The organism is Lachnoclostridium sp. An118 (genome assembly GCF_002160985.1).
GTDB classification, from domain to species: domain Bacteria; phylum Bacillota; class Clostridia; order Lachnospirales; family Lachnospiraceae; genus Claveliimonas; species Claveliimonas stercoravium.
This window is the reverse complement of the sequence record NZ_NFLQ01000004.1, coordinates 115,344-173,014: the sequence shown is the minus strand read 5'-3', so window position 1 is coordinate 173,014 and position 57,671 is coordinate 115,344. Positions and strand designations below refer to the sequence as shown.

Here is a 57,671-nt window from a genome sequence, read left to right as displayed (position 1 = left end):
TTTACATTATTATACCCAAAGTTTATCGCTTATACAATAGTTTTTAGTGTTAGACAGGAAAAACTATATTTATAATATATATTTTTCCATCGTTTCGTCAAAAACGCATAACTAAATTAATTCTTGCCACATCCCTCATAACGATACAGGATGTACCGTTACGGTGTAAGATCTAACTTTACAACTCCTGCTCCTTAACTTCTGGTTCTACCCGCACATTTACGTTTGTACTTCTTGGTGCCACGTCAGCACCACCTTTCTGGCGTTATAAAATAATTCACAATAACTTCTATTGACATATACCCTGAAATTATTTATAATCATAACAGCGTTTCAAAACAGTGTTATGGATTAGTTGAAAGGAAATGGCACCACTATGGCAAAACAGATTGAAGGCGTATATGAAGCGATACTTTCCTGCGCCAAGAAGGAATTTTTAGAAAAGGGCTATAAAGATGCCTCCCTGCGAGTCATCGCCCAGGAGGCCGGCACCAGCACCGGCTCCATCTATACCCGCTTTGGAGACAAGGAGGGGCTTTTTGAGGCGATCGTCGGTCCCGCTGCCGGCCAGCTCACGGAAATGTTTTTAAAGATACAGAAGGATTTCCACAATCTGAACGAAGATACACAGCGAGCCGAAATGGGGAAGTATACGTCTGAGCATCAGATTGATATGCTGGATTTTATTTACGATCATTTTGATGAATTCCGGCTTCTCCTGGACTGTGCGGAGGGCACCCGCTTCTCTGCCTTTCTGGATAAGCTGGTAGACATTGAAGTAGATTACACTTACAAATATATGGAAGTCATTGGATGCGAGAGCGTAAAATCTGGACTGATCACCGAGGAATTTATCCACATTGTCACGACCGCCTATTTCAACGGCATGTTCGAGGTCGTGCGGCACAGGATGAAGAAGGCTGACGCAGACAAATACATCCGGCTTCTCAACCGCTATCACATGCAGGGATTTACCACTATATTCAACCCGGAGCAGGAGGTTCCGGGAAGTACTTCCGGTTTCTGACTACAGCAGGAACAGCGATCACCGGTAATCAGACCGTTTCCTGTCCGGTACCGCAGGCGGCGGTCTTTTTATAAAATATACGGTTAGCTTTTTCTAACTTAAAAGGAGGAATTTTTATGCAGGAAAAAAGTCCTATGCTCCGGCTTTGGGAGCTTGGGGAACAATATCACGGCGGACTGATACGGGCAGTCCTTTCCGCGTCCGTCGGCGTCTTATGCGGCGTACTGCCGTATTTTGCAGCAGCGCAGATCATCATCGGGCTCATCCATTCTGAGCAGGACACTTCATTTTATCTGTTCTGGTGCTGCCTGGCACTGGGAGGCTACATCCTGCGGGCGGTCCTCTACGCGCTCGCACTCTCCATGTCGCACAAAGCGACCTTTGCTATCCTAAAAAATATCCGGGAGCGTATCCTTGCCAAGCTTCCGAAGCTCCCTCTGGGAACCGTCATGGACACCCCCAGCGGCCAGCTGAAGCAGATCATCGTAGACCAGGTGGAGAGCATGGAACGGCCGCTGGCCCACCTTCTGCCGGAGATGACGTCCAACATACTGGCGCCGGTGTGCATTCTGATCTATCTGTTTGTCCTTGACTGGCGGATGGCGCTCCTCTCCCTTGTCTCCATTCCTGTGGGAATGGCGTTCATGATGGCTGTGATGACCAATTACGGGAAACAATATGAAGGGTCCGTCAAGGTTACGCAGGCAATGAACTCCACCATCGTGGAATATATCGGCGGCATTGAGGTGATCAAGGCATTTAACCAGGGAAAAAATTCCTATGAAAAATTTTCCCAAAGAGTGCTCGCAAACGCATCCTACTTCTATCAGTGGATGAAGAGCTGCCAGCTCCCGGTATCCATTTCGCGGACGCTGGCGCCTACGACACTGATCACCATTCTTCCTGTGGGCTGGGCCATGTATCTGGGTGGTTCCCTGGATATCGAAACTTTTATTACTGTTATCATCCTCTCCCTGGGCATTGCCGGCCCTCTGCTTGCCGCCATGGATTTCGTGGACAGTCTGGCAAAGGTGGGGACCATCGTAGGTGAAGTTGACTCCATCTTAAGCAGCGAAGAACAGCAGCACGGCATGACGCCGGTATCTTTCAGCTCTGAGGATATCCGGCTGGATCATGTGTCCTTCGGCTATCATGCGGATCAGGAAATCCTGCATGACGTTTCTCTGTCCATCCCGTCCGGAACCATGACTGCGTTTGTCGGTCCGTCAGGCAGCGGGAAATCAACGATTGCAAAGCTGATCGCAGGATCCTGGGATGTGAAGAAGGGAAAGATTACCCTGGGCGGACATGACCTGAAAGACATTCCTCTTTCCCAGCTCTACGAACAGACTGCGTTTGTCTCCCAGGACAACTATCTGTTCAATGAATCGGTAAGGGAGAACATCCGCATGGGAAAACCCGGGGCCAGCGACAGGGAGGTGGAGGCCGCGGCTAAAGCCGCAGGCTGCGATCCTTTCATACGGAAACTGGAGAACGGCTACGACACCGTGGTCGGCGGAGGAGGCGCTCATCTCTCCGGCGGGGAGCGCCAGAGGATCGCCATCGCGCGGGCCATGCTAAAAGATGCCCCCATCGTGATCCTGGACGAGGCCACCGCATATATCGATCCCGAAAATGAGGCTGTGGTCCAGAAGGCTGTGGCCAGGCTGGTAAAAGGGAAGACTGTCATTGTCATCGCCCACCGCCTCTCCACCATCACGGACGCGGACAAGATATTTGTCGTGTCGGCCGGACGGATAACGGCAGCCGGGACACATGAGGAACTCTTAGAGCGGAGCAGTCTGTACCATGAAATGTGGCAGGCACATATCGGAGCAAAGGATGGTGACGCAGCATGATCGCAGTATTGAAAAAGCTTTATCAGTTTGCAGGAGACGAACAGAAAAACATCAACAAATCCATTTTCTGGGGCTTCTTTTACGCAGTATTCCACATGTTCCAGATCGCGGCGATCTATTTCATCGTGCTCGCCCTCACCGGCGGGGACAGGACATACCGCGCGGCGTGGACCGCTCTCCTGCTTCTCGTATCCAGCATAGCCGGGAGGGCTCTCATCAACCGCTTCACCCAGCTTCAGCAGACACACGCGGGGTACTTCATGGTCGCAAATAAAAGAATTGCCATCGGCGACAAACTGAAACGGATTCCCATGGGATATTTTAATGACAGGAGCCTTGGCGAGATCACCGGTATCTCCACTACCGTGCTTGATGTGGTGGAAAGCAACGGGCCTGTGGTGCTTGTCAATATCCTCAGCGGTTTTATCAATTCCCTTGTATTTCTACTCTGTGTGTTCGGATTCGACTGGCGCATCGGGCTTCTTGCCCTCGCAGGCACACTGCTCTACCTGCTCATCACTTCCGCCATGGAGAAAAAATCCGCTCAGGTGACGCCCCGCCGCCAAGAATCCGAGGCGCAGCTTGTGGACGCGGTGCTGGAGCAGATACAGGGGATGAGCGTGATCAAGTCCTTTAATCTGACCGGAAAAGGTGACCGCCGGGTCAGGGAAGCGCTGGAATATAACCGGAAGAGCAATCTCGACATTGAGCGCCTCTTCACCCCTTATATGGTTGCCCAGGAGTTAAGCCTGCATCTGTTTTCTGTGCTGACCATGGGCGCCGGGATCATTTTCTGCCTGAACGGGAGCATGGCGCTTTCCGATGCCCTGATGACCGTTGTCATCTCCTTTTTGGTCTTCTCGCAGATCCAGTCAACGGGAAGCGCTGTATCCCTGCTGCGTGTCGTCGGAAGCTCCATCGACCATGCGGAGCAGATTGACGAGATCCCGGAAATGGACAGTACCGGAAGACCGGTATATCCCAAAAAGCATGACATTTCTTTCGATCATGTGAGCTTTTCTTATGATAAGAGACCGATACTCAAAAATGTAAATGTAACGATACCGGACCGCACCACCACTTCCATCATAGGCCCAAGCGGTTCCGGAAAGACCACTCTGTGCAGTCTGATCGCCCGGTTCTGGGACGTAGGCAGCGGCTCTGTCCGCATCGGCGGCACAGATATCCGGGAGTATACACTGGAATCCCTCATGGACCAGATCAGCATGGTATTCCAGAACGTATATCTCTTTGCGGATACGGTCGAGAACAATATCAAATTCGGGAAGCCGGACGCTGACCACGAACAGGTTGTCGCCGCGGCGAAAAAAGCCTGCTGCCATGATTTCATCTCTGCTCTGCCGAAAGGCTACGACACAGTGATCGGGGAGGGAGGCGCCACGATGTCAGGCGGTGAAAAGCAGCGCATCTCCATTGCCCGGGCCATGCTGAAAAATGCGCCCATCATTATCTTTGACGAGGCCACGGCAAATGTTGACCCGGAAAACGAAGATAAGCTGCAGAAAGCCATGGAGGAGCTGATGTGTGACAAGACGATCCTGATGATCGCCCATCGGCTGAAGACCGTGCAGAAGGCCGACCAGATCCTTGTGCTGGACGAGGGACGGATCGTGCAGAAGGGGACCCACGAAGAACTCAAGGATACGCCCGGTATCTATCGGGATTTCCTGGAGGTCAGGAAAGAAGCTGCGGGGTGGAAATTGTAAGAACAGAGGAAGCTGTCACAAATAAGTCCGATGAAACTCAGGAAGGCTCCTTTTGGAGCCTTCTGTATATTGTATAGCGTATATCATATAGCCGATATCCATTTCACTGTTTTACGGAACGCGTCTTCGCGGCTACGCCGGCATTCTTCCGGATATTGTCTCTCTATTTTAAACATTTTCAGCTTAGGCGGATTTAAAGGGACAAGAATGTGACCGCCTCTTTGCTGGGCCACATGATGTCTTTCTTTGCGTAAATGAACAGAATGCTTCCCCGGATGTTCTCCACACGGATGGCCGTATCCTCATCAAATTGTTTCAGCGGCCCTTCGTAGATGTAGGATAACTCGAACTGCCGGTGGAGGATCAGGTTCCGGATTGCCGGCCCATATTTCAGATGGGCTGTCATACATGGAAAATCCTTTCCCCTGTATGTGAATTCCGATGCGGATGAAAAAGTTTTCGACGCCATGCCTCTATTCCCATGCATGCCTCCCCATATACAGTGCATCGGAGAGAGTGCGACTACGCCGCAGACATCCGGCATAAGGGAAGCGCAGAGCAAAGCCAGCTCAGCTATCCCAGCCCATCCAGCCAGGAGCGTATCTCCTCCCGGGCGTCCATGGCTCCCGAGGCGCTGACGGCTATTCCCTCCTGCACGTCCGCACCTGGCTGGAGCTCCCCGATCCGGCTCACCGTATCGGAAAATCCGCTGCCCCCGGATGTGACAAAGGGAATGACCGTCTTTCCTGACAGGTCGTACTCCTCCAGAAAGCTGTAGACAGCCATGGGCATATCGCCCCACCAGATGGGATACTAAAATGGAGCACGTTCCCCTCATGCCTTGATTTTACTGGGCTTAACGGTATGTACATCTGTGTTTTGTGTTACAATTTGTTGAGTCCTTTTTACTAACTTCGTCCGCTTTTCTCTCAAGACCAAAGCATACTTCTTTTTGTAAGGATGCATTATGATTTTCTCTCCATAATACACCTTTACAAAAAGAAGTATACTCTCCGATAGTAACCATCGGTCAATATTTTTTTACCTGTTTCCTATAAATTTTTTAATTTTGTTTAAATTCTCCCCACACGTATTTTAACTTGCTTCTAACAAATTTATTACTCTGCTTTTGCCTTTGCCATCGCAGCAATATCCCCCACACCGTTCAAAACCATAGTTGGACGATACGCATAAGTTTTAAGTGTATCCTTCGTTGAACACCCTGAGAGAACCAGTACTGTAGACATACCACTTTCCATACCTGAAATCACATCTGTATCCATGCGGTCCCCAACCATTACTGCTTCTGCTGAGTGACATCCAAGCATATTTAATCCTGTTCGCATCATCAGCGGATTCGGTTTTCCGCAGAAATATGCCTGTGTACCTGTTGCCATTTCGATTGGTGCAACTAACGCCCGACAAGCTGGTGCAATGCCGTTCTCAATCGGCCCGGAAACATCTGAGTTTGCTCCGATCAGCTTTGCACCTTTCAGGACCAAATTCGTTGCTTTTGTTAATGTATCCAATGAATAGGATCGTCCCTCTCCCACAACAACATAATCCGGATTCACATCATTCATTGTGATACCTACATCATAAAGTGCATTTAACAGACCGGCTTCTCCTATCACAAATGCTGAACATCCTGCCGCCTGTTCTTTTAAAAAAGCTGCTGTTGCCAATGCACTGGTATAAAAATGTTCTTCCGGCACATCAAGTCCCATCCTTGCCAGTTTCTGATTTAATTCCCGTGGTGTATACCCGCTATTATTTGTCAAAAATAAGTATTCCTTCTTTTCATCATGTAACCACTGAATGAATTCTGGAACACCTGGCAATATCTGATTGCCATGATAAATCACACCATCCATATCGCAGATGAACCCTTTTTTCTCGTTAAAATCAATTATGGAATTTCCCATATTCATATATGCCCTGCCTTTCTTTTTCTTTAGAGTACGCCTTGTTCTTTTACTTCTGAAAAATCTATTTTCTACGACCATTGTAATATCGTATCATACGCACATAAAATCAAATACATAACGGCGTGAAATCAAAGTAAATTATTCTATCAGCAGAACCTTTTATGACAATATATCTTTTACACATGTGCTCCGATAGTCACTAGGCGATATTTTATGTCTTTCCTTAAATACCCGGTTAAATGTTCTCTGACTTTCAAAGCCACTATCCAGGCAAATATTTGTAATAGAATCACTCGTATTTTCCAAACGATGACATGCGTAGTTGAGCCTTGCATCGTTAAGATACTGGTTGAAATTCCTATGAAATGTTTTGGAAAAGAGTCTGGATAAGACATATTTGCTTACTCCAAGGTCTTTCGCCATCTCTTCCAGTGAAAGCTTCTTTTTGAAATTTGCTGATATATAGGAAACCGTCTGGTAAATAAGGTCATTGCTCCCCACATGGCTCTTCTCTACCAGATTCAGTTTTCCTATGCAGCGTGCCAACACAATTTGAAGATAAGCCTGTGCGACTGTAATATCCGACTGTTCTGTCTCTAAGATCGCATTGATAACCCTATATACCTCCGGCTCAACCTTTTCCGCTTTGATAACTGGATATTCAGGAGCCATGGACTGCATGATATCTGCAAATTTACCAATCGTAAAGGGCGATGCGATCAGATAAGTCGCTTTATTTACACCGGGTGTCAGTACCTGATAGTGATGAATAATATCCGGAAATACAAAGCCTATATCTCCTTTTTCCATATGGTAAAGTTCCTGTCCGACACCAAGCTCTAATGTTCCACTTGTTACACAAACAATCTCCAGTGCATTATGAAGATGTGGTTCAATATGTTTTGACTTTTTATTTACTGCTATGATCTCCTCTTTTGTGTCAACATATTTTAACTGCATGAAATACTCCCCTTTGCAACATTTGTCTATATCTTCTTTCGATTTGGCAAGCAATCCTTTTTCATCTATCCTATAATCAACTTGTAAACAAGGAAAGGAGGAATCGCAAATGAGCAATCTTAAAAAATATCTGAACGACCTTTTAGTATTCTACGCTGACTATTTTGAGCATCCATATCATGTATAAATACTAAAAGGACTATTTTGTGAAAACTGAATATTTTTTCTTAAGACCATTTCACAAAAATGAAGTGGTCCTTTTTTTATAAACTTTCAATAAATCTTTTGAATGCAGCTTTCCCTTCCTCTGTTCTCTTATAAACTCCTGCATCCTCCAGGACTTTCGTAAATACAATCCCAATTTCTTTCTGTACGATAGAATGAATATTACTGTCTGTAATCTCGTATTTTGGCATCCATTCCTCTGCCCAGTCAGCATGGGCAGCCATCCCGTTAAGCATTCCAATTGCTTCTTCATATGTAAAAGCATTGTCTAATTGAAGATTCAATCAGACAATGCTTTTTCCTTCAAATCTTACTCCATGTCTGATGCATCTGTTACTTCATCTGCAGTAATCCCTTTTTCTGCTTTCAGTTTCTTATTTGCACCTTCTACATTCATTCTTGAAAGTACAAACATAATCAATACATCAAAGATTAATGGAAGCCACAGATACATAAACTGCATCATATCAAGTGCTGATTGTGGCTGAGTTGCATTTGTTCCTACATAGCCGCTGAACTCGAGCATCCATCCAACAACAGCTGTTCCAATACCTCCACCGATCTTTACACCAAGAGACGTACAAGAGTACATAGTTCCGTCAATTCTCTTTCCCTGTGTAAGATAAGTGTATTCAGAGCAGGATGCGATAACCGCATTCATATCTCCCTGCCATGGTCCCTGTCCTAATGCTGCAAGAGCCGTAAATGCCATCATCAGCGGAACGCTACCCATATATCCGGCAACAACAACAAGTGCTCTACCGATAACTGCTAAGATATAACCTCTTAAGTTCAGTTTGTACATACCTTTCCACTTACCAACTAAAGTTGGTGTGAAAATCAAAGCAATGATCAGTGGAATATTAACTGCCCATGCAAACTGTCCGAACAAGTTTTTGTTTTTCAGTACCCATGTCATGTAATAAATACCGGCTCCAATCATGGCACTGTATAACTGCTGTAAAATGTAAGTTCCACAGATCATCATGTAATATTTGTTTTTGATAAGAAGCTTAAATGCCTGTACCATTCCGTACTTCTCATCCTCATTTTTTACTTCTCCTTCGTTAAGTTCCTCTTCTGGAAGTTCTTTAACAGAAAGAGCAGAAATTGTATTTACAATAAGACCAATAATTGCATAAATAATTGCTACAGTTCTCCATGCAGCTGCATCTCCACCACACTTATCTACAAATCCAACTGTAATTGCCTGAATCAGAACGCTTGTTGAAAATGCAAAAATGAAACGGTAAGATCCCATCTGCACACGTTCTTTGCTGTTCTTTGTGATGAGTGATGTAAGTGCTGAATATGCAATATTATTAGCTGTATAAAACACACCATTTAACAGTGTATAAGAAATAAAGAACCATGCATATTTAGCGGTTGTTCCCCAGCTGACTGGTACTGCAAAACAGCAGACTAATGTAATGGCACATCCAATATAGCCATACAACATCCAAGGCTTTGCTTTTCCCATTTTGCTGTGTGTTTTGTCGATCATTGATCCAAAGAATATATCTGTAAAACCATCAAATAATTTTGATACGGCAATCAGGGTACCTACGACACCAGCAGCAAGTCCTACTAAGTCTGTCAGATAGACCATCATAAAAGATGTCAGGAACGCATAGACTACATTACCTGCGATATCACCTGAACCATATCCAATTTTGTTATACCATTTTAAATACTTTTTTTCTTCCATAGAATTCTTTTGCTCCTCATATTCATCGCACTTAGAATCTCAAGATGCCTAACAGTATGGTGCCTAATTCTAAATTTTTTGCTTTGTTTTTGTCTGATTGTTCTGTATATCCGGACTTTACAAAACACCCAGACTCTCCTTCCTTGTTAACGGGTTACTTAAAACTTTATTATCCCTTTACATACGGAACCAGAGTAAACTGGAACCGGAATAATACATCATTAAATCGATACTGATCCAATACAACCGGACCACAACTGTTAGAACCTATTCCATTTAATGCATAGTCAACACAAAATACCACGCTGTCTGATTCTGTCAATTCATAATTATGCGTTTTCTTCTCAAGTTCTTCCTGTGTATAATAAGAAGCATTGAATGAAAACGCCTTTTCTGCGGATGCCACAATTCCATATCGGCTGTTGTTAAGCTCTACATATTCACAATCATAATGGCTTCCGTTTTCCTGTGGACGGATATAGTCCTCATGTAAATCCCCTACATTTGCCCGGTACAGACTGTGACTCGCTGCCTGATGTTTATCACGATAGCTCTCCTGTGGTCCCATTCCAAAGTATCTGGCATCCGAAAGTTTCTTATCCAAAAACATTCTCACTCCAAATCTCGGAAGATCCGGGAACTCTCCATCTTTTGTTACTGCTATATCTGCATCAATCTTTCCTGCAGCAGCTATTTTCCATGTAATCGTCACATCAAGAATCTTCTGTACCGTCTCTGCCACAACGGAAGCATGGCTTGTAATCTTCACACCATGTTTTCCCTGTGCAACCTCTGTCGTATAGGCTCTTGTGTAAGCCTTATCATAGTGAGCTTTCTTCCATTCAGACTTGATGTACATATCGTTATCTGTTGGAGCTCTCCAAATATTCAACTCCATCGGATGATTCAGATATTCCCGTCCTGCAAATTTCATCTCTGTAAAGAGAGCCGTACGTCTGTCTATGGTGTAGGAAAATTCACGACCTTTGATATGAATCTGTGTATCATTTTCATTCACCTGTAATTCAGAGTTCGTTGCTGTTTTTTCCATCCATTTCTCTGCGAGCTGACATTTTGCATCTTTCTGACTTACCTCAATTTCATCAAATCCCAGAATGTGGTCTTCCTCTAACAGTGGCATTTCTTTTTTCAGATGGTAAATAAGTTTTAAATAGCATTTTCCGCTTTCTGGAACATTGACTTTCAGATTTGTCTTTCCTTCACTGTGTGGTGCCACAGACACTTCTGAAAGTTTACCTTTTCCGATTACAAGACCATCTTGCGTCAGTTCATAACCGATGTTTACATAATCATTCAGGTCATCAAAATCCATATAATTGTGAAGTACCAGCTCTCCACTTTCTTTATCATAAGAAACCACCCTTGCCGGACGATAGACATTCTTGTATTCCAAAAGTCCTGTGTGGGCAGTTCTGTCCGGATATACTAATCCATCCATGCAGAAATTGCCATCATGGATATCTTCGCCATGATCTCCTCCGTAGGCATAGATTGTCTTTCCATTCTCAGCAGTGCCATGAGCAATCGCATGGTCACACCATTCCCAGACAAAGCCGCCGCACATTTTATCATTATCCTGTATCATCTGGAAGTAATCTTCAAAATCTCCAGGGCCATTTCCCATGCTGTGGCAATATTCTACCAGAAGGAATGGTTTGCTTCCGTCCTTGTCCAGATATTCCTGAATCTCGGAAAGTGCCGGGTACATACGGCTGTACACATCCAAGTTGCTGTAATCATATGTTTCATCATAATTACGGTATCTTGCACTCTCATACTGTGTGATACGGTCCGGATCAAATTTCTTTGTCCAAGCAAGTGCTTTTTCAAAGTTGCAACCATAAGCACTTTCATTTCCCATTGACCACATGACAATACAAAAACGGTTTTTATCACGTTCTACCATGAGTTTCACACGGTCAACGATAGCTGATTCCCATGCCGGATCATCGGCAATCTTTTCATTCCACCGCTTGAATCGATTGTAATCCGTGTCTTCTTTTCTGTAGAGCATAAATGGTCCATGAGCCTCTATATCTGCTTCATCTATCACCATAAATCCATACTTGTCACACATTTCATAGAAGAATGGTGCATTCGGATAATGGCTGGAACGGATAGCGTTAAAATTGTGCTGCTTCATTAGCGTAAGATCGGTTGTAATCTGTTCCACACTAATTGTAAATCCAGTAACCGGATCAGAATCATGTCGATTGACACCACGGAATTTAATCTTCTGTCCGTTTAAGTAAATAACCTGATCTTTGATCTCTATCTTTCTGAGTGCGATATGATCTACAATTACTTCATTTTCTGTTTCAAGGATCAGTTTGTACAGGTATGGATTTTCTGTATTCCAAAGCTCCGGACTTGCAATCTCTAACACCGCTGTTCCTTCTTCGGTAATACTTCCTACTGCGACAACTGCTCCATTTTTATCTTCAATCGAAATTTTTACATTTGCCGGAGAGTAGAATTTCACATCAAGTTCTATCTTTGCAAGCATATCCTCAATCTTTGTTTTTATATGATAATCGCTGATTGCCTGCTCCGGACGTTTCAAAATGTACACATCCCGGAAAATTCCACTCATACGGAATTTGTCCTGATCTTCCAGATACGAACCGTCACACCACTTCATGACCAGAACTGCTATGCTGTTCTCTCCGTCCTGAAGGAGGTCGGTGATATCAAACTCACTGGTCATATGAGAAACCTGACTGTACCCTATATAAGAACCATTGACCCATACATAAAAGCAGCTGTCTACACCTTCAAAATTCAAAAAGGCTTTTGGTGCATTTTCATCTTTATGATAGTCAAAAGTATGTGCATATGCTCCACACGGGATATCCTGTGGTACATACGGTGGATCAAATGGGAACGGATACCGGATGTTTGTATACTGGTGTGTGTCATATCCTGCCATCTGCCATACACTCGGAACCTGAATCTCGTCAAAGTTTTCTGTATCATAATCCTTCTCAAAAAAAGATTCCTGAATATCATAGATGCTGTTATAATACTGAAATTTCCAAGTTCCGTTTAATAACTGCATACGGTCTGATTCTTCCCTGTGTTCCACCAGGTTGTCCATTCTTTTGGATGCCGGAACATAATAGGCTCTGGCTGGCATTGTGTTTTCATGCAGTACACTTAAATCCTCATAATAACGTGGTACAATCATAAATAACTCTCCTTCAATACATATACATTTTTTTATACGTTGTTCTCCCACAGCAAGTCTTGTTCTTTACTTTTTTGTTTACGTTTCTTTGTTTTTCTATACATAGCTTATCCTAATCCGCAAAATATGTCTATGAATTGGATTAGACAAAATATGCACTAAATGATACAATGGTAAAAAGTAGGAAAAGAGGTGCTGCCCTATGTATATAAATACTGGTTATCTGAACCACTCCCATATGGATTTCAAAGACAAAAGTCGCCCACTGATTGTAGGAAGCTGTGGTACTTATCGCCTTTCCAGCCATCCAAAATTACCAACCTACCGTCCAAGGGGACGCCTGGATTATCAGATCATCTATATCACTGCCGGTTGTGGACATTTTCATTTTGACAATGTAGATAACGAAACGATTGTTCCCGCCGGTAATATTGTGCTGTACAGACCGAAGGAACTTCAGAAATATGAATATTATGGGGAAGATAAAACAGAAGTATACTGGATTCACTTTACTGGCAGCAATGTAAAAAATATCTTGCGTCAATATGGATTTCCGGATAAAGAACGGGTTTTCCAAGTCGGCACATCTATGGAATATGAACGGGTTTTTAAGCGTATTATCATCGAACTCCAACGCTGTCAGGATGATTATGAGGAAATGCTTGTTCTTCTGCTTCGTCATCTACTAATCACTTTCCACCGAGAACTGACACGAGAACATATTCTGAAAAACGAATACCTGGATCAGGAAATGAACACTGCAGTTACCTATTTCAGCGAAAATTATAATCAGGACATCAACATAGAGGATTACGCAGCCTCACGAGGCATGAGTGTCAGTTGGTTTATCCGGAATTTCAAAAAATACACCGGTTCCACACCAATGCAATTCATCGTAGGAATCCGGATCAGCAATGCTCAGATGTTACTTGAAACAACAACCTATTCCATCAATGAAATCTCTAAAATCGTCGGATATGATAACCAGCTGTATTTCAGTCGGCTTTTTCACAAGCTGAAAGGATATTCACCGCGAGAATACCGAAAGCTGAGAAACAAATTCTGAAATCCACAAAGAGGATACCACAGAATCATCAAAGCAATGATTTGTGATATCCTCTTCGCACTTTTGCTAAGCTGTATAATGGTGGAGCAATTGGTATATCGGCTTCCTTTCTTGGACTTCGCGTCCGTAAAACAGACTGATAACCAGCTCCTCATTCGCAGCGATCATTTCCCATTCCTTTCTTTTCACAAATTTTCATCTGTCATTGTAGAACGGGTTTTTAAACTAAATTTAAACTTTCAGGGGGCTGTTTTTGAAATATCTGTGAAATGCATTTATGAAAAGCCACGGCCGTTGTAAAGAATTTTCTTATCATTTATAATGAACAGAGACATACCGGACAGTGTCTGCCGATCCGGCAGATGGAAAGGGAGGACAGCGCACCGTGACACGCGAGGAAGCCTGCCGCATCCTGGGGGTCTCCCCGGGCGCGGCACCGGACCAGATAAAAAGGAAATACCGTCAGCTCATGCACCGGCTCCACCCGGACGTGGGGCCCTCAGAGGAGGACCTGCATCTGGCCTGGCAGGTCAACGCCGCCTACGCCCTTCTCAAGAGGACCTGGCCCGCAGGCGCCTCCTCCCTGGCCGGGCCTGAGACTGCCTCAGGCGTATTCCGCCGCAGGGATACCTGTCACCGTTCACGCCGAACCGCTGCCCGGCGCAGCGCCTGGGACGCCCCGGTCAACAGCCACGCCTATCGGGAGCGGGACATCCTCTGCTGCGCCGAGGACAGCGAGGGGGAGGTGATCGGCACCTTCACTGCCGCCAGAGGCCGATACTTCTGGACCACAGAGGAGGACTTCCCCCTCTTTCTGCGCAGCATCTACCTGTGCGGGAAGGAGCTGTTGGACGAGGTCGATGCCTCCCTGGAGAGAGCCTCCTCCCCCTCCTGCCGCAGCCGGTTCCATGCGGACCTCACCTACCTGCTGGCCCAGCAGTACATAGACGCCTCCTCCCTCCTTAAGGAGCTGGCGGCCAGGACCACCTCCGACCGGGAGGGTCAGGAGATTTACTATTTTCCCGCCATGCTGGAGACAAAGGGAAAGGGGCTTCCCGGTCTCCCAGGCTCCCTGCCGGCAGATGCGCCCCTCTTCCCGTCAGGCGTGAGGGACCGCCGCCTCTACCTGAAGGACATCTCGGGACAGGAGGCCGGATACCTGTCCTTTTCGGACGACCGGCTGTACTATGTCCTGGTCCCCCTCTTTGAACAGAGACGGGTCCTTGTCCGTCTCCGCGCGGCCGGGGAAGGCGAAACATCTTCCCTGTCAGCCGGGAAGAGAGCTGCCGCCAGGCAGAAAAGAAGCGCCGGATACCGGCGCCTCCACCTGTGGCTGAAGTTCAAAAAAGAAGAAGACAAAAGCCGGCTGCCTGAAAGCCTGAACCTTCAGATCAGCCAGCTCCTTGAGCACTACATGGCCTCCCTCTCCTGACCGGGACGGGAGGCTTTGTCCATCTCGTACACTGTGTCCGCCAGGTTCATGGTGGATTTCCTGTGGGACACGAGCACCACGGTCCGGTCCTTCTTCTCCGCCTCCAGAGACTTCAGGATAATACCCTCGTTCAGAGAGTCCAGATTGCTGGTAGGCTCATCCAGGAGAAGGAAGGGTGCATCGTGGAGAAAGGCTCTGGCAATGCCTATCCTCTGCCTCTCTCCCCCTGAGAGGGTGTCTCCCAGCTCTCCCACCTCCGTCTCATAGCCCTTTGGCAGGGACAGGATGAAGTCGTGGACAGAGGCCTTTTTCGCTGCCTCCACGATCTCCTCCATGGACGCCCCGGGCTTTCCCACGGCGATATTGGCGGCGATGGAGTCGTGGAAAAGGCTTGTCTCCTGCGTCACATAGGACTCCATCTCCCGCAGGTCCGCTGTGTTGATCTCCCGCACATCCCTGCCGGAAATGAGGATCTTCCCCTCCCGGACGTCAAAGAAGCGCATCAAAAGCTTCAGGAAGGTGGACTTCCCGGAGCCGCTGGCCCCGTGGATGCCGATCACCTTTCCCTTGGGTATCTCCACAGAGTAGTCCCACAGGATTTCCTCCTCCCCGTATCCAAAGCTGACCTTCTCGGCCTGCGCTCCCCCAAAATCTGTGTGCTCCCTTCCGCTTACCTCCTCCACCTGGGGCTCCTCCTCCAGGATGGACAGGACACGCTCGCCTGCCGCCAGCGTCTGGTTCAGATTGTTGGACAGGTTGGAGAGAGCTGTCACAGGACCAAAGGAGCCCATCATGGCAATGGTGGCGATGACCATACCCACCAGGTCCGCCTCCCCGGCCTGCTTCGTGACTATCATGAGAAGGAGCATGGCAAGAGAAAAGAGAAGGATGACCAGGTTGGTGACCGACTTTTGGGACGCCTCCAGGCGGTTCAGATTTTTCTGCAGAGCGCCCAGGCTGTCTGACCGCTCTTCCATCTGCCTTCTTCTCCTCTCTCCCTGGCCGTACTGGATGGTCTCGTCCAGCCCCCGCAGGGAGTCCAGGATAAAGCTGTTCAGGTCCCCAAAGGCGCTGCGAAACTCCATGCCGGCCCCGCCTCCTCTTTTTCCGAACACAAGGGGGAGCACAGCTCCCACCGCGGTGTAGCCTGCCAGCGCCAGCACCGCCCCCGCCGGGGAAAACTGCCCGATGAACAGCACCATCACAAGGGAGGTCGCTACGGCGATGGCAATGGGGGAGATGGTGTGGGCGTAAAACACCTCCAGAAGCTCGATGTCCGACGTGATGACCGATATCAGGTTGCCCTTGTCCCGCCCCTCCAGCCTGGCCGGACAGAGCCTTCTCAGGGCGGCAAACACCTTGTGCCTGATGATGGCCAGCAGCTTAAAGGCGATAAAATGGTTGCAGTACTGCTCCCCATAGTGGAGCACGCCCCTGGCCACCGCCAGGACAATGAGGAGGACAAAAAGTGTCCCCGGCTCCATCCCCAGGAGAAGCCCCGCTGTCCCCGGGTTCAGCTCCACGCCTGCGGCCACCAGCAGGATGTGCAGCAGCCCAAATCCTGCCAGGATGGTGAGAAAGATGGCGCACAGATAGCCCAGCGTTCCCAGAAGGATTGCCAGGAGCATGACCGGCAGAAGCGGGGTCACCAGCCCCACGAGGCGGCCCATGATTCTGATGCCGCTACGCCGCATGGGGGTGTTTCTCATCTCACCGCTGCCTGGCTGCACGCTTTTTGCTTTTCCGTTTTCTCCGCTCATACTGCCGCCTCCTTTCCATACTGTTCTTTTCCATACTGCTCCAGCTCCATCTGGGTCCTGTACAGCTTCTCATACTGTCCCTTCCTCTCCAGGAGCTGCCGGTGGGTGCCGTTCTCCGCCACCCTGCCGTCCTGCATCAAATAGATACGGTCCGACCCGGTCACATTTGCCAGCCGGTGGGAGATGAGGATGACCGTCTTCTCCCCGGCCAGGCGGCGGATGGCCTCCATGATCATCTCCTCGCTCTCCGCATCAATGTTGGAGGTGGCCTCGTCAAAGATGTACACCGGCGTGTCGTGGAGCAGGGCCCTTGCCAGGGCCAGTCTCTGGCACTGGCCGCCGGAGAAGTTGCTGCCTTTTTCAAGGACAGGGGTCTGAAGGCCCTGCTGCCCGGCCAGGAAATCCCACAGTCTGACCTTCCTCAGGGCCTCCTCCATCTCCTCCTGCCCGGCGTCCGGCGCTCCCATCCGCAGATTGTCCTCCACTGTGCCTTTAAAGAGCCAGCTGTTATGGCTCACCATGGTGATCTGGTCCATCAGGCTTTCCTCCCGGATATGGGACAGCTCTTTTCCCTGTATCCTCACGCTGCCTCTATAGCCTCTGTTCCTCCCCATGAGGATGCCGGCCGCCGTGCTCTTGCCGCAGCCCGAGGCCCCCACGATGGAGGTAAAGCTCCCCGCCGGGAACTCCATGGACACCTGGTCCAGTATCTGCCTGTCCTCCCCGTAGGAGAAGCACACGTTCTCAAATGCCAGGTCCGTCTGTCCTCCCGCCAGGATTTCTTCTCCCTGCGCAGGCTCAGGCAGGTCCAGCAGGGCAAAGATCCGGTCGCTGGCTGCCATGCCATTCATGGCAATGTGGAAGAAGGAGCCAAGAAGGCGCAAGGGGATGAAGAACTCGGAGGCCAGAAGGATGAGCATCAGCGCTCCGTGAAGGCTCACCCTTCCCCCCGCCAGCTCCCACAGGGTGACGATCATGCCCGCCGCCGCCCCTCCGTAGGCGATGATGTCCATGACGCTGGTGGAATTGAGCTGCATGGTCAGCACCTTCATGGTGACCCGCCGGAATTTCTGGGACTCCTGGTCCATCTCCCGGGCCTTCTCCTCATCCGCCTGATAAATCTTCAGGGTAGTCAGGCCCTGGAGATTTTCCAGGAAGCTGTCCCCCAGCTCTGTGTAAATGCCCCAGTATTTTGCCAGCAGGCGCCTGGCAAACTTCTGCACCGCCACAATGGATATCGGGATGAGGGGCACGCAGATAAGGAGCACAAGGCTGGCTCTCCAGCTGACAAAGGAGAGGACGGCAAACAGAGTCACCGGCGCCAGGAGGCTGTAGAAAAGCTGGGCCAGATATCTGCCGAAATAGGTCTCCAGCTGCTCCACTCCCTCCGCCGCCATCTGCACCACCTCCGACGTGGCTGTCTTCTCCCGGTAGGAGGCTCCCAGACGGAGGAGCTTCTCATAGATCCTGTCCCGCAGGACCCTCTTCACATCCACGCTGGCCCGGTAGGAGGCAAAGGAGGCCTGCCTGTCACAGACAAACCGCAGGGCAATGGCGCCCAGGGCCAGACCGCCCCATGTAAGGGCCGAGGCGGCGGTCACCTGCCAGAAGACTGCCTGCTCCAGCAGCATGGACACGCTGCCTGTCACCAAAATCTGGCAGAGGAGGGAGAGCCACTGCCAGAGCACCTGAAAGTAAATGTATTTTTTTGACTGGGACAGAAGCCCCAGGAGTCTCTTCTTAATCATAGGCCCGCTCCTGCCCCTTTCCATCCTCCCGCCTGACCGTCTTCACGCGGAAGAAAAAGTAAATGACATGGCACACCCAGACAATGGCCAGACAGATCCTGCCCACGGGCACATTCTTCATCAGGATAAATCCAATGGCCATGACCACGGTCACGGTCCCCACAATGGAGCATTTCGTCTGCATGGTCATGGCTTTCCGCCTGACAAAGCTGTCCAGGTGCTTCCTGTACAGACCGGTCCCCAGGAACCAGTCGTGGAGCCTCCTGGAGCTCTTCGCAAAGCAGAACACAGTGGCCAGATAAAAGGGGACTGTTGGCAGGATAGGCAGCACGATGCCCACTGTCCCCAGTCCCAGACAGATAAATCCCGCGATGATCCACAGGAAACGGATCGGATTTTTGTTGTTCATATAGCTTTCTCCTGTCTCTTTCGCTCACCGCCCCTCAGACGGTGAGCACAAATTTCTTTCCTTCTACATTTGTCACATCCAGGGAGATGCCGTACAGCTCCCGGATGCACTCCGGCGTGATGATCTCCCCGGGCGCTCCCCAGGCGGCCACCCGTCCGTCCTTCAGCCCGATGATGCGGTCCGAGTAGTGGATGGCCTGGTTGATGTCGTGGAGGACCATGATGATGGTGATGCCGTACTCCCGGTTCAGCCTCTGGACCAGCTCCAGGATCTCGATCTGGTAGCGGATATCCAGGTAGGTGGTGGGCTCGTCCAGGAAGAGTATCTTCGTGCTCTGGGCCAGCGCCATGGCGATCCACACCCGCTGTCTCTGGCCCCCGGAGAGCCTTCCCACCTCCCTGTCCCTGTATGTTTCCACGTTCGTCACTTCCATGGCCCACCGTATCTTCTCCTCGTCCTCCTGGCTGCGGGCCTGCATCATCTTCATGTGAGGGGTCCTGCCAAAGGACACCAGCCTCTCCACTGTGATGTCGTCAGCGGAGGTGTTGTACTGGTGCACGATGGAGACCTTCCGGGCAAACTCCTTCAGCGCCAGATTCTGGATATTTCTCCCCCAGAGGAAGATATTTCCCTTCCGGGGGCAGAGGTTTTTTGTCATCAGGTTGAAAAGGGTGGATTTCCCGCACCCGTTAGCCCCCATGATGGTGGTGATCTCTCCCTCCTCGATGGTAAAGGAGGCGTCTCTTAGCACTTTGTTCTTCCCGTAGGAAAAATACAGCCCCCTCACCTCCATGGCGGGCTTCTTCTTATCCTCACGCTGCATATTTCTTTGACCTCCTAAGCAAAATGATAAAGAACGGGCCGCCGATCACGCTCATGATGATGGAGGCCGACACCTCGTAGGGCGCCGCCACGGTCCTTCCGATAGTGTCCGCCAGAAGGAAAGTAAAGGCCCCCGCCAGCATGGAGAAGGGCACCAGCGCCCGGTGATCGCTGCCCACCAGGATGCGCCCTATATGGGGTACGATGAGCCCCAGGAAGCTGACGGCTCCCGCCACTGCCGTGGAAATGCTGGCAAGGAGCACCGCCACCAGAGAGATCAGGATGCGCATCAGGTTGACATTGACTCCCAGCCCCCTGGCCGTCTTGTCCTCCAGAGTCATGAGATTGCACATTTTGGAGAACAGCACCGCCAGCACCAGCCCCACGATGACGTAGGGCAGAAGGGTCTGCACGTCCTCCCAGGTCTTCTGGGTGATGTTCCCCTCCACAATGGAGGCCACCCCGGAGGAGCTGCCCCCTGTCATGGAGTTCAGGGCGTCCGAGAGGCCTGAGAACATGGCGCTCACCGCCACGCCTGTGAGGATGATGCGAAGGGGGCTTAAGCCCCCCTTCCAGGACAGGCTGTACACAAGAAAGAAGGCCAGCACGCCGCCCCCGAAGGCAAAGAGGGGGGTAAAGAAATAGAGAGCCGGGAGAAAGGCCGTGACCAGCACTGCCGCAAAGCTGGCCCCGCTGGAAATGCCGATGATGCCCGGGTCTGCCAGGGGATTTTTCAGTACTGCCTGGAAGAGGACGCCCGCCACAGCCACCGCCGCCCCCGCAAAGAGGGAAATCACGATCCTCGGAAAGCGCAGGTCATAGATGGCCGCCACGTTCTCGATGCGCTCCACAAAGAGCCCTCTCATCAGCTCCCCAAAGGACACCTGCAGGCTCCCGATATTGATGGAGGCAAATACCAGCGCCGCCAGGAGGACTCCCAGGATGAGGAAGGAGAGGGCCGCCCTGGCTGTCTTCTTCTTTTTCCGGCTCTGGTCCATCCTCCGGGCCTCCTCCGGTACTGTCATTTTTTCTTCGCTCATGGCTCACCTCTCCTTACTTTGTAATCTCCTGCAGCGTCTCCTCGTCAGTCTTCCCGGTGGCTTCGCTCTCCCTGGCCGCCTCCGCGGCCCTGTCGCTGTTTTCCTTTGCCTGCTCCGAGTCATCCTCGCTCTGGGGATAGAGCATGGGCTGGAGCTCCTCCAGGGCCTCCGGATAGTTGAAATTGGCGCTCATGCCAAAGAGCTCGTAGGTCAGGTCGTAGACCCGCCCCTCCTTGACCGCCGTGAAATGCTGCCATATGTCATTTGTCGCAAATTCCTCGTTGAACATCTCGATGATCTGGTCCGGCAGCGCATGTGCGGCCCGCAGGATGACATCCGGCTCCCTGGACTTCATATCCTCTGTGTTCACAGTCAGGAATTCCTGGTCTGTGCCGGCGTACACATTCTCGCCTCCCGCCAGCTCCACCAGGCTTCCCACATAGGAGTTCTCCGTGGCGATGATGTAGCTCCCCGGAAGCCCCATGAGGATCAGCACCTTGGGGCTCTCCTGCCCTTCATTTCTGGTCACATAGTCCTCGTAGAATTCCGTAAATTCGTCTACCAGCTTCCCGGCCTGCTCCTCCCTGCCGAATATCTCTCCCAGCTCCTGGATGGACCGGTACATCCCCTGCACGCTGCGCAGGTTCAGGAAGGCCCAGTCTGTGTCAATGGCCTCGTACTTTGGCTGCAGGTCCGACTGGAGGCTGGAGGGGCTTAATATCCAGTCAGGGGAGAGGGAGGCCACGATCTCCATATCCGGACTCATGGCCGTCCCCACCTGCTCCACCTCTGCGTACCGCTCCGGCAGGGAGGATATGGTGCTGGTGCACACGCCCACAAGGTCCAGCTCCAACCGGTCACAGATGTCGGCTGTGGCGGGGGAGGTGGCGATGACGCGGGGCTCCTCCCCCATAGCCGCCACCTTGGCCTTGGCCGCCTCCACGGCCGCCTTCTCCTGGGGGTCTGTTATCTCAAGGAGGGTCTCCACGCTCCCGGCAGAGCCCGCCGCCGTGTCCGCCGACCCGGTCTGACCATCCGCGCTCCCGCTCTGGTCCACGCATCCTGCCAGGAGGCTCAGTGTCAGGGCGCTGCAGGCCAGCGCGCCTGCTGCCCTTCCAACTGCCGTCCTCCCGGCTGCCTTTTTCCTGTCAATCCTCATCATCTTCGTAACCTCCGCCCCATCTGCGCCAGTTTCTCCGGAAGAAATAGACGATCGCTGCCGCCGCTCCCATAAAGACCAGACCGGTCACCATGACGGCCGCCGCCACGGCAAACACGCCGCTGCCGGAAGCTCCGTCCGTCCCCTCTTCCCCGGAACCGTCCGAGGCAGTAGAGAGGCTCAGCCCCTGGGCGTCGGACAGCTCACCGTCTGTGGCTGTGGCCGGGTCCGCCGCCTCCTCTATGGAGCTGGAGAGGGCCGGCGCCTCGCTTCCATCTGTCTCTTCCCCTGTATCCGTATCGGCCAAGCCCGCCGCCGACAGACTGTTGCTGCCAAGGGAGGAGCCGCCGGACGCGCCGCCCGCAGTGCTGCCTGAGGAACTGCCGCCGGCCGTGCTGCTGCCTGCCGAGGCGCTGCCTGTCCCGGAGGAAGTTCCTGATGATCTGCCGGACGCGGCCGTCACGATAGTGGCGTTCATGTCTGTGTTATTTCCCACGGTGTAGTCGCTTGGATAGAGATAAAAAATGACATCTCTCCCCATGGGACTTACATACATGGAGACCCGGACCACACAGTTTTCACTGGGCACCTGGATACAGATATCCGATGTGGCCCCGTTGCTGTCCGATCCGCTCCCCGTCACGCCCACAGCCGGGCTGGCCCAGGAGGAGTCCCCCACGTTCTGCACCCAGAAGCTGTGACCGGAGGTGTAGCTCATCAAGCTCATGCGGATGGTCAGGTAGTAGGCCCCGCTGTCCGTCACCTCCAGGATGCCTGTGGTGTAGACCGCTCCCTCCACCATTCCCTGTCCGATGGGGCGGGACGCCTCTCCCCCGGAGTCCTCGATGGCCCCGGTGTCCGGGTGGGCGTAGCAGGGATGGACCACACAGGTATAGACGTTTCCGCCGGCCGCCAGGGCGGACAGGGGCGCAGCCCCCTGCCCTGCTGCCAGGACCAGGAGAGCTGCCAGGGCGCCTGCCAGCGCCCGCCTTATCTTATTTCCCACTCTCACCTTCATCACCTGCTTCCTCTTCTCTGCCGCAGGGCCAGGACGACCGCAGCGCCCGCCAATATAAGCAGCGCCGCCCATCCGGCAAGGGCTGTCCCCGTCTCATCTCCCGTCCGGGCTGCGGACAGGGAGGAGCCGCCCAGGCTGGAACCGCCAAGAGATGAGCCTCCGAGGGAGGAACCTCCCAGAGAGGAGCCTCCTGGCAGAGTGGAGGTTCCCAGACCACTGCCGCCGGTAAGGCCCGAGCCTTCTCCGTTGCCGTCTGTTTCCTCATCATCCGTCTGGCCCTCGTCGTCGAAAGCCGGGTCATCGTCTGTCGTGGCCTGCAGCGTATCCCAGTCAAGAGCCAGGAACACAGGCTGCGTCCCTGTTCCCGACGCGATAGCGTCCATGATGGGGACAAAGACCTGCAGCGGCACATAGCCGTCCTCCAGAGCCTCCGGTATGAGCTCAAAGGTGACCTCATCCGGGTAGTCTGTCCCGTACTGGTCGCTGACTCTCGAGCCGTCCTCGTTCTGCTGATAGCTGTCCACTGTCACAGCCTGCAGGTCTCCCTGGGGATTTCCGTACTGGTGGTCCAGCGTGTAGCCGGAGGCAAAGTACTGGAGCCGCCCAAGATAGCCCAGCTGGCTGCCGATGGTGAGTCCCCGGAAGTTCATGGTCAGAGCATACTTCCCGTCCTTCACTGTCAGCTTGATGGTGTGGTCAATGGCATTGTCGGACATGGAGAGGGTCTCCTTGTCCACCTTCAGCATACGCCCCGTTACCGAGTACACGCCGTCCGGCAGATTGCGGATATCCAGCTCATCCCCGCCGGGATCCGGGCTCTCCGGCTCCCCGCCGCCCTGCGCAAGGGTGCTCCAGTCAATGTGGAGCCTGGCCAGCTGGGTGCCCTGCCCGGCGCCGATGGCCTCCATGACAGGCACGTAGATTTCCACATAATTCATGTCCTCATCCTTCTGGATGGGAATGGAGATGACCTTCGGATACTCCTTTCCCTCCGTTTTCCCATCGTAGGACGGAGAGTCCGGGTCATTGTAGGCGTCGTGCACGCCCGCAAAATACTCAAGCACATCTGCGTCCGCCGCCTCGTAGGAGGATGGATATCCCACCTGGTTGTACTCCACAGTGTCCATATCCACCTTCCGCAGCCGGTACAGATAGCCCTCTATGCCGGAAATATCCAGGGACTGGAAGGTGAGCCGCAGGGACATGTCCCCGTTTTCATCCACCACCACTGTCCCCTTGGGCTGGAGGGCCGCATTGCCCATGGACAGGGCGTCATTGGTGGCGTGCCATAGGAAAACGTCCACGGTGTAGGTTCCCTCTGCCAGGTCTTCCCCCTCATCGCCGTCCCCTGGGTCCTCCCCCGGGTCAGGCTGAGGCTCCTCCGGCTCCGTCGTCCCGCCTCCGCCGGCACTGCTGTAGGATATGGTAAAGGTTGTGGTGCCGGTGTAGTTGCCGGGCGCGGCTGCCGCCACGTCTGCTCCCGCAATGGTGATCCTTCCGCCAAGCACCGCCTCATCGGCCCCCGCGTCCCTCGTCTCTTTTGCCTGAAAGGACTGGGTGCCGAAATCATTGGAAAACGCCAGGGAATGGCTGTCCGCGTACAGGAGACCGCCCTCCGGCGCCGTCACAGTCACAGTGCCCACCTTGTCCTGGGAGGACACGGTGATGTCGTACTCCTGCACATTCTCCTCGGTCCTGCTGAGGGCTCCCATGTCAAGAGACGAGGGCACGGTGACCTGGTAGGACGGAGCGGAGGTCTCCTGCGCCACGCTGGCCGTCACGTCCATGCTTTCCTGGGTGGCATCCGGCGTCTCAGGGGTCTGCGCCCTGGCTGTCAGCGTATCCCAGTACATGGTCACGATAGTCTTGACGCTGAACCTGCCGTTTTCAAAATAAATGCCGCTGATCTCCCCGTTCAGATTGCTCATGGCAGGCACATAAATGTAAGTGTTGTTGCAGTAATACTGGCTCAGAGCGCCGGTCAGGGGGAAGGATACATCTGTGACGACCTGGTAGCCCCCCCTCTGCTCTGTATTGTATGTAACGCCGTCCATAGTCAGGGCGGCCGCTGTGTCGTTGTTCTCGTAGTAGCCGTTAAATCCAAGGATGTACATGGGCTCCTGGTCCGTGCCGGAGACCATGGTGTAGGACAGCGTCATCTGCCCGCTCTCATCCACTGTCAGCACAGCCGGGGCCGTATCCGTCTGCACAAGGCTGTGGTCCACCACATCGCTGCGCACCGCCACGGTGATATCATAGGTTCCCGCCGCCGGCGTCTGGGAGGGCACTCCCGGGGCTGTCTCCTCCAGGGAAAGTCCCAGGGCCGATGCCACAGCCTCCTTGATACCGTTGGAGGAGTAGGTGGCTCCCGACACGCCGTCCAGCCCTTTCAGGCCCTGGGCGTCCGTATCCCCCAGACCTATGATGCGGCTTTGCATCCCCTTCACGGCGGAGGCAAGCTTACCCTTGTTGACCTCCGCATAGGTCCCGCCGAAATTGTCTCCCGTTATCTCCAGGCCGGTGATCACGCCGTCCGTGACAGACACGGAAGCATTGATGTCGTACTCACCGAACTGGTCTATATGGAATGTACCGCTGCCCGTGTAGGTTCCCCCGGCAGCCTCCGCTCCCATGGGCTGCGTTGTCCCGACGGCCAGGACAGCCGCAAGGGCAAGCGCCGCCCATCTCTTTCCTGTCTTTTTTCTTCTCATCGTTCCCTCCGTCAAATACAGACGATCCTCTATGACAACAGAAATCCTCGCAGGCAAAGAGCCGGAGGATTTCTGTCGTATTACCGTCTGCCGTCTTCTCAGTTAGCTTTGTAGGTAATGGTGAATGTTGTAGTTCCGGTATAGTTTCCGGCTTTGGCCGCGGCAACCGCATCCTTTCCGATGCTGATCGTTCCGCTCAGCTTGGTGCCTGCCGTGTCTGCATTAACTGTCTGTGTCTTAAAGCTGTTGGAAAAAGCCAGCGTGTTCCCATCGCTTGTCAGGCTGCCTGTCTCCGGCGCTGTGACAGCGATCTCGCCGTTCAGGTCAGACGCCGTTACGTCCACCACGTAGGGCATCGCGTTATCCTCCTCTGTGCTCAGTGTGCCCAGCTCCACAGAAGAAGGCACTGTGACTGTGTAGGAGGGTGCAGAGACCGACTCCTCCACATTTGCCGTTATCTGCATATCCTTCGTGTCCGCAGAGGGCTCTTGGGGCGTCCCGCCCACAGACTGCAGATCTGTCACCTGTATAAAGAAGCTCTGGGTGGAGTTCATCACGGAATTTACATAGGCAGAGGCAGATACCGTCCCCGCCTCCAGGTCATCCACCGCGTCTCTTGGAAGGTCCACCGTCAGCACCTGGGTCGGGTAGGACTCCCCTTCGGTTATCCCAAACAGGCTGGCGGTCGTGTCAAACACCTTCTCGGGCTTTGTCGTTATATCAGACTCCGCTGTGTACTCTGTGCCATCTACCGTGAGCACCACGTCCAGGATCGTGCCGTCAGTGCCCAGCTCCGGGAATGCGGGGATCGGGTAAGCCACATAGAATGTCAGCTCCGCGCTGTCTGCATCAAGCGTCATCTCCGCCTCGTGCACAAAGATGGGGTCGCACATGCTGGCAGCTCCGCTTCCATTGGCATTGAGAAAATGAATCTCCCCTTTGTAGTCTCCGTCAGCATAGTCGGCCGCAAACGCCGTGCTGCACATCATAGTCCCCAGCATGGCCACAGAAAGGGCCCCTGTCATCAATTTCTTTAACCTCATAATACATCTCCTTTTCTTTTTCTTCCGCCGCGGCGCGCTGCCCCGGCCCTATCCCTCCACGATCAGCGTGCAGTTGACCTCCGCCCCGTTTCTCGGGGCCATCTCCTCATCCGCGCTGAAGGTCTCGTATCTGACGGTGAGCGGATGCTCTCCGGCCTCCATCTCTTTATCCAGTGTGATCTCATACAGATGCTGGCCGGGCTGGATCAGCTTCGACGTGTAGATTGTCTCATCTGTCTCCGGCAGATAGAAAGAAATCTGGAAATACACGGTATTCTCCTCCGGATTGACCAGCTCCACCGACACATCCTTCGTGCCTGCGGGTATGGTGACAGATTTGTAGCCCGGGATCTGTATCCCGTCTGTCACACCGCTGTCTGCCTGCTGGCTGTCCGGCTTCTCCTGAGCCTCCTCAAACTCCGCATAGTTCGTCACTTCCCTGGGTCTCGTGTAAAAATAGATTCCCACAGCTCCCGCCAGGATAAGGACAAGAGCGGCAATGACTATCTTCTTTTTTCTGCCTGCGATCTTCATATCCACTTATCTCCGTCATTTCTAATTTTTATTAGTCCGAACTAACTGTTAGTCAAAAAAGCAACTCACCGGACAGCTTCTATACTGTCCAGTGAGTTAGCTTATCCTAACTGTTATGATACTACCATGCCTTTTCAATTTCTGTCAATATTATCCAATGATAATAATTTTCATTTTCAATTTATCCCTGTCTCTGCCTGAACTCTTCCAGAAATTTGCCCGCTGCTCCGCTTAAGGGCTGGGATCTCTTCCAGGCAAGGACAGAGGCTGTGGACAGCTCCGGATACAGGGGGCGGAATACCTGCCCTCTCCCCACATAGGACTCCATAGCCCCCTCTATAGCCAGAAAGCAGGCTTCCCCGGTGTTCATCATGACCGTCATATCCGTGATCAGATTGAATGCGGCAAGGATGTCCAGGTTCTGGAAATCCTCCCCCAGCCAGTTGGAAATCTCGCTCTGGACAGACTGGCGGCTGGGGGTGATGAGGAGGGTCTTCTTCAGGTCCTCCCTGGTGATCTGCTCTCTTGCGGCCAGGGAATGTCCCTCCGGTATGAAGAGTCCCCACCGCTCCTTCTCCCGCAGCCTTATATAGTCGTATCTGCTGACATCCACCGGCTCCAGGAGCAGGCCGAAATCCAAAAGTCCCCTGTCCAGCTTCTCCTTTATGTAGTCGGAGGTGTTTGTGTAGATCTCATACTGCACCCTGGGATATTTTTCCCGAAAAGCCAGGAGCTCCCGGGTCAGGACATGGGAGCTCCTCAGCACGCCGCTCCCGATGGAGATGATGCCTCCCACTTCCTCCCTGGAGGCAAATTCATCCTCGATCTTGTCCATCAGCTCCGCCACTTCCTCCGCTCTCCTGCGCAGCATCACCCCCGCATCTGTCAGCGTGAGGTGCTTCCCTCTCACAAAGAGCGGGGTGCCAAGCTCCTCCTCCAACTGCGCCATCTGCCGGCTCAGCGTGGGCTGCGTGACGTGGAGCGCCTGCGCTGCTTTTGATATGTTCTCCTCCCGTACCACTGTCAGAAAATATCTGAGTACCCGTATATCCATCTGCCTTCTCCTTCTATCTCACTTGTCTCCGTCGCACCGGCCCCTCTGTCACAACTCCAGCCCCAGGTCTGCCAGGGTGGTCTGCTGATACTCCTGGAATTTCTCCAGCTCTGCAGGCGTCCTCTCCAGGACAAAGGGCATAAACTCATCCTCAAAGACCCAGCTTGCAATCTCCTCTTTTCCCAGAAGGACAGGCATCCTGTCATGCACCCTCTCCACCGAGGCATTGGCCCTTGTGGTCAGGATGATAAATCTCTTTTCCTCCTGGAAATACCGGTAAAATCCCGCCATGTAGAGGAGCGGCGACTCCCGGTCCGAAAACTGCGCCCTGTCCCCGTCCTCATCCCACTCATAGAAATGTGCCGCAGGGATCACGCACCGTCTGCTCCTTATGCTGTCCCGGAACATCCGCTTCTCCAGCGCCGTCTCCGCCCTGGCGTTGATGAGAAGGCCGCCGGGCCGCCCTTTTCCCTCTCTCTTCTCCTCTCCCGCCGGGGGCAGGAACCCCCAGGTCATAAGTTCCAGGTGCAGCTCTCCCCCTTCCCCTGTCAGGACAGGCGCCTGTTGCGAGGGGCATATGTCCCCCGCGCCTTTTTCCAGGAACTTCCGCCACCCAAGGGTGTCTGCCGGCCCCAGTCCCGTATCATCCAGCAGCGCTCTCTCTGCCGCTTTATCTATGTGGTATCTCCCGCACATGGCCGTCCTCCTTTTGCACAACTCCTGGCAAACCCTTCCTAATAAAGCATAGCGATCTCTTTTGACAGATAAAAGTGGATTCCCTTTGTCTTCTCATTCCATCTGTCCTCGTCAAATTCCCGGACCTCCAGCCACTGGCCTCTCCTGTAGACAAAGGACTCGTCCCTTCCCGACCTGGCCTCCTCCAAAGCTCGGCCCGTCTCGTCGGTGATCTCAAGGACCCTGGCCCTGTCCGCCCTGCAGCGGTAGGATGTGGCCGAGTTCCGCTTTGCATCCTCAGGGATGTAGCGCCTGACGATGGCATACCCGCTCTCAGTCACCGCCTTCTTGTACCCGATAAAGCTGCCCTCACAGGGACAGGCCGGAAAATAAAACAGGGTGCATCCCCTGAAATCAGCGTGATAGAGATTTACCCTTTTCAGCTCAAGCCCGGACAGGTCCATTCCCGCAAACACAGGGCTCTTTCCGGCCGCATCATTCCTGAGCCACTCGTCGTACTGCAAGAGGAGCTCATCCAGTTCTCTCTGTGTCAATGTTGTCATTTCCACTCTACCCTTACACCAGCTTTTTTGATTTCTCAAATTAACTGACATTTTAATCTGTCTTCTTACAAATGTCAACCGTCCGGCAGTTTGGTGCCCGGCAGTTTCTCCAAAAGGGCGGGACAGCTCTCCCTTCTCTGTGATATAATGAGCCCATATATAAACAGAAGGCAAGACTGAAAGGAACTGTTCTTATGGAAAAGAGAAAATACATCCGAAAATATATCCTGTCCTGCATACTCCTGTCTGCCTCCCTCTGCCTGAGCGGCTGTCAGGCAGCCGGCACAGCGGTGGACATAGTCCGCTCTGTTGTGGAGATTGCCACCGGCGCCAACCCCCGCGCCCACATGACCGGGACAGTCTTTGAAGACCAGGTGCTGCCGGCTCTGGACGCAGGCGACAAAGAAGCATTTAAATCCATGTTCTGCGATGACACGGCCGCACTGCCTGATTTCGACGAAAAGACAGACGAGTTCTTTTCTTTCTATCAGGGCACATCCACAAGCGTGCAGTGCACAGCAGCATTCGAAAGTGGCATGCTCTCGGAATATATGGAAAAGAATTATAACGTATATACGGATGAAGGGAGCTATTCTGTCAGTCTCTGCTTCACCCAGCTGGAAGACGAGGAAAAGGGTCTTGACGAGAGCCGTATCGGCCTCAACTCCATCCTCATCCTGACCGGCGACCTGGCTGATGAGGCGCAGTACACCCAGTGGCCCCCGGAGGATGGGATTTTTATCCTCTATGACATCGGGGACTGCCGGACGTAAAAAAGTCCCGTAGAAAGCAAAAATCCTTCTGCCCTTGTGATATAATTGTCTTATATAGACGAGGGGGTATGTATATGGGTCACTCAGCCGATACTCTTCAAAATCTGTTTTCAGACTGCCATCTGGACAATGCCGAGCGCACGAGACTCTCGCATCAGTTTCAGAACCGCCACAGGAGCCTGACTATTGCAAGTGTCCTGCTTCTGCTCCTGGCTGTCATTTCTCTTATTGCAGTTTTTCTTTTCACCGCCGCCGGGACGCCTTTCCTGTGTTGTCTTGCCTGCGCCATATCCGCAGCTGGTACGGGCGTTGCCGGAATCTGGGCTCTGCTGGTCTCCGGGCGGCATGAGACAGACTTCTCCGGCGCCAGGATCATTGTATACGAATCCCGGCTGGGGCTGATCCTGGGAGGACTTCTCTACGCTGCCGGCCTTGTCCTTACGTTTGTCACAGCCAATATGGCCGCCTGCAGAGAAGGAAACAGCATCATTGTTTCCGTGATCTCGGTCCTTCTCTTTCTGGGATGGGCCGCCTGCGTCTGCGATTACCGCAACAGACGAATTCTCATGAACGAAAGCCGTGTGTGGGGCGCTACCGCCTTTGGAAGAAACTGGACTTTCTCAAAAAGTGAAATCTATGAAACAGGCCTCCAGATAAGCGCCGGTGGCTTCATCGCAAAAGACGCCTCCGGCAGAACCTTGTTCCGTTTTGAAAACAATATGATCCATGCAAAAGAACTGTTCCACGCTCTCGAGGGGACTCTCCCCGAAGCTCTTACAAAGGACTGGGATGAGCAGGATCTGGAAGACTGGAAAAAGGCCCGTGAAGAGCAGTGGGATCCATCCCAGGAGACAGAGCAGAACCAGCAGGCAGGAAAGATCCGGCGCGGATACCGCATCCTCGTCTTTATAAACCTTGCACTTTTTATCTTCCTTTTCTTCTTCTGCCCTGTTTCTCTTATCAAAGGGAAATACCAGTTCCTTCTGATCCAGCTCTTGCCTGTCACATACTTTATATACGGCTGGATCTTTAACCATGTCATGACCTGGATGCCTCTTTCAGACATGAATGCATCCGCTGAATGGAAGGAAAAGCACGCAGGCATGGGGTTTGTCTTTATCCATCTCGGCATCCTCCTGTTCCTTGTCACCGAAATGACCCTGTCTCCCCTCCTCAACTATCTGGCAGGCGGATGGATCGTGTACACAGGCGCCCTGCTCCTTACTGTCGTATTTCTCATCATCACTATCCGCCGGACAAGGGGCATGCCTCATCGGATCCTCACACCAGTCACAGCGGCCTTTCTTTTTCTCATATACAGTATCGGTGTCATGCCCGCCCTTACACTGGCTACTGCCCATTCTTCCAAGATAAACCACTATCCCGCCGAAGTAGTAAGACTGCGGGAAGATGAGGACTCCAAATATGTAGACAGGTACTACAGTGAACTCCTTCTGCCGGACGGAACAAAAACAGAAGTCCGCCTGTTCCACTCCGTCTACGAAGATCTTCTGGCCGGAGAGGACAAGACTGTATGTGACCAGACAGGCCTGTTTGGCATACGTTTTATCAGCGTTCACGACCCTTTATGAATCCGGCCATAAAATTTCTGCTCATACATAAAAAAAATTTATCGCGACGGAGGAACCTAAAACGGAAGAATCGAGACAGACGACTGACATCCCGTTTGTAAATGAGATTGTAATGAACGATAACACGCTCCGCAAGATCATGCTTGACCTCTGGACTCACAAAACAGGCTGCCGCCCACATTACAACCAGATACATTATCCATTACCACTCCTCCAATCCCCTTTATTATTCACAATCAGATATCTATCATTCTCTTCTTACCTACAGTATGATCCTTATTTTCAGAATATACAATAAAAAAGAAACGCTGCAAAATCAGCGTTCCTCTCATTTTTAACTAATGCCGCAGACCGGAATCGAACCGGTACGGGAGGTTAGTCCCGCAGGATTTTAAGTCATTTTGTGCCAACCGATTTTCCCAGAATGAATTGGTACGAAATGGAACTTAGAGTCCCGAAAAATGGGGATTTTTTACCGGCTCGAAACAGCCCAAATGATAAATTTCTTGCAAATTCAGTATAAATCAAGAATTTGACTTTGGCAAGGCTTTTTCGATGCAAAAGGGATGATGGAGGGATATTGGCAGGATATCCTCACACCCAGAATTAATAGAAAAAAGGTGACATTCAACCGAACGATTGGCTGGAGGCAGCATGAAATGCTGCCTCTATTATATTTCAGAAAGAGAGGCTTATTATGGAATACCAATTAGAACTCAAACAAATCGTGGATTTCCCACGCTGCCGGATTTACCGTAACTTCATACAGACCTTATTAAATGACAGGAGCATCCGAACCACCGGAGGCTCTTTTCTTTTCTGGTATCTGATTCTCTGTTCCTATGCAAATTACAGCACTTCCAACCGGCGCATGGAGCAGCTCACCTATACGCTCTCGCCGGGCGAATGGATCTGCAGCATCTCAGAACTGCAGGACTGGTTCCGCTGCCGTTTCCAACACCAGGCGGTTTCCATCCTGACACATCTCCAGGAGGAAGGCTGCATTACCTATTCGCTTCTGGAGAAAAAACGCCTGGTCCGGTTCCGGATCACAGACTGGCAGAAAGACAACACGGCACTGGAATATAAGTATCCCTGCAAAAAGGATACCGGCTTTTTCTTTTTTCCTATCGGAAAAGCCCACAAGCTGATCCAGACAGGCAAATGCTCGGAAATGGACATCCTGCTGGATCTCTGGATCCATGCAGTCTACAATGATCCGTCCGTCCTTTGCTCCGACACCGGGCCTGTTGTCTACTACCGGAACAATAGCGGCTCCCCACTGACCAGTTTCCAGACGCTGGGGGAACGCTGGGGTCATTCCAAACCTACTGTCTCCAGGCTTTTAAAAAAGCTGGAGAAGATGAAGCTGATCACCCTGGTATCCTTCCGTGGTAACCACGGGAGCATGATTTACCTGAACAATTATCTTTCCATTATGTTTAATATCAGCGATGTACTGATCGACAAGGAGGAGATCGCCATGCAAATGAAACTGCCGATTTATATTCCGAACGAAACGCCTGCAGAAGACGCCGCAGAGCGGGAGCCGCTGTGCGTACCAGAACCGGTGACGGATGAGCAGATTACCGTTTCAAAACCCATTCCCTGCGTTCCAATTCCGCACATCCGCCACATGGTAAAAAAAGTCGCAAAACTCCTGGATACACAAGGGATTTCCTGCTGTCACTGCCCCCGGACCAGGTATATATTATCTCCCTTATCAGACTGCAAGGATAGTATACCTGTAGTTCGTCTAAATATTATCTGCCCCTTTGGAGCCGCAGAATATCATTTTGAACTGACCATTGAACCCAGGCCGGAGTCTGCAAAAATGAAGCCTGAGAAGAAGGGTGGGCGGAAAGGCCGGTCAGCACTGCCAGCCACTCCCCCACCGCAGAAGGGCAGGATAGGGTATCGTTTCATGCAGCCGGATCAAAAAGCCTTTCCTGATATACCGGAAATCTTGCTGCCGGAACTTTCCCGGCAAATACAAAAAAACGCAGACATAAGAAACCGGGAAGGAGGTGAAAACTATGGCGAAGCGTAAAGAGCAGGATATTCTTGAGGAAAACCCTCGTTTTCACGACACCTACCAGTTCCTGCGGCGATATCGGGATGCCACATACAGCCTGAAGGTCGTGGTCCACCAGATGGAAAACCAGTTCAAGGTACAGTATGGTTCCAGCATTGATGAATTTCTGGATTCCATCTATGCGGCCGGCGCAGATCTGACCGGAAGCGATATTGCGGAACGTGCGAAAAGTATTGAGCGGAGCAACCGGATGCTGAAACTTCTGGAGTCCTCCGTTGACCTTCTCCGGAATAACCATAAATACGGAGAGCAATATTACTGGATTCTTTATTACTCCTTTCTGTCCCCACAGCAGCTAAAGAACACAGATGAAATCCTGGAAAAACTGGAGCAGCATATTCCGAACATCTCGTACCGGACCTATTACCGGAAACGCCACCAGGCGATTGATGCTTTAAGCAGTATTCTCTGGGGATATACGGCACGGGAAACCATAGACACACTGAACAAGTTTTTCCCTGAATAAAAGCTGGCACATATCTGGCAGATAACTGTCACTGTTTTGCGATTGCGAGGGAAATCTCCCCATGCTACAATGGATATTGCTTATAGTTTTCTATTTTTACAGCACCCGCCGAGGTGCTTTTTTTGTACCCATAAACTACCGCTGACTTCTGTACGTACAGCTTACTTACGGCTAAGTAGAAAGTCCTGCATATGCTCTACGTACAGCATACGCACATACCATGAAGAACGGAGGATATCCGGCATGAAAACAAGAGATCAAATTTATCACCGGGAAGGAGAAAAACTCCTGCGTTTCCTGACTACCTACCATGCGTTGAAATATGAACAGGTTATGAAGATATTTGGCAACCAGGATTCTATTCGTTCCCTGATTACCAGCCTGACAAAGCAGGGAAGGCTCTACCATTATAAGCAGTCCGGCCTTTTATGTGACAGTCCGGAAGCGGCAGAGAACCCGGATTATGGGACAATCGCTGCGTTCTGGGTTTTATTGGATTTTAAAAAGGCGATTGTATTCCATACCAGCGGGGAGTTCCCAGCCAAACTCCATTTCTTTTCCGAAAGTGAGGAATATGAAATACTTTATGTTCCTCTGGGGCAGGAAATCCTGGTAGATCATGTATTAAAATCCCTCCCTCGCCAGGAAGTCTTACGTCTCGTGGTGCTGGAAGATATCGCTCAGGCATCAAAGCTCTCTATCGAAGGGGTTCTTGCTTTTTGCACTGTGGATGAAAATGGCGTGGTCAGCTACTATGGAAGGAGGTAATACACCATATCGAACCAGAAAATTCTCTATGACCGGCTTGTGAAGCTGGAAAGTGAGATCCAGAAACTGAGCAACACCGTGTTTGCCCTGAAAACCACTGACATCCGTGTATACCCGGAAAATTACGGGGATCTAAGCATGAACGCTGCGCTGCGGGCAGAGCGGATCGCCTGCCAGATGCGCAACCTCGTCTGCCTGGCAGCCCCCAAAAAGCGGAGCGACTATTTACAGGAAGCCGCAGATGCCCAGGGAATTGAGATCTGCCAGAACGAAGACCTTATCTCCATTACCCTTCCGGGTCTGCTCCCAAAACGGAAGCAGCATGTCAACGCTGCCTTTCTCCATGAGCCACTGAACTATGCGCTGCAGAACTACCTGGCGGTCCATTCGCTTCCCCTGTACCGGGAATGCGTGGTCTGCTTCAGCCAGGTCTATGAACAGGACGGCCCTTTTGACAGGATACGGGATTACGATAACCTGGAGTTCAAACAGCTTCTTGATACGATTGCGACCTATATTATGGTGGATGATACCGGACTGTACTGTGACTCCTACCATACCACGGAGATTGCTGACAGGGATGCAACTGTCATCTATGTCATGGGAAAATCCACATTCCCCAAATGGCTGCAGGAACGGAAAAACAAGATTAAAAGCATATCGGAAATTCCATGATTTCAGAGAATTTTTTTCCGACATGGGTAAAACAGACGCAAAAGGCCGAATCAGCCTGCTGTTTGAGAGGCACAAAACTGCCTGTTTTTACCCAAGTTCAGACTTGCATAGGTAAACACAGATGAGGAGGTATGCTGATTTTGTATCAACCCGGCTCATTAAAATATCTGCTGCTGGAGATGACAGCACTTTGCGGAGAGTTCCCATCAGAGCAGTTAAATCGGCTTATTGAAAGCCGCTCTTACGGAGAAAAACTGATCACAGAGCTAAAGGCAGAAAAGCTGATCCGTACCCATTACCGGGACCATTTAAGAGGTTATCGTCTTACCGGAAGGGCGAAACAACTGCTCCTTTCCCAGAACCCGTCTCGTTTCCAGCTCTTTTTGACGGGCAACACCGAGACCAACCAGATACGCAGTGAAGTATCCCGGCGCATACGGCTTCACCAGAAGGCCGAAACCTACCTGACGCTTTTGCACGCCGGCATCCCATTCTTACCGGACCAGAAGCCAGACATTTTTAATGCTGGACGCAAAACCGGTTCCATCAACCTGCGAAGCCTGCCTCTTTTCTATTCTTCACGGGAAGTAAAACAGCTAGGCTTAGAAACCACCAAAATAAAAAACTCCCGGAGTATGGGTGTCCTGCTTGCTCCCCACTGTACTTATGCGCTATACAACACTGGTGACCATGTGCTCAAGTGGGAATATAAAACAGAGGTGCGGCTGAATGCTTTCCTGCAGCATTACTTACAGGATTTTCCCTATACAGGGCATCCGAAAATACGGGCTATCCTTACAGGAAAAGATATGGATACCGCCTATCAGCTCCTGACCAGCACCGGCGGGTATAGAAGGAGCCTGTTTATGATAGATACCTCCTTTGAGCATTTCCATTACCTGCCAAATACTCCGGAAGGAGAGACTCTTTTAAAGCTGCTGGTCCGTCCACGGCTCATGAAGCAGCTAGATCAGCTATTACTATCCGATTTAGGCCCCCGGCAGCCGGATCTGCCTATTGAGCATGATGGGGTGGACGCTTCCGGGAACCCTGCGGTTCTCGCATATAGTTTTGACATGCAACAGATCAACCGGTTCAATACCGGACTGAATGTCTATGGAAAGAAAGGGGTTCTGATTTGTTTTGATTTCCAGATCCCGTGCCTGAAGCGCTATCTGACCTCCGACATTCGTTTCTCTAGTATTGACCTTGTAAAATTCAGGAAGGGGGTTTTGCATGAACCGTAAATGGTGGAAGCTCATTTATCTGCTTCCCATTAGCCTCTGCACCTTATATGCAGGCGGCTACATTACACAGTTTATCCGAAACTATAACATCTGGACCGCCGCCGGGAACAGCCCGGGCAACGGCAGTTCCCCGCAGATGCCCTCTCCCCATCCGGCAGCCTGTTTCCAGGCAATTACTGCTTTCCCGTATAACCTGTACGGGATCGGGATCTGCGTGATCATCTTTGCACTTCTGGTCTTTCTTCTCATGCGGATGGGCTATGACCGGAATGGGGAGATTGCGGACCGGGACAGGAACTTAAACTACTCCACCAAAGGAACCTATGGCACTTCCGGCTTTATGACGCCGGAGGAAATGCACAAAGTCCTGGAGCTGACTTCTGACGTAAAGAAAAGTAAAGGCACGATTTTAGGCAAGCTAAACGGCAAAGCCGTCTGCCTGCCCTACCACACCTATATGAACCGGAATGTGGCTGTCTACGGCTCCAGCGGCTCCATGAAGAGCCGTGCCTATGTCCGAAATGCCATCTTCCAAAGCGTCGCCCGTGGGATAAACGGACCGGGAGAAAGCCTGATCATCACTGATCCGAAATCCGAACTGTATGAAAGCATGTCCGTGTATCTGGAGAAGGAAGGCTATACTGTCAAATGCTTCAACTTGGTCAATCCGGAAAACTCCGACAGTTGGAACTGCCTCATGGAGATCAATGGTTCCGAGACCATGGCACAGGTATTTGCCGATGTCATCATCCAGAATACCGGCTCCGCCAAAGGGGACCATTTCTGGGATAATGCGGAGATGAACCTGCTAAAAGCTCTGGTCCTATATGTGGATCAGGGCTTTCCGCTAGAAGCCAAGAATATCGGGCAGGTGTATAAGCTGCTGACCATGAGTTCCGAAAAGGAGCTGAACAGCCTCTTTGACCTGCTTCCGGTTTCCCATCCGGCAAAAGTTCCCTACTGTATTTATAAACAGGCCAGCGACACAGTGCGCTCCGGCGTCATTATCGGGTTAGGTGCAAGGCTGCAGGTATTCCAGAACAAGCTGATCCGCCAGATCACCTCCTATGATGAGATTGACCTGACGCTGCCGGGTAAAGAAAAGTGCGCCTACTTCTGTATCACCTCAGACCAGGACAGCACCTTTGATTTCCTCTCCTCCCTGTTTATGACCTTTGTTTTCATTAAGCTGGTCCGGTTTGCGGATAAAGAAGGCGTAGACGGGAAACTGCCGGTCCCGGTCCATATCCTGGCGGATGAGCTGGCGAACACCGGCGCCATCCTGGAGCTGAATAAGAAGATCTCCGTGATCCGCAGCCGGAACCTGAGCATTTCCTGTATCTTCCAGAACCTGCCCCAGATGCAGAACCGGTATCCCTTAAACCAGTGGCAGGAAATTATCGGGAATTGTGACAGCCAGTTATTTTTAGGCTGTACCGACGAAGTAACCGCCACTTTTATTTCCAACCGGTCCGGGGATGTGACCGTGGGCGTCAGCAGCGAAGCCAAACAGCTCAATTCCTGGCGTGTATCAGATTATACGCCGGAGTACCGGCAGACCCGCTCCATCGGGAAGCGTAAGCTCCTGACACCAGATGAGATCCAGCGCCTCCCCTTGAATAAAGCGCTCATCATCTTGCGGGGACAGAAGATACTGGAGGTGGAGAAATACGATTATACCCTCCATCCGGATGCAAAAAAGCTGGTTTCCCGTAAAGCTGCGGATCACATTCCTGCATGGCGGGCGAAAGCTGAGCAGGGAGAATACGACTATACGCCGACCCTTGCGGAAAATTTAAAGAAAAAGCCCCATAAAGGGCGAAGCAGATGGCCTGCCTTCCCCACCCAGGAGGCAGCGCCCTACCGGGAATCAGACAGGCCCCCGTTTTCTTCCGGACAGCCGGAGGAACCGATTGCCCGGCCCGACGATTTCCCGGATTTTCCAGAGGACCTTGTTCCCCTGGATAAAGATTCCATTATGTCTTGATTTATGAAAGGAGGCAGTTTATGCCAAACGAACTGAACCATGGAAACACGATCCTCACCCTGGACGCCGATGCGCCTCTGGAAACGCCGCAGTCCAAAGCAGATCTCATCTGGCATGAGATCCAGAACGCCTACCGCACCCGGAAGATCCTTACCGGGAAGCTGGGCGGCATTGAGAAAACAGAAGCCGGGAACCTGATTGCGATTGTATACTATAAAGACTTCCGGGCTGTCATCCCGATTGCGGAAATGATGCTGAACCTGGTCCAGGATGAGTCTCATGACTACGGGGAACTGGCACTGCGCCAGAATAAGATCCTCAATAATATGCTGGGCTGCGAGATTGATTTCCTGGTAAAAGGGCTGGATACGAAGACACACAGTATTGTGGCCAGCCGCAAAGAAGCCATGTTAAAGAAACGCCAGATCCTCTATCTGGATACAGACGCCTCCGGAAATGCGAAGGTCTGCGAGGACCGCATCGTGCAGGCCAGAGTCATCGCTGTGGCGGAAAAGGTGGTCCGGGCAGAGATCTTTGGTGTGGAGACCTCTATCCTGGCAAGAGACCTGTCCTTTGACTGGCTGGGAGACGCCAGGGAGCGGTTCCGGGTAGGGGATCACATCCTGGTCCGGATCCTGAATGTAAAAGCAGAGTCTCCGGAGCAGATTACCGTCCATGCGGATGTGAAAAGCGTGGAAGGCAATACCAGCAAAGAGAACATGAAGAAATGCAAAGTCCAGGGCAAGTATGCCGGTGTGGTGGAAGATATCCATAAGGGAACCGTATTCGTCCGACTCTCGATTGGCGTCAACGCCATCGCCCATTCCTGCTATGATCCCCGCACTGTGGGGAAAAAGGATGAGGTATCCTTTGTGGTTACACACATTGATGAGGAACGCAATGTGGCGGTGGGTCTGATCACCCGGATCATCCGGCAGAACCTGTAAGGCAATATAAATGGCAGCACTACTGGCAAACTTAACCAGATCGTGCTGCCTTCCTTCATTTTTTCATTGTCAGTGACAAAGCTCCATGCTATACTATTCCGGTATAACTGAACCAGAAAGACGGATGCTTTTCGATCTTGCCCTCTAGTATCAAAGGAGGGTGATGCCCATGACTATCACAGAAGTCTTGACTTTACTGTTAGTTATTTTTGCGGCTTTGACTTACATAGATAATCGACATAATAAGAAATAGCATCCTCTACCGCCCAAAGTTTAGGATGCTATCTCTGTATTACTTATAAAATTAACTGAGGGCATCAGATCTTGCATCTGATTACCTTTCTGAGTTCATTATACACTGGGGGATGCGAGAAATCAAGTCCCCCAGTTTTATATTTATCTATCACGCCCCTGGTGAACCTGGCAATTCAGGATTTGCAATACTAGATAATATATTTATCCAGTCGATCAATCCACTCATTTGAGTGCAGTAATGCGTCCTCACAATGTCCCTTTCCTTTTGAACAAATAGTTATGGAATTTTTATAATTTTTCTTGATATATTTAGCTACGTTTCTAAAAACAAATTCATTTATCTTTCCACCATAAAAATAAATAATCTGTGTATTGGGCGTATCAATATCTGAAGGAAGTTTAAATTGTCCAACTGCATATAAATATTTTTTTATGGTTTCATCTGATATATTATCTAACAGCTCTAAAAACACATCCAACATATCTTCTGTTACCATTGTATTTATTGCGTTTCGTACCACTTTTTGATTTCGTTCTCTTGCTTTTTTTGTTATAGACAAGTACTGTTTTATAAGCATTTGAGTCATATATTTTCCAAATGGTAAAAGTGGTGAACTTTCTAAAATAACCTTTTCAAAGGTAAGCCTTTTGTTTTTCCATAAATACGATGTTAAAACTCCACCCATGCTCATTCCATAAATTGCGTATATATGGTTAATAGATTTTGATATACAATAATTTTCTATCTCTTTTGCAGTATCATCAAAGGAATTGAACTCGGACTTCTCCTGCACATCATGTCCCGGCAAAATTGGCACAAGAATATGATAGTTCTCTTTATAATGCTCTATATAATCAATCCATATTTGATATGGACTTTCAAAACCATGAACAAGCATTATTGTTGGATTATTTGTATTGCCATATTCCAAAATACGCATTTTAATCCCCCTCTTTGCTTACACAAATTCCAATTTATCACTTGTCATACGAACTGGAAGTTTACTGTTCTTGCTGAAATATAAAACTATAGATTACATCTGCAGTCTTTTCAGCATTGGAAAAAAGGGAGGGATGTCCTCCGTTTTGGAAAAGATATACAGAAGATCTAGGAAGTATAGATGCCATTTCTTTGTATTCTTCTTCTATGTTATGTCGGCAACTTTCATCTTCTTTACTTCCCATGAATAGAATAGGCGTTTTTAATTCCTCCAATGGTTTATGGAATAGTGGACGTTTTTCCTCTGCACATTGCAATAATGCTTCTGTATCAAGATCAACTATTCTTTCCCAATCCGCACCTTGACACCATTCATAGAATTGTCTTGACTGTGTATCTTCTTTTGCCGCTTTCCGTTCAGACAAAAGGTTAGTGGCGAAGTTGTCATTAAGAGTGCGTCCGTCAAAGCTGTCTGCGACGACTGCCCGAAACAGATCAGGGCGTTCCAATGCTGCATTAACTGCCACCCATGCACCACCACTTGTTCCGATAAGACTTACTTTTCCACATTGTAAATGCTCGACAAGTGCAATCGTCTGCAAGGCTTCGTCATACCACATATCTGGCGAAAAGTTTTCTACTCGGTCTGACTGTCCATTACCTAAAAAATCAATTAGAATACATCTGAATTTTTCTGCATACAGTGGCATAAGAAGTCCAGACATTTTAGAGGAAGCTGTATTACCATGTAAAAAAATAAGTGGTTCGCCTTGCCCGTATTCTTCATAATAAACAGATTTACCCTGATACTCAAAATAGGCCATTATATCACCTCTCTCTTGGTAAAATGATAGTTCAGCAAACCGGAATTTTACTTCTCCAATAATTTCAGAAACCGCTTGTCATTCATCTGTTCATTCGTAATATAGTTGCCATCGAAGAACAATGCGTATGTTGTGATTGGTGTCGGAGCATTTTGGGCTTCTTCTTTACTCTGCAAGTGAATAGCTTTAAATTGTATTGATTTTTCTTTTGCAATCCTCTCAATTACAGGGACATACTTCGCATTAAACGGGCATTGACTTGTATAATATAAAACATAGCCCATTTCGTCAGTGTGGGGATGTTTCGCACATTCTTTGAATTGTGGTAATGTTGCATTTTCGACAAACGGTAAATACCATAATTGAATACCATTATCGGCTTCATCACAAACTCGAAATCCCTTATACTTCAGAAATTTAGGATCTGCCAAAAAGGTTTTTTTCTTTGCCGCTGCTAAAATGCACAATCCCTTTTTCCCTTTATTTTTACTATCTTCAATACAAGCATTCAATAAATCTGACGAATAACCATGCCCTTTAAACGAACCCGCAACCCATAGACAATCAATATACATATATCCATCGGCTGAAATCGGATTCCATGCTTTTTCAGCAGGGATATATTCAATAAAACATTTTCCTCTTTCCGTGCTTTTGAGAAAAACTAAACCATCCCCAAATCGTTCTGACAACCATGCTTTTTTGGAAGATACTTGAATATCATTGTTATTAGAAATAGCACAGCATATATGCTCTTTTTCAATATTTTCGTTCGTAACCTTAATATATTCCATTATACAAAACCTCCACAACTTTCAATTCTCTGTTCTACAACTTAGGATTTATCGCTCTGTTCAGCTTCACAATAAATTGGAATTACAGGTTTCTCATATCATCTAACCTCTTTACTCTTTGATATGCACAAGCTAAAAATTCCTGAATAGATAAATCTTCATAATCCCAGTTCATAGGCTCCAGCGTTGTTGCGCCTTGATAGCCTGTGAGCGTTATCTTCCTCATGACATCTTTCCAATCAATATCACCATCAAAAGGAAGCTGATGCTGATTATGCTTCCCACCATTATCCTGCAAATGTAACGCCATTAAACGATTTCCGTACTTGTTCAGCAGATCAATATCTGGAGCATAGTTTTGATGATGACAGCTGTCATAACAGTAACCTACAAATTTTGACTGGAAAGCATTTAATACTCTATCCAGATTATTTATATTACTTAAATTTTCAAAGGCAATTTGAATCTCTTCATCTTCCGCCTTATGAATAATCTTTTCCAATCTTTTTAACCCCAGTTCATTAACTGGATATTGGTCAGCGGGCAAATGAATCACCATTGTGGGTATATGAAAGACAGCACAATCTTCTACACACCGAAAATATGTTTCATAGACATTTTCTCCCTCCAAATCATCTGATGATAAAAAATTCTGTCCATGGACTGGAGTGTGCATATTCTCTATTTCTAATCCGGCTTTTTTTGCCAAACTGACATCCTCTTGGTATCCTGCACCCCTTCCGAATTTGTCACTCCACCATAACATCACACAATCAAATCCAGCCATCTTTATTAATCTGTATCTTTCTTCAAAAGGCACATCAAAACTTCCACCATAGCCAAAGCAATCGTAGATTCCTACCATAGCCAGTCTCCTCTGTAAATTCCAATTTTCCTTCTCATTCCTCCGCAGCCTGTTTCTTCGCTTCCTCCAGCGGAAACTTCGGAATCTCCTCCAGCAGCTTCAAAATGATCTCTTGCTTCAGGTCCTCGTCTACATACTTTTTTACGCTTCCATCTGGCTGTTCTTCATTCAAAGTCGACATTTTTTCAATATAGTCTCCATAATATTCCAGCACTTCTTCGAGCGCCCATGTTTCCCCGGCTACTGCCGCTTCTATTGTATGCAGCTCCAACGTACATTCCTGTTCTTTCACAAAATCTCGCTCCTTTGCTTTCGATAGTCTTATCATACCATACCCTGACCGACTAGGACAGTATATCCTGCAGGTTCCCTCTAATTCTTTCCGGCGCATAAACCGCCTCAATCTCCATCCCGTCCTCTGTCTGATCCAGCCGCACATAATAATCCCGGATGTAGTAGCTGGTATACTGCTCCTGCAGGGAATACAGTTCCATCGTCTGAAAATCCACCAGGCACAGGTCCCTGGGCTTTGGTTCTTCCCCTTCCGGGCCATAGGTTTCCATGACAGAAAGCAGCTTATCCAGACACTTCTGGCACAGAATGGTTTTCGCCTTCTCCACATCCAGGATGCTGTCCTCCCCGTAACGGACTTCCACCGTGGAAATTCCACGGGAGGGTGTCTGGGTGCTGGAAAAGAAATCTCCGCCTTCCCCGGTTCCTGTCATGGAAGTTCTCGTTCCTTTCTTCTCCCCATCAGGTATATCCTGGCCAAGAATCCCCATATCCAGCACATACCATTGATTGACGCAGATCACGCCAAGATCATCAAACTGCCGGAAATATCCCATAAGGCTCTCCGGGGCAGTACCACACAGATAGCAGTTTTCTGGATCTTCCAGTTCTGAAGCAGCCTCTGCCAGTACCTTTCGCTCCGTCAAAACCTTGTCCGTATGGCTTTCCCCCCATCTTTTCACTGCTCCAAAAATTCCAGTGCAGGCGATGAGTACAGCCAGCAGTCCCATCCCCCAGACCAGTTCTTTTCGTATCCGATAATATTTCCCATTTTTCATTTCTCTTTACCCTCTTTATTTATGTCTGCAACAGTCATTATTTATGCTTGTTACGGGCATAAATAGTGTGTGGTACAGACACTATACATGCTTTACCATAAAGGCACATGTGGAAAGGGGGTGTACAGAACATGGAACAAACGGAACTCAGGCGGATTGGCAGAATCCTGAAGGAACGGCGGCTCCAACTCGGATACACCCAGGAGTATGCCGCAGAAAAAGCAGGTATATCCTATTCTTATTATACGAAGATTGAACGTGGACAGCAGCTCCCATCTTTGGAGATTGCCGTACTCCTGGCAAAAAACTTCAGCCTCTCCCTGGATCACTGGCTCTTAAACAAGACACAAAATGATGCGGTATCCCCGGCAGCGCTGGAGCTTGCCCGGTATGCTGCTTCACTGGATGACTTAACGATTCAGAAGATCCAGACCCTTCTTTCTAAAGCATCCCTTATAGAAAAGCTGGACTAATGGCAGGGCAGAGACGCCCTGTTTTTGTTTGCAATGTATTCATTGCAATTATAGCCGGAACAAACGGTAAAATCAAGGAAAGTGCAACGGATACATTGCAATACCCCGGCAGGAAGATTCGGTAACCCTGCGCACAGACCAGCCGAAGCAGATTACAGGGAAGGAGGCGGATGCCGCTATGGACCAGAAATTCAAACAAGATATGGAGATTGGCAGCACGATCCGCTCTTTGCGCATGGAGCGGCATCTTACACAGGAGCAGGTCGTATCAAAACTCCAGCTTATGGATCTGGACATCACCCGCAGCATCTACTCTCAGATAGAAGGCGGTACATACAGTATCCGCATCTCGGTCCTTGTTGGGTTGGCAAAGATTTTTCGTGTAGACTTCAACACCTTCTTCCGGAATATCCAGCTTCCCGATACGGATCAATAGCCTCTCCCGTCTGTTTTCTTTTTTCCAAAAGATACTTTCCCGGAAAAATGTCACAAATTTTTCTTGATTCTGCACAAAACTGGCAGGGTTTTGCGATTGTACCGTAAATGTCCCCATGATAAAATAGGTATTGTCAAAATTATATGCAGAGAAGACGCAGGCATCCCAGGCGGCAGCCTCCCGCTTGGGAATGGCTGCGTTTTTTCACGCATGGAAAGGAGGCTTCTTTTCCACAACTTCATATTGTATCCCTTTACAGAAGCAGTCCGTATTGACCGGGCTGCTTTTGCTTTATGAGGCGGAAAACTATAAGCGCGGGCGGGAATTTTTTCCCGTCCGTTTTTCAAAATCAATGAAGGAGGTCATACATGAGACAGTTACCTGTAAACTCTTCGCCGGAGAAGAAGGAGAAAAAACGGACAATCTGCTATGGAAAGTATCTGTATGCAGCCTTCCTTATTTTTACGCTCCTGTTAACGAATATCCAGCCGGTTTTAGCTGCCAATACCACTTTATGGGATAAAGCCAGCGAGATCATGAAGGATGTCTATAACCAGATTGTCCTCATATCCACCATTGCCGCTGTTGTAACCGCATCCGTCGCACTGCTTTTAATGAATTTCTCCAAATCCGGCAAGACCGTGGATGAAAGCCGTGCCTGGCTGAAGCGGATCATCATTACATGGGCGATCCTAAATGGGCTGGGATTTATCATGGCATATATCACCCCGTTCTTCGCTGATGGCAAATGGAATGGATAACGGAAAGGAGGCGTTCACATGGGAATCTTGGACGGGATTGTGGAATGGATTGCCGAACAGGTCATGAATATCCTGGACCTGATCACCACTTCCGTACTTGGGGCACTTGGCTGCTCCATGGATACCTTCCTGCGCTATTTTCCAGCCGCAGAAACGATGTACGATGTATTCCTGGCACTGGCACTTGGCCTCATCCTCTTAAACTGGGTGTGGCAGCTTTTCAAGAACTACTTCATGGGTGCTGGAATCGAAGCAGAGGATCCCATAAAGCTGTCGATCCGTTCCTTTCTTTTTATCTTCCTGGCCTTTTATGCGGAAGACATTGTAAACCTGCTTCTTGGTATCGCCGGAAAGCCTTATGACTGGATTCTGACAGAAGAGCTTCCCTCTTTGGACTTCGCCAGCTTCAATTCCGTGATTACCGTCATCCTGGGCGTGTGTGCCAATGGAGCGGTGGCCATCATCGCACTGATCCTGGTGTTGATCCTAGCCTGGAATTACATCAAGCTCCTGTTTGAAGCAGCGGAACGCTACATCCTTCTAGGGGTGCTGGTCTACACCGCCCCAGTTGCTTTTGCTACCGGCGCATCCCAGGCCACCGGGAACATCTTCAAATCCTGGTGCCGGATGTTGGGCGGACAGTTCTTCCTGCTTTTGATGAATGCCTGGTGCCTGCGTCTTTTCACCAGCATGGTCGGCACCTTCCTCGCAAACCCGTTATCACTCTGAAGAAAGGAGGAGACATGAAATATAAGAACATAGTCCTGAGCGGCATAGTCCTGGTCACCTGCCTGGTATTCTTTACCGCCATGCCTGCTTTCGCAGCAGACCTGACAGAAGCCCAGGTAGAAGAAGCCGTAGCGTCTCAGGGAAAGGAAGCCGTCACGGGGAACATCTTCATCTGGTTCCTCTGTGCGATTGCGTTCCTCAAGGTTTCCCAGAAGATCGACAGCTTTATGGCTTCATTAGGCATTAACGTGGGAAACACAGGCGGAAACATGATGGCAGAACTCTTGATCGCAGGCCGTGGGCTGACCGGAGCCTTCCACGGATACCGGGGAGGCGGTGGCTACCGCCGTGCATCCTCGCCTGGCAGTGCAGCGGTAGGAGGCAGCTTCCTATCCGGCGGTCTTGCCGGAGCAGTGGGCCGCCAGGTGCAGCGGGAAGCAGTCAATGCAGCTACACATTACTCAGAAGGCGCCAGCGTGGGGAACATGCTCTACCAGTCCTCCCTGAAAAAAGGCGGCGATTTTGCCAATAACGTCATCAGCAATATCGCTCATGGGAATTACGGGCAGGTCGGCTCCATCAAAGGGGAGGATGCGGCAAAAGCCTATGCCTCCTATATGGGAATCGACGCTTCTGCCCCGGATGCCGCCACCTATTCCAATATGGAGATCGGCGGCGGGCGCATGACCGGCGTGGAAAACTCCAATGGAGCCAGCCGGGAATTTGCCCTTTACAGTGCCGAGCAATATGCTGCCCCCACTCACGGCAGTTTTGAAACGGTTCAGTCCGTGGACGGCGCTGCCTGGTATAAGCAGTACGCCCAGGATACCGTGGAGAAAACGCCGTATGACGCCGGCAATGGAAAAGTCGCCTACAACGAATCCATTGTCCAGAAGCTCCCGCCGGCACCACAGCGGAAGGATAAAATGTAAATGGCGGAGCAAAGCTCCGGTCTTGGGGAAGCTGTTGATGTAGGCACCAGTGCAGCCTCCCACTTACATGCCATGAAAACCGCCGCACATCTATCCAAAACCGTGGCAGGTGCGGCAGCCGGTCCCTTTACAGCCGCTATCAGTGCTGTCATCGCCAACCGGCATACCCTTTTGAAAGCCGGAGCCGTGATCCTGGGATTCCTGTTGCTTCCGGTCCTTTTCATCCTGATGCTGCCTGGGCTGATCTTTGGCTCCCTGACAGAAAACACCGGTGCGTTAAACAGCAACGCCCTGATCAATGAAAATATCCAAAATGCCAGACAAGCCATTGTGGCGGTACTGGAAGAAAGCCATGCAGATCTTTTAGAAGAAATCAACGCTGCCATTGCCTCTCTTCCGGAAGGCTCCACCGTACAGATCGTAGATCCCTATGAGTCAACCATAGCGGTCAATGCGCATCTCTTGATCTCCCAGTTCTGCGCCAGCCAGGATGATTATGAGAATATCAATATAGAGAAACTCAAAAGCCTGATCCGTGAGAATAAGGATGGGCTTTTTTCATATGACGTAACGGAGGAAACCGTCTCTGTGGAAGTGGAGACAGAAGCCGCAGAGGGGGAAACGCCCCAGACGGAAACCGTGACCTTTACCCGCTATACCTATACCGTCAGTTTTGCAGGAGATTCCTATTTTGCAGACCATGTATTCCATCTGACAGACAAACAGAAGGAACTGGCAGAGAATTATGCCAACAACCTGACTCTCTTTTTTGGCGTCGCCTCCGGCACGGCTATGGCAATCAACCTAAGCGATGAGGTCCTTGCCTACCGCCCCCTGGTCACAGAGATTGCGGCCCGGTACGGGATGAGTGATTATGTGGAACTGATCCTGGCCGTGATGATGCAGGAATCCGGCGGGCGGGGGAACGATCCCATGCAGGCATCCGAAAGCGGCTATAACACCCGCTATCCCAGAGGCCCCGGTACGATCACTGACCCGGAATACTCCATTGAATGTGGCATCCAGGCGCTGCGGGACGTACTGACAAAAGCCGGATGTACCGGCCCTGCGGACCTGGACCGGATCAAGCTGGCCCTTCAGGGATACAATTATGGTTCTGCCTATATCGACTGGGCGATGGAACGGGATGGCGGCTATACCAAAGAAAACGCTATCGCCTACTCCGACATGATGTGTGCCCGTCCCGGCTGGAATTATTCCATCTACGGCGATAAAGAATATGTGGACCATGTGCTTCGCTATTACCAGGTGATGAACACCGGCGGCACTTATCCGGCAAACGGGATGCAGATTCCCCTCTACATCCAGAGGGAATACAGCAACATCCCTTATGGCACCGGTTCGATTGCGGACTGCGGCTGCGGCCCCACGGCATTTTCCATGGTGGCAAGCTACTTAACCGGCTCCACCATTACCCCGGTGGATGCGGTCGCCTGGTGCGGCAATTCCTATTATAAGCCGGGGTCAGGCACCTACTGGAACTACTTCCAGGCGGCTTGTGAACACTTTGGCTGCGGCAGCGTCACCCAGACCACGGATGCCAATGCTGTCCTGCAGGCCCTTTCCGAAGGGCGCCCGGTGATCTCCTCCCAGGGGCCGGGGTTATTTACCTCAGCCGGACATTTCATTGTCCTGCGGGGCCTGACTGCGGACGGGAAAGTATTGGTCAACGATCCCAACGACAGTGACGACAAAAACTATGTGAACCGTGCTTTTGATATGATGACGGAAATCCATGCCACCTCTTCGCAGTATTGGATTTTCGATAAGAAATAAAGGAGTGCTTATGAGCAGAATAAAACTGATCCTGTCCATCCTCCTGATGCTCTTCCTTTTGGCAGTCGGCATCTTTCTTCCTTCCAGGCTCCGTGAGCGAAAGGAACCCCCGAAGCAGGGGAAGGAAACGGTTTCTGCCGAAAAGGAAGCGAAACAAAATGAGCTGACAGAGATGGATTTTTTGTCCTTTGAAGAACTGAGCCAGTTCTTCTCCTTTGCCCAGACTGCATCCTTAAAGGAGCAGTTTCCAGTATATCTTACCCATGCCGGGCGGAGCGATATTACTTCTGCAGAATATCTGCCGGACGAAACAGCGTACCCGGATACCATAACGGTCGAACTGCATTTTCTCCTGTCCGATGACAGTACCCTCCCGGTGTTTTACGACACCATGACGGGTACTTTTTCATTTGGAGAGGAACGGGAGGTGCTGGGAGCCTCCGGGCAGACCTATGAAAAGCCGGTAGTAGATACCCTTCCGCCTGTTTCCGCCAGCGAAGTAGAACAACGCCAGGAAGGCGGCTATGCAGATGTAGCCGCACCGGAAAAGGAGACACCACAGGCCGAAACGGATGCGCCGGCCGAAAGCAGTACCCAGGAGGAGGGAACGGCTTCTGCAGCAGAACCACAGACCAGAGAGGAGGTGCAGCCATGAGCAGCCCGGATGACCAGCGGACATCCTTTATTCCGCCAAATTTTATCGAAAAAGGGAAGATCTTAAACGGTACGTTTGATATCCGTAACGCGATTGAAGCCATCATCTTTGCGCTTCTGATCGGCGTTCCGGTAGTCCACCTTCCGCTTTCCCTGACCACACGCATTATTATCCTGTGCATGACCGCCCTTCCGGTGGCGATGATATCCCTCATCGGGATCGGCGGCGAGAGCATCACGGCTTTCCTGATGAACGCCCTGCGCTTTGTCAAAAACCGCCGGGTAGTATACCGCATGGATGTCATGCCAGACCCAAAGAAGAAGCGCCGGAAACAGCCGGGGACAAGAGAACCCAAAAAAGAGCCCAAAGAACCGGGCAAGAAACGAAAGAAAAAGGGGAAAGCCTTAAACCGTGAAATCCCCCCGGAATCTCCGGTCCCTTTTGAGGCTTCCGGGGAGGCTAAGGATACGGTTCCAGATTCCTCCCCGGCGGATCCCTCCTGTGTCTCCCAAAAGAAGAACCGCAGGCAGCGCCAAAAACCCAAAGTCCGGGAACGGAAAACCTACGATACCTCTACACGCCGGGGAATCCGAAAGCAGGCCAGGGAGGATATCCGCCAACTGGCTTATGAACAGAAATGTGCTAAAAAGGAAGCCCGCAGGATACAGAAAGAGGCCCGTGAAGCGCTCCGCCTGGAAAAACGACGTGCAGCCGAAGCAGCCCGCCTGGCGGCCCAGGAGGAAAAGGCTGCCAGGAAAGCAGCTTCCCGTGCCCGGAAACACCCGGACGCGGATGAGGCACAGACAGAACAAAAGAAACAAAGCCCTTCCCGCAGCTCCGGGAAGAAAAAGAAACGCAGGTTTCAGAGCATTGAGGATTATCTGCCAGTTGATAAGATTGAGCACGGCGTCATCTATACCACAGATGGGCGGTATATCAAGATCCTTGAAGTGGAGCCGATTAACTTTCTGCTCCGGAGCAGCCGGGAACAACTGGGGATCATCTACAGCTTCATCAGCTATCTGAAGATCAGCCCGGTCAAGCTGCAGATCAAAATGATCTCCAAACGTGCGGACATCAACCAGCACCTGGACAAAGCCAGAAAGGAAATGGAAACTGAGACCGATCCCCATTGCAAAGAGCTGCAGGAAGATTACCTGAAGTTTGTCCGGAATTTAAGTTCCAGGGAGGCAGTCTCCCGGCGGTTCTTCCTTATTTTTGAATATGAGCCGTTCAACATGAACCGGAAGGTCACGGAGCGGGAAATCCTGGAATCCCTGGAGACGACAGCGCAGACCGCCAAGACCTTCCTGTACCAGTGCGGCAATGAAGTCACAGACCATGAGAACCCGGATGAATTTTCCACGGATGTCCTCTATACGCTTTTGAACCGCTCCCTCTGCGTATCCCATCCTTTGCCGGAACGAATCGCCTCTGTGCTGGCACAGCATACAAAAGAGCAGACGGATGAGGAAGAAATCCGCATCAACGAGTTTCTCTCTCCCGAATCCCTGGATTTCAGGCACTCCGGCTATGTGCTCATCAACGGGGTCTACCACTCCTATCTGTATGTGCCGTCGGCAGGCTATAAAAGCCAGGTCGTTCCCGGGTGGCTTTCGCTTCTGGTCAATGCGGGGGAAGGCATTGATGTAGATTTTTACCTCCAGCGGCAGCCAAAGGATAAGGTACAGCAGCGGCTGGGACAGCAGATCCGGATCAACCGCTCCAAACTAAAGGATGCTTCCGATACAAACACCGACTACGACGATCTGGATTCTGCGATCCGTTCCGGCTATTTCTTAAAACAGGGGCTGGCAAATAACGAAGACTTCTATTATATGAGCCTTCTCATCACTGTCACAGCTTCTACTTTAGAAGAACTGCAGTGGAGGATACAGGAGATGAAAAAACTCCTGATCTCCCAGGATATGGACCTGCGCACCGCCTATTTCCTTCAGGAACAAGGCTTTTTATCCTCCCTTCCCCTTGCATCCCTGGATAAGAAGCTGTACCGGCTCTCCAGGCGCAATGTCCTTACCAGCGGGGCTGCAAGCTGCTATCCCTTTGTCAGCTACTCCATCTGTGATGACAACGGGATCTTATTTGGCGTCAACAAGCACAATAACAGCCTTGTTATTGCCGATATCTTTGACTCCCGCCAGTATAAAAACGCAAACCTGGCAATCTTAGGATGCTCTGGCGCAGGCAAGACGTTCACCATGCAGCTTTTTTCCACCCGGATGCGGCGCAAGAATATCAAAGTATTTATCATCGCCCCGCTGAAAGGCCATGAGTTCTACCGTGCCTGCAAGAATATCGGCGGGGAGTTCATCCAGATCTCCCCCGCCAGCCGCAACTGCATCAACATCATGGAGATCCGGAAAACAGATAACTCGGTCAATGAGCTGCTGGACGGTCCTTCTATGGACAACTCGGCGCTCGCCGGGAAGATCCAGAAGCTGCATATCTTCTTCAGCCTGCTTATCCCGGATATGACCCATGAGGAGCGGCAGCTTCTGGATGAGGCGCTCATTAAGACCTATGCAAGAAAAGGGATCACCCATAAGAATGAATCCCTCCTGGATCCGGTCCATCCGGAGCGCTACAAGCCCATGCCGGTCCTGGAGGATGTCTATGATGTCCTCATGGAAAGCCCCGATACCAAACGGCTGGCCCATATCCTGAACCGGCTGGTCCACGGCTCTGCCTCTTCCTTTAACCAGCAGACTAATGTGGACCTGGCCAACAAGTATACGGTCCTTGACATCTCCGAACTGACTGGCGACCTGCTGACCGTAGGGATGTTTGTTGCCCTGGATTATGTCTGGGATATCGCAAAAGAAAACCGGACGGAGGAAAAAGCGATCTTCGTGGATGAAGTCTGGCAGCTCATCGGGGCATCCAGCAACCGCCTGGCGGCAGAATTTGTCCTGGAAATTGCAAAGATCATCCGTGGCTACGGCGGTTCTGCCGTCTTTGCCACCCAGGACCTCAATGACTTTTTTGCCCTGGATGACGGCAAGTACGGAAAGGGCATCATCAATAATTGCAAGACCAAAGTCATCCTCAACATGGAAGATGAAGAGGCGCAGCGTGTCAAACAGATCCTGCACCTCTCGGAAACGGAGGTGATGAACATTACACACTTCCAGAGGGGCAATGGTCTGATTTCCACAAATAATAATAACATCACTGTGGAATTTAAGGCATCCGCCCTGGAAAAAGAGCTGATTACCACAGACCGCCAGGAGCTTTTAGAGATCCTGGAGCGGCAGAGACAAAAAGCCGCCGGTTAAGGATGCCGAATGTACCCGAAAGGAAGCGTCTGATGCAGGGCAGGCGCTTCCCTTTTTCTTACGCCCCTGTACCTTTTTGAAAAGGAGGAGACTTATGAAACAAATGAAAACCCACATCCTCCGCCGCTGTTTTGCGTTCCTGATGGCAGCAATCGTCCTTGCGGGGACAGCCATCACAAGCCCCATGACAGCCCATGCAGCGGACGGAACCTTAAACTTTAAGACCGGGGAACTGATTTCCTACGGGGATTACTTTACCACAAAGATGTCTGTGGACGATAACGGCACAGCCTACTGTGTCCAGCCCATGAAAAAGACACCACCTGCTGGCAGCTATCAGTACGACCTGCTGGGAAAAGACTCCGCGCTCCGCAAAGCGCTCTACTACCTGCCCGGCGGTTACGGCTATGAAGAGCAGGATATTGCCGGCACCTATTTAAGCGGCTGGTCTGAAAATGACCGCTACGTGATCGGGCATCTGGTGTCATCCTATGTTTACAGCGGCTATGATGCCGGTAGCGGTGCTTTTTATGGAGCGCCTCAAAACTACATTGATAAAGCCGTGGAGATTGCCAATGCCATCCAGGGGCTGCCCGCACCGCCGGATTCCTTCCGGGCCTTTATCATCCCCTCTGACAGCAGGCAGACGGTTGCCGGATGCTGGTACGAAAAACCTTATGGCTGGATCGAGATCCAGAAGTCCACAGCAAATGGCTCCGTTTCTGACGGGAACGGCAATTATAGCTTAAAAGGCGCCCAGTACGGCATCTATCAGGGGGATACCCTGGTGGAGACACTCACCACGGATGAAAACGGCTATGCCAAATCCGGGGATCTTGCAGTCGGCAGCTATACGCTCAAAGAGCTTTCCCCGTCTCCGGGATACGCCCTGGATACCAATGCTTACGATGTGACTGTTTCTTCCAATGAAACAGCAAAAGCAGAGGTCAAGGAAATCCCCCAGAATAATCCCCTCTCCCTGGTACTCCAGAAGCTGGATGCCGATCTCAAGGATGCAGTCCCACAGGGCGCCGCCAGCTTAAAAGGGGCAGAATTTACAGTCAAATTCTACACGGCAGTCTCCGATACGGATCCGGCTGCAGGCGGCAGTGAGCCGGAGCGCTCCTGGGTATTCCGTACAGGAGAAGACGGGAAGATTTCCTTTACGGAGGATTACAAAGTCAGCGGGGATGAGTTCTACTACGCAAGCGATGGGAAAACGCTGTGTGTGCCGCTTGGCACCGTGACCATCCAGGAGACCAAAGCGCCGGAGGGCTACCAGCTCAACGATACGGTATTTGTTCTGCCAATCTCCAGCAGCGGTACGGCCGAAACTGTCTCCGCTTACCAGGCGCCGGATGTACCGGATGCAGTCATCCGGGGCGGCGTAAAAATCCAGAAACGGGACCTGGAGACCGGCGGCACGACACCCCAGGGCGGAGCTACACTGGAAGGCGCTGCATTTGCTATCACTTCTCTAAACGAGAATCCGGTGGTCGTGGATGGGAAGACCTACCAGAAGGAGGAAGTCGTCCTGACCATCAAGACCGACGCCTCCGGACTTGCTTCCACTGCTGCAGACGCCCTGCCTTATGGCAGTTACCGGGTAGACGAAGTGACGCCTCCCACCGGTTATTTAGGGGAAGGCACTCTCTCTGCCGAGTTTACCATCTCCAAAAATGGGGAAATAGTGGACCTGACCGGAGATGACAGCTCCATCTCGAACCAAATCATCCGGGGCGGCGTGAAAGTCCAGAAGCGTGATATCGAAACCGGGGAAGCTGCCGCTCAGGGCGGTGCCACCTTAGAAGGCGCAGAATTTACTATTACCAGCTTAAATGCCAACCCGGTCCTCGTAGACGGGGAAACCTACGAAAACGGGGATGTGGTTCTGACCCTTGTGACCGATAAGAAGGGGCTGGCTGCCACTGCGAAAGATGCCCTGCCTTACGGCCATTACCGGATGGATGAGACAAAAGCGCCGGAAGGCTACTTAAACGAAGGCCGCCTCTCCCTGGAATTTGACATCACCGAAAACGGCAAGATCGTGGAACTGACCGAAACCGGTTCTTCCATTGAAAACCAGGTCATCCGTGGCGACCTTGAGCTTGTGAAGGTCAGTGACGGGGATCTGTCCCGGCTCGCAGGCGTCCCCTTTTCCATAACCTCAAAGACAACCGGGGAAAGCCATACCATTGTAACCGATCAAAACGGTTATGCCAGCACCTCTGCTGAATGGAACAAACATACCTCCAACACCAACCGGGGCGAGACGGCGGAAGACGGCATCTGGTTTGGAACTTCAAAGCCGGATGACTCCAAAGGAGCGCTGATCTATGACACCTATACCATTGAGGAGCAGCGCTGCGAAGCCAATGAGGGCCGAAATCTTCTCTCTTTTGATGTGGAAGTCTATAAAAATGCCGTAACCATTGACCTTGGCACACTGACCAATGACAAAGTGGAGATCGAGACAACAGCACTGGATAAGGAAAGCGGCTCCCACATGGCAAAACCCGATGAGAAGGTAACGATTGTGGACACCGTAGAGTATGAAGGGCTGAAAAAAGGCGTGGAATACCGGGTGGTCGGCACGCTCATGAACAAAGAAACTGGGGAACCTTTTGAGATCGACGGGAAACCGGTCACAGCAGAGACGACCTTTACGGCTAAAAAGTCTACCGGCAGCGTGGAAGTAGAGTTTATCTTTGACGCTACGGGCCTGGGCGGAACTACTGTTGTCTGCTTCGAGGAACTGTGGCACGATGACCTGAAAATGGCGGTCCACGCCGATATTGAAGATCAGAACCAGTCCATCTTCTTTCCGGAGATCGGTACTCAGGTGAAAGATTCCGAAACCGGTCTTCAGATTGCTCATGCAGATGAAGAGGTAACGCTCATTGATACCGTATCCTATTCCAACGTACCCGTCGGAGAAGAGCTTACCCTGAAGGGAATCCTGATGGACAAAGAAACCGGGGAAGCGCTTGAGATAGATGGAGAAACCGTGACCTCTGAACTCACCTTCACACCGGAGAAATCAGAAGGAACCGTGGACGTGGAATTTACCTTCAACGCTACAGAGGCGGCAGGCAAGACACTGGTTGTCTTTGAGTCCCTGTATTACGGGGAGGAAGAAATCGCTTCCCACAAGGATCTCGATTCACCGGAACAGACCCTGGTCCTGCCTTCTGTCAGCACTACTGCAAGAAATCCGGAACTTGGGAACCAGACCGGTCTTGCGAAAACGGAAGCATCCATTACGGATACAGCCGAATATACCAACCTTATTGCCGGGGAAACCTTTACCATCCGGGGAACCCTGATGGATCAGGAAACCGGCGAAGAGCTGCTCATTGATGATAAGCCGGTTACCGCAGAAGCGGAATTTACCCCAGAGGAGTCTTCCGGCACGACAGAGCTGACCTTTTCGCTCAACGCCGAATCCCTGGCCGGGAAAACACTGATCGTCTTTGAAGAGATCCTTTACAAAGACCAGGTGGTTGCCTCCCACAGAGACATCTCCTCTGACCCCCAAAGCATTTATTTCCCGCAGATCGGCACCTCTGCCACAGATGGGGAGGACGGGGACCAGGAGATCCTCGCAGACAGCGAAGT

Annotated in this window: 48 protein-coding genes and 1 pseudogene (1 of these 49 only partly in view); 23 read left to right on the top strand and 26 right to left on the bottom strand. The window is 50.7% G+C overall.

What is annotated here, in order from left to right; all coding sequences use genetic code 11:
• Positions 1-376 precede the first annotated feature (376 nt).
• From B5E62_RS05275 to B5E62_RS05265, 3 genes are all read left to right on the top strand, one after another.
• A complete protein-coding gene (locus tag B5E62_RS05275) occupies positions 377-1,027 on the top strand; it encodes a TetR/AcrR family transcriptional regulator (protein ID WP_087173581.1) in 651 nt (216 codons plus the stop codon).
• A 116-nt stretch (positions 1,028-1,143) separates the two neighbouring features.
• Positions 1,144-2,886 carry an ABC transporter ATP-binding protein gene (locus B5E62_RS05270; protein WP_087173580.1) on the top strand — a complete coding sequence of 581 codons (1,743 nt, stop codon included), beginning with the start codon at positions 1,144-1,146 and terminating at the stop codon, positions 2,884-2,886.
• On the top strand, positions 2,883-4,613 hold the full coding sequence (locus B5E62_RS05265; protein ID WP_087173579.1) for an ABC transporter ATP-binding protein: 1,731 nt from the start codon (positions 2,883-2,885) through the stop codon (positions 4,611-4,613). Before B5E62_RS05270 ends, B5E62_RS05265 begins: the two co-directional genes overlap by 4 nt.
• Positions 4,614-4,806: 193 nt before the next feature.
• Here the strand turns inward: B5E62_RS05265 and B5E62_RS17725 are convergent, their stop codons facing one another.
• From B5E62_RS17725 to B5E62_RS05230, 7 genes and pseudogenes are all read right to left on the bottom strand, one after another.
• Positions 4,807-5,019 carry a hypothetical protein gene (locus B5E62_RS17725; RefSeq protein ID WP_442911348.1) on the bottom strand — a complete coding sequence of 71 codons (213 nt, stop codon included), beginning with the start codon at positions 5,017-5,019 and terminating at the stop codon, positions 4,807-4,809.
• 167 nt (positions 5,020-5,186) lie between these two features.
• The gene (locus tag B5E62_RS05255) at positions 5,187-5,420 is read right to left on the bottom strand and encodes a flavodoxin (RefSeq protein WP_275532575.1); all 234 of its coding nucleotides are present in this window, start codon (positions 5,418-5,420) and stop codon (positions 5,187-5,189) included.
• A 311-nt stretch (positions 5,421-5,731) separates the two neighbouring features.
• Entirely contained in the window at positions 5,732-6,544 is an 813-nt protein-coding gene (locus tag B5E62_RS05250) for an HAD-IIA family hydrolase (RefSeq protein ID WP_087173576.1), read from the bottom strand.
• A 156-nt stretch (positions 6,545-6,700) separates the two neighbouring features.
• A complete protein-coding gene (locus B5E62_RS05245) occupies positions 6,701-7,501 on the bottom strand; it encodes a helix-turn-helix domain-containing protein (protein WP_087173575.1) in 801 nt (266 codons plus the stop codon).
• A gap of 263 nt (positions 7,502-7,764) precedes the next feature.
• Positions 7,765-7,950 (bottom strand): annotated as a pseudogene (locus B5E62_RS05240) (UDP-glucose--hexose-1-phosphate uridylyltransferase); the annotation flags it as partial.
• Positions 7,951-8,036: 86 nt separating this feature from the next.
• Positions 8,037-9,434: an MFS transporter gene (locus B5E62_RS05235; protein WP_087173574.1), complete on the bottom strand. Its 1,398-nt coding sequence runs from the start codon at positions 9,432-9,434 to the stop codon at positions 8,037-8,039.
• Positions 9,435-9,603: 169 nt separating this feature from the next.
• Positions 9,604-12,642: a glycoside hydrolase family 2 TIM barrel-domain containing protein gene (locus B5E62_RS05230; RefSeq protein WP_087173573.1), complete on the bottom strand. Its 3,039-nt coding sequence runs from the start codon at positions 12,640-12,642 to the stop codon at positions 9,604-9,606.
• A 202-nt stretch (positions 12,643-12,844) separates the two neighbouring features.
• Between B5E62_RS05230 and B5E62_RS05225 the strand changes: the two genes are divergently transcribed.
• Positions 12,845-13,708: an AraC family transcriptional regulator gene (locus B5E62_RS05225; protein ID WP_087173572.1), complete on the top strand. Its 864-nt coding sequence runs from the start codon at positions 12,845-12,847 to the stop codon at positions 13,706-13,708.
• A gap of 385 nt (positions 13,709-14,093) precedes the next feature.
• Positions 14,094-15,140 (top strand): J domain-containing protein, encoded by a 1,047-nt coding sequence (locus B5E62_RS05215; protein WP_087173666.1) that lies wholly within the window; start codon positions 14,094-14,096, stop codon positions 15,138-15,140.
• On the opposite strand, the gene B5E62_RS05210 is transcribed toward B5E62_RS05215, so the two are convergent.
• The 13 genes from B5E62_RS05210 to B5E62_RS05150 all read right to left on the bottom strand — a co-directional run bounded on the left by B5E62_RS05210 (position 15,119) and on the right by B5E62_RS05150 (position 29,676).
• A complete protein-coding gene (locus B5E62_RS05210; RefSeq protein WP_087173665.1) occupies positions 15,119-16,849 on the bottom strand; it encodes an amino acid ABC transporter ATP-binding/permease protein in 1,731 nt (576 codons plus the stop codon). The two genes, B5E62_RS05215 and B5E62_RS05210, sit on opposite strands and share 22 nt — an antisense overlap.
• Before the next feature lie 47 nt (positions 16,850-16,896).
• Positions 16,897-18,648, bottom strand: a complete 1,752-nt coding sequence (locus B5E62_RS05205) for an ABC transporter ATP-binding protein/permease (protein WP_087173570.1) — start codon at positions 18,646-18,648, stop codon at positions 16,897-16,899.
• A complete protein-coding gene (locus B5E62_RS05200) occupies positions 18,641-19,057 on the bottom strand; it encodes a YbaN family protein (protein ID WP_087173569.1) in 417 nt (138 codons plus the stop codon). The genes B5E62_RS05205 and B5E62_RS05200 overlap by 8 nt, the downstream gene beginning before the upstream one ends.
• 34 nt (positions 19,058-19,091) lie before the next feature.
• Complete coding sequence (locus B5E62_RS05195; protein WP_242957722.1) at positions 19,092-19,880, bottom strand: ABC transporter ATP-binding protein; 789 nt, start codon at positions 19,878-19,880, stop codon at positions 19,092-19,094.
• Positions 19,870-20,919: a FecCD family ABC transporter permease gene (locus B5E62_RS05190; protein ID WP_087173568.1), complete on the bottom strand. Its 1,050-nt coding sequence runs from the start codon at positions 20,917-20,919 to the stop codon at positions 19,870-19,872. The genes B5E62_RS05195 and B5E62_RS05190 overlap by 11 nt, the downstream gene beginning before the upstream one ends.
• Positions 20,920-20,932: 13 nt before the next feature.
• On the bottom strand, positions 20,933-22,081 hold the full coding sequence (isdE, locus tag B5E62_RS05185; RefSeq protein ID WP_242957721.1) for a heme ABC transporter substrate-binding protein IsdE: 1,149 nt from the start codon (positions 22,079-22,081) through the stop codon (positions 20,933-20,935).
• On the bottom strand, positions 22,068-23,096 hold the full coding sequence (locus tag B5E62_RS05180; RefSeq protein WP_087173567.1) for a heme-binding Shp domain-containing protein: 1,029 nt from the start codon (positions 23,094-23,096) through the stop codon (positions 22,068-22,070). The genes isdE and B5E62_RS05180 overlap by 14 nt, the downstream gene beginning before the upstream one ends.
• Entirely contained in the window at positions 23,096-25,807 is a 2,712-nt protein-coding gene (locus tag B5E62_RS05175; RefSeq protein WP_087173566.1) for an NEAT domain-containing protein, read from the bottom strand. Before B5E62_RS05175 ends, B5E62_RS05180 begins: the two co-directional genes overlap by 1 nt.
• A 98-nt stretch (positions 25,808-25,905) precedes the next feature.
• Positions 25,906-26,850 (bottom strand): hypothetical protein, encoded by a 945-nt coding sequence (locus B5E62_RS05170; protein WP_087173565.1) that lies wholly within the window; start codon positions 26,848-26,850, stop codon positions 25,906-25,908.
• 48 nt (positions 26,851-26,898) lie between these two features.
• Positions 26,899-27,384: a hypothetical protein gene (locus B5E62_RS05165; protein ID WP_087173564.1), complete on the bottom strand. Its 486-nt coding sequence runs from the start codon at positions 27,382-27,384 to the stop codon at positions 26,899-26,901.
• A gap of 181 nt (positions 27,385-27,565) precedes the next feature.
• Positions 27,566-28,438, bottom strand: coding sequence for a LysR family transcriptional regulator (locus B5E62_RS05160; protein WP_087173563.1), 873 nt, complete (start codon positions 28,436-28,438; stop codon positions 27,566-27,568).
• Between the two features lie 48 nt (positions 28,439-28,486).
• On the bottom strand, positions 28,487-29,134 hold the full coding sequence (locus tag B5E62_RS05155; protein ID WP_087173562.1) for an SOS response-associated peptidase: 648 nt from the start codon (positions 29,132-29,134) through the stop codon (positions 28,487-28,489).
• A gap of 38 nt (positions 29,135-29,172) precedes the next feature.
• Entirely contained in the window at positions 29,173-29,676 is a 504-nt protein-coding gene (locus B5E62_RS05150) for a DUF5758 domain-containing protein (RefSeq protein ID WP_143468805.1), read from the bottom strand.
• A gap of 194 nt (positions 29,677-29,870) precedes the next feature.
• Here B5E62_RS05150 and B5E62_RS05145 point away from each other — a divergent pair, with 194 nt between their 5' ends.
• From B5E62_RS05145 to B5E62_RS05105, 9 genes are all read left to right on the top strand, one after another.
• Complete coding sequence (locus B5E62_RS05145) at positions 29,871-30,449, top strand: DUF5104 domain-containing protein (protein WP_087173560.1); 579 nt, start codon at positions 29,871-29,873, stop codon at positions 30,447-30,449.
• 74 nt (positions 30,450-30,523) lie between these two features.
• Positions 30,524-32,041, top strand: coding sequence for a hypothetical protein (locus B5E62_RS05140; protein ID WP_087173559.1), 1,518 nt, complete (start codon positions 30,524-30,526; stop codon positions 32,039-32,041).
• 1,174 nt (positions 32,042-33,215) lie between these two features.
• Positions 33,216-34,091 (top strand): MarR family transcriptional regulator, encoded by an 876-nt coding sequence (locus tag B5E62_RS05135; RefSeq protein WP_242957720.1) that lies wholly within the window; start codon positions 33,216-33,218, stop codon positions 34,089-34,091.
• Positions 34,078-34,602 carry a hypothetical protein gene (locus B5E62_RS05130; RefSeq protein WP_087173558.1) on the top strand — a complete coding sequence of 175 codons (525 nt, stop codon included), beginning with the start codon at positions 34,078-34,080 and terminating at the stop codon, positions 34,600-34,602. The genes B5E62_RS05135 and B5E62_RS05130 overlap by 14 nt, the downstream gene beginning before the upstream one ends.
• A 243-nt stretch (positions 34,603-34,845) precedes the next feature.
• A complete protein-coding gene (locus B5E62_RS05125; protein WP_087173557.1) occupies positions 34,846-35,370 on the top strand; it encodes a DUF5697 family protein in 525 nt (174 codons plus the stop codon).
• Between the two features lie 6 nt (positions 35,371-35,376).
• A complete protein-coding gene (locus B5E62_RS05120) occupies positions 35,377-36,045 on the top strand; it encodes a DUF6100 family protein (protein ID WP_087173556.1) in 669 nt (222 codons plus the stop codon).
• A 131-nt stretch (positions 36,046-36,176) separates the two neighbouring features.
• The gene (locus tag B5E62_RS05115) at positions 36,177-37,292 is read left to right on the top strand and encodes a hypothetical protein (RefSeq protein WP_242957718.1); all 1,116 of its coding nucleotides are present in this window, start codon (positions 36,177-36,179) and stop codon (positions 37,290-37,292) included.
• A complete protein-coding gene (locus B5E62_RS05110) occupies positions 37,282-39,279 on the top strand; it encodes a VirD4-like conjugal transfer protein, CD1115 family (RefSeq protein ID WP_087173555.1) in 1,998 nt (665 codons plus the stop codon). The genes B5E62_RS05115 and B5E62_RS05110 overlap by 11 nt, the downstream gene beginning before the upstream one ends.
• 20 nt (positions 39,280-39,299) lie before the next feature.
• Positions 39,300-40,226, top strand: a complete 927-nt coding sequence (locus B5E62_RS05105) for an RNA-binding protein (RefSeq protein WP_087173554.1) — start codon at positions 39,300-39,302, stop codon at positions 40,224-40,226.
• Positions 40,227-40,669: 443 nt separating this feature from the next.
• On the opposite strand, the gene B5E62_RS05100 is transcribed toward B5E62_RS05105, so the two are convergent.
• From B5E62_RS05100 to B5E62_RS05075, 6 genes are all read right to left on the bottom strand, one after another.
• A complete protein-coding gene (locus B5E62_RS05100) occupies positions 40,670-41,422 on the bottom strand; it encodes a hypothetical protein (protein WP_087173553.1) in 753 nt (250 codons plus the stop codon).
• Between the two features lie 61 nt (positions 41,423-41,483).
• Positions 41,484-42,245 (bottom strand): alpha/beta fold hydrolase, encoded by a 762-nt coding sequence (locus B5E62_RS05095; protein WP_087173552.1) that lies wholly within the window; start codon positions 42,243-42,245, stop codon positions 41,484-41,486.
• A gap of 47 nt (positions 42,246-42,292) precedes the next feature.
• Positions 42,293-43,039: an N-acetyltransferase gene (locus B5E62_RS05090; RefSeq protein ID WP_087173551.1), complete on the bottom strand. Its 747-nt coding sequence runs from the start codon at positions 43,037-43,039 to the stop codon at positions 42,293-42,295.
• A gap of 82 nt (positions 43,040-43,121) precedes the next feature.
• The gene (locus tag B5E62_RS05085; protein WP_087173550.1) at positions 43,122-43,904 is read right to left on the bottom strand and encodes a sugar phosphate isomerase/epimerase family protein; all 783 of its coding nucleotides are present in this window, start codon (positions 43,902-43,904) and stop codon (positions 43,122-43,124) included.
• 34 nt (positions 43,905-43,938) lie between these two features.
• Entirely contained in the window at positions 43,939-44,196 is a 258-nt protein-coding gene (locus B5E62_RS05080; protein ID WP_242957717.1) for a helix-turn-helix domain-containing protein, read from the bottom strand.
• Positions 44,197-44,248: 52 nt separating this feature from the next.
• Complete coding sequence (locus B5E62_RS05075; protein WP_087173548.1) at positions 44,249-44,974, bottom strand: hypothetical protein; 726 nt, start codon at positions 44,972-44,974, stop codon at positions 44,249-44,251.
• Positions 44,975-45,105: 131 nt separating this feature from the next.
• Between B5E62_RS05075 and B5E62_RS05070 the strand changes: the two genes are divergently transcribed.
• The 9 genes from B5E62_RS05070 to B5E62_RS05030 form a co-directional block, all read left to right on the top strand.
• Positions 45,106-45,447, top strand: a complete 342-nt coding sequence (locus tag B5E62_RS05070; RefSeq protein ID WP_162610259.1) for a helix-turn-helix domain-containing protein — start codon at positions 45,106-45,108, stop codon at positions 45,445-45,447.
• A 178-nt stretch (positions 45,448-45,625) separates the two neighbouring features.
• Complete coding sequence (locus tag B5E62_RS05065) at positions 45,626-45,883, top strand: helix-turn-helix domain-containing protein (protein WP_087173546.1); 258 nt, start codon at positions 45,626-45,628, stop codon at positions 45,881-45,883.
• Between the two features lie 368 nt (positions 45,884-46,251).
• The gene (locus B5E62_RS05060; protein ID WP_087173545.1) at positions 46,252-46,644 is read left to right on the top strand and encodes a fimbrial protein; all 393 of its coding nucleotides are present in this window, start codon (positions 46,252-46,254) and stop codon (positions 46,642-46,644) included.
• An 18-nt stretch (positions 46,645-46,662) separates the two neighbouring features.
• Entirely contained in the window at positions 46,663-47,373 is a 711-nt protein-coding gene (locus tag B5E62_RS05055; RefSeq protein ID WP_087173544.1) for a conjugal transfer protein TrbL family protein, read from the top strand.
• A 14-nt stretch (positions 47,374-47,387) separates the two neighbouring features.
• Complete coding sequence (locus tag B5E62_RS05050) at positions 47,388-48,305, top strand: hypothetical protein (RefSeq protein WP_087173543.1); 918 nt, start codon at positions 47,388-47,390, stop codon at positions 48,303-48,305.
• Positions 48,306-50,102, top strand: a complete 1,797-nt coding sequence (locus B5E62_RS05045; RefSeq protein WP_087173542.1) for a lysozyme family protein — start codon at positions 48,306-48,308, stop codon at positions 50,100-50,102.
• Positions 50,103-50,112: 10 nt separating this feature from the next.
• On the top strand, positions 50,113-50,757 hold the full coding sequence (locus B5E62_RS05040) for a DUF5038 domain-containing protein (protein WP_162610258.1): 645 nt from the start codon (positions 50,113-50,115) through the stop codon (positions 50,755-50,757).
• On the top strand, positions 50,754-54,053 hold the full coding sequence (locus B5E62_RS05035; protein WP_087173540.1) for a VirB4 family type IV secretion system protein: 3,300 nt from the start codon (positions 50,754-50,756) through the stop codon (positions 54,051-54,053). Before B5E62_RS05040 ends, B5E62_RS05035 begins: the two co-directional genes overlap by 4 nt.
• Before the next feature lie 94 nt (positions 54,054-54,147).
• Positions 54,148-57,671, top strand: the 5' portion of a protein-coding gene (locus B5E62_RS05030) for a VaFE repeat-containing surface-anchored protein (protein WP_143468804.1). The gene runs 493 nt beyond the window's last position; only the first 3,524 of its 4,017 coding nucleotides appear in the window; it begins with the start codon at positions 54,148-54,150; its stop codon lies beyond the right edge, outside the window.

Bases quoted from the DNA above. Each gene is read 5' to 3' on its own strand.
- B5E62_RS05275 (WP_087173581.1), top strand. From the start codon at position 377: ATGGCAAAACAGATTGAAGGCGTATATGAAGCGATACTTTCCTGCGCC.
- B5E62_RS05270 (WP_087173580.1), top strand. From the start codon at position 1,144: ATGCAGGAAAAAAGTCCTATGCTCCGGCTTTGGGAGCTTGGGGAACAA.
- B5E62_RS05265 (WP_087173579.1), top strand. From the start codon at position 2,883: ATGATCGCAGTATTGAAAAAGCTTTATCAGTTTGCAGGAGACGAACAG.
- B5E62_RS17725 (WP_442911348.1), bottom strand. From the start codon at position 5,019: ATGACAGCCCATCTGAAATATGGGCCGGCAATCCGGAACCTGATCCTC.
- B5E62_RS05250 (WP_087173576.1), bottom strand. From the start codon at position 6,544: ATGAATATGGGAAATTCCATAATTGATTTTAACGAGAAAAAAGGGTTC.
- B5E62_RS05245 (WP_087173575.1), bottom strand. From the start codon at position 7,501: ATGCAGTTAAAATATGTTGACACAAAAGAGGAGATCATAGCAGTAAAT.
- B5E62_RS05235 (WP_087173574.1), bottom strand. From the start codon at position 9,434: ATGGAAGAAAAAAAGTATTTAAAATGGTATAACAAAATTGGATATGGT.
- B5E62_RS05230 (WP_087173573.1), bottom strand. From the start codon at position 12,642: ATGATTGTACCACGTTATTATGAGGATTTAAGTGTACTGCATGAAAAC.
- B5E62_RS05225 (WP_087173572.1), top strand. From the start codon at position 12,845: ATGTATATAAATACTGGTTATCTGAACCACTCCCATATGGATTTCAAA.
- B5E62_RS05210 (WP_087173665.1), bottom strand. From the start codon at position 16,849: ATGAGAAACACCCCCATGCGGCGTAGCGGCATCAGAATCATGGGCCGC.
- B5E62_RS05205 (WP_087173570.1), bottom strand. From the start codon at position 18,648: ATGATTAAGAAGAGACTCCTGGGGCTTCTGTCCCAGTCAAAAAAATAC.
- B5E62_RS05200 (WP_087173569.1), bottom strand. From the start codon at position 19,057: ATGAACAACAAAAATCCGATCCGTTTCCTGTGGATCATCGCGGGATTT.
- B5E62_RS05195 (WP_242957722.1), bottom strand. From the start codon at position 19,880: ATGCAGCGTGAGGATAAGAAGAAGCCCGCCATGGAGGTGAGGGGGCTG.
- B5E62_RS05190 (WP_087173568.1), bottom strand. From the start codon at position 20,919: ATGAGCGAAGAAAAAATGACAGTACCGGAGGAGGCCCGGAGGATGGAC.
- isdE (WP_242957721.1), bottom strand. From the start codon at position 22,081: ATGATGAGGATTGACAGGAAAAAGGCAGCCGGGAGGACGGCAGTTGGA.
- B5E62_RS05180 (WP_087173567.1), bottom strand. From the start codon at position 23,096: ATGAAGGTGAGAGTGGGAAATAAGATAAGGCGGGCGCTGGCAGGCGCC.
- B5E62_RS05175 (WP_087173566.1), bottom strand. From the start codon at position 25,807: ATGAGAAGAAAAAAGACAGGAAAGAGATGGGCGGCGCTTGCCCTTGCG.
- B5E62_RS05170 (WP_087173565.1), bottom strand. From the start codon at position 26,850: ATGAGGTTAAAGAAATTGATGACAGGGGCCCTTTCTGTGGCCATGCTG.
- B5E62_RS05165 (WP_087173564.1), bottom strand. From the start codon at position 27,384: ATGAAGATCGCAGGCAGAAAAAAGAAGATAGTCATTGCCGCTCTTGTC.
- B5E62_RS05160 (WP_087173563.1), bottom strand. From the start codon at position 28,438: ATGGATATACGGGTACTCAGATATTTTCTGACAGTGGTACGGGAGGAG.
- B5E62_RS05155 (WP_087173562.1), bottom strand. From the start codon at position 29,134: ATGTGCGGGAGATACCACATAGATAAAGCGGCAGAGAGAGCGCTGCTG.
- B5E62_RS05150 (WP_143468805.1), bottom strand. From the start codon at position 29,676: ATGACAACATTGACACAGAGAGAACTGGATGAGCTCCTCTTGCAGTAC.
- B5E62_RS05145 (WP_087173560.1), top strand. From the start codon at position 29,871: ATGGAAAAGAGAAAATACATCCGAAAATATATCCTGTCCTGCATACTC.
- B5E62_RS05140 (WP_087173559.1), top strand. From the start codon at position 30,524: ATGGGTCACTCAGCCGATACTCTTCAAAATCTGTTTTCAGACTGCCAT.
- B5E62_RS05135 (WP_242957720.1), top strand. From the start codon at position 33,216: ATGGACATCCTGCTGGATCTCTGGATCCATGCAGTCTACAATGATCCG.
- B5E62_RS05130 (WP_087173558.1), top strand. From the start codon at position 34,078: ATGGCGAAGCGTAAAGAGCAGGATATTCTTGAGGAAAACCCTCGTTTT.
- B5E62_RS05125 (WP_087173557.1), top strand. From the start codon at position 34,846: ATGAAAACAAGAGATCAAATTTATCACCGGGAAGGAGAAAAACTCCTG.
- B5E62_RS05115 (WP_242957718.1), top strand. From the start codon at position 36,177: ATGCTGATTTTGTATCAACCCGGCTCATTAAAATATCTGCTGCTGGAG.
- B5E62_RS05110 (WP_087173555.1), top strand. From the start codon at position 37,282: ATGAACCGTAAATGGTGGAAGCTCATTTATCTGCTTCCCATTAGCCTC.
- B5E62_RS05105 (WP_087173554.1), top strand. From the start codon at position 39,300: ATGCCAAACGAACTGAACCATGGAAACACGATCCTCACCCTGGACGCC.
- B5E62_RS05100 (WP_087173553.1), bottom strand. From the start codon at position 41,422: ATGCGTATTTTGGAATATGGCAATACAAATAATCCAACAATAATGCTT.
- B5E62_RS05095 (WP_087173552.1), bottom strand. From the start codon at position 42,245: ATGGCCTATTTTGAGTATCAGGGTAAATCTGTTTATTATGAAGAATAC.
- B5E62_RS05090 (WP_087173551.1), bottom strand. From the start codon at position 43,039: ATGGAATATATTAAGGTTACGAACGAAAATATTGAAAAAGAGCATATA.
- B5E62_RS05085 (WP_087173550.1), bottom strand. From the start codon at position 43,904: ATGGTAGGAATCTACGATTGCTTTGGCTATGGTGGAAGTTTTGATGTG.
- B5E62_RS05075 (WP_087173548.1), bottom strand. From the start codon at position 44,974: ATGAAAAATGGGAAATATTATCGGATACGAAAAGAACTGGTCTGGGGG.
- B5E62_RS05070 (WP_162610259.1), top strand. From the start codon at position 45,106: ATGGAACAAACGGAACTCAGGCGGATTGGCAGAATCCTGAAGGAACGG.
- B5E62_RS05065 (WP_087173546.1), top strand. From the start codon at position 45,626: ATGGACCAGAAATTCAAACAAGATATGGAGATTGGCAGCACGATCCGC.
- B5E62_RS05060 (WP_087173545.1), top strand. From the start codon at position 46,252: ATGAGACAGTTACCTGTAAACTCTTCGCCGGAGAAGAAGGAGAAAAAA.
- B5E62_RS05055 (WP_087173544.1), top strand. From the start codon at position 46,663: ATGGGAATCTTGGACGGGATTGTGGAATGGATTGCCGAACAGGTCATG.
- B5E62_RS05050 (WP_087173543.1), top strand. From the start codon at position 47,388: ATGAAATATAAGAACATAGTCCTGAGCGGCATAGTCCTGGTCACCTGC.
- B5E62_RS05045 (WP_087173542.1), top strand. From the start codon at position 48,306: ATGGCGGAGCAAAGCTCCGGTCTTGGGGAAGCTGTTGATGTAGGCACC.
- B5E62_RS05040 (WP_162610258.1), top strand. From the start codon at position 50,113: ATGAGCAGAATAAAACTGATCCTGTCCATCCTCCTGATGCTCTTCCTT.
- B5E62_RS05035 (WP_087173540.1), top strand. From the start codon at position 50,754: ATGAGCAGCCCGGATGACCAGCGGACATCCTTTATTCCGCCAAATTTT.